62 protein-coding genes and 2 tRNA genes (2 of these 64 only partly in view) are annotated in these 55,733 nt (G+C 33.4%); 38 read left to right on the top strand and 26 right to left on the bottom strand.

Annotated features, from left to right (window positions below; all coding sequences use genetic code 11):
• From ACNRYB_RS03055 to ACNRYB_RS03045, 3 genes are all read left to right on the top strand, one after another.
• On the top strand, window positions 1-248 hold the 3' portion of the coding sequence (locus tag ACNRYB_RS03055) for a GNAT family N-acetyltransferase (RefSeq protein WP_129746624.1). Its footprint begins 190 nt before the window's first position; the window shows 248 of its 438 coding nt (coding positions 191-438); the start codon falls outside the window, past its left edge; the stop codon is at window positions 246-248.
• 168 nt (window positions 249-416) lie between these two features.
• Window positions 417-866 carry a GNAT family N-acetyltransferase gene (locus ACNRYB_RS03050; protein ID WP_473729194.1) on the top strand — a complete coding sequence of 150 codons (450 nt, stop codon included), beginning with the start codon at window positions 417-419 and terminating at the stop codon, window positions 864-866.
• 20 nt (window positions 867-886) lie between these two features.
• Window positions 887-1,444 (top strand): hypothetical protein, encoded by a 558-nt coding sequence (locus tag ACNRYB_RS03045; RefSeq protein WP_473729193.1) that lies wholly within the window; start codon window positions 887-889, stop codon window positions 1,442-1,444.
• Between the two features lie 232 nt (window positions 1,445-1,676).
• Here ACNRYB_RS03045 and ACNRYB_RS03040 read toward each other — a convergent pair whose 3' ends face one another.
• Window positions 1,677-3,038: a hydroxymethylglutaryl-CoA synthase family protein gene (locus tag ACNRYB_RS03040; RefSeq protein WP_473729192.1), complete on the bottom strand. Its 1,362-nt coding sequence runs from the start codon at window positions 3,036-3,038 to the stop codon at window positions 1,677-1,679.
• Between the two features lie 355 nt (window positions 3,039-3,393).
• Between ACNRYB_RS03040 and ACNRYB_RS03035 the strand changes: the two genes are divergently transcribed.
• From ACNRYB_RS03035 to ACNRYB_RS03015, 5 genes are all read left to right on the top strand, one after another.
• The gene (locus ACNRYB_RS03035) at window positions 3,394-4,059 is read left to right on the top strand and encodes a succinate dehydrogenase cytochrome b subunit (protein ID WP_129746620.1); all 666 of its coding nucleotides are present in this window, start codon (window positions 3,394-3,396) and stop codon (window positions 4,057-4,059) included.
• A 12-nt stretch (window positions 4,060-4,071) separates the two neighbouring features.
• Window positions 4,072-6,072 (top strand): fumarate reductase/succinate dehydrogenase flavoprotein subunit, encoded by a 2,001-nt coding sequence (locus tag ACNRYB_RS03030; RefSeq protein ID WP_473729191.1) that lies wholly within the window; start codon window positions 4,072-4,074, stop codon window positions 6,070-6,072.
• Between the two features lie 95 nt (window positions 6,073-6,167).
• Complete coding sequence (locus ACNRYB_RS03025) at window positions 6,168-6,914, top strand: succinate dehydrogenase/fumarate reductase iron-sulfur subunit (protein WP_129746618.1); 747 nt, start codon at window positions 6,168-6,170, stop codon at window positions 6,912-6,914.
• Window positions 6,915-7,112: 198 nt separating this feature from the next.
• Window positions 7,113-7,889, top strand: a complete 777-nt coding sequence (locus ACNRYB_RS03020; RefSeq protein ID WP_343704868.1) for a DeoR/GlpR family DNA-binding transcription regulator — start codon at window positions 7,113-7,115, stop codon at window positions 7,887-7,889.
• A 36-nt stretch (window positions 7,890-7,925) separates the two neighbouring features.
• Window positions 7,926-8,693, top strand: a complete 768-nt coding sequence (locus tag ACNRYB_RS03015) for a nitrilase family protein (protein WP_473729190.1) — start codon at window positions 7,926-7,928, stop codon at window positions 8,691-8,693.
• Here ACNRYB_RS03015 and ACNRYB_RS03010 read toward each other — a convergent pair.
• On the bottom strand, window positions 8,690-10,378 hold the full coding sequence (locus ACNRYB_RS03010) for an Ig-like domain-containing domain (protein WP_473729189.1): 1,689 nt from the start codon (window positions 10,376-10,378) through the stop codon (window positions 8,690-8,692). The genes ACNRYB_RS03015 and ACNRYB_RS03010 overlap by 4 nt on opposite strands.
• 268 nt (window positions 10,379-10,646) lie before the next feature.
• On the opposite strand from ACNRYB_RS03010, the gene ACNRYB_RS03005 reads away from it, so the two are divergent.
• The 5 genes from ACNRYB_RS03005 (at window position 10,647) to ACNRYB_RS02985 (ending at window position 15,088) form a co-directional block, all read left to right on the top strand.
• Window positions 10,647-11,555, top strand: coding sequence for a hypothetical protein (locus tag ACNRYB_RS03005; RefSeq protein WP_473729188.1), 909 nt, complete (start codon window positions 10,647-10,649; stop codon window positions 11,553-11,555).
• Window positions 11,515-13,881, top strand: coding sequence for a hypothetical protein (locus tag ACNRYB_RS03000; protein WP_473729187.1), 2,367 nt, complete (start codon window positions 11,515-11,517; stop codon window positions 13,879-13,881). The genes ACNRYB_RS03005 and ACNRYB_RS03000 overlap by 41 nt, the downstream gene beginning before the upstream one ends.
• A 4-nt stretch (window positions 13,882-13,885) precedes the next feature.
• The gene (gene mce / locus ACNRYB_RS02995; protein WP_473729186.1) at window positions 13,886-14,290 is read left to right on the top strand and encodes a methylmalonyl-CoA epimerase; all 405 of its coding nucleotides are present in this window, start codon (window positions 13,886-13,888) and stop codon (window positions 14,288-14,290) included.
• Window positions 14,291-14,436: 146 nt separating this feature from the next.
• Window positions 14,437-14,510, top strand: a tRNA-Ile gene (locus ACNRYB_RS02990).
• Between the two features lie 158 nt (window positions 14,511-14,668).
• Window positions 14,669-15,088 (top strand): very short patch repair endonuclease, encoded by a 420-nt coding sequence (locus ACNRYB_RS02985; RefSeq protein WP_129746611.1) that lies wholly within the window; start codon window positions 14,669-14,671, stop codon window positions 15,086-15,088.
• Here ACNRYB_RS02985 and dcm read toward each other — a convergent pair.
• Complete coding sequence (gene dcm, locus ACNRYB_RS02980) at window positions 15,085-16,071, bottom strand: DNA (cytosine-5-)-methyltransferase (protein ID WP_129746610.1); 987 nt, start codon at window positions 16,069-16,071, stop codon at window positions 15,085-15,087. The two genes, ACNRYB_RS02985 and dcm, sit on opposite strands and share 4 nt — an antisense overlap.
• A gap of 409 nt (window positions 16,072-16,480) precedes the next feature.
• Between dcm and ACNRYB_RS02975 the strand changes: the two genes are divergently transcribed.
• On the top strand, window positions 16,481-16,747 hold the full coding sequence (locus ACNRYB_RS02975; RefSeq protein ID WP_473729185.1) for a hypothetical protein: 267 nt from the start codon (window positions 16,481-16,483) through the stop codon (window positions 16,745-16,747).
• A 32-nt stretch (window positions 16,748-16,779) separates the two neighbouring features.
• On the opposite strand, the gene ACNRYB_RS02970 is transcribed toward ACNRYB_RS02975, so the two are convergent.
• A complete protein-coding gene (locus ACNRYB_RS02970) occupies window positions 16,780-17,370 on the bottom strand; it encodes a riboflavin synthase (protein WP_473729184.1) in 591 nt (196 codons plus the stop codon).
• A gap of 57 nt (window positions 17,371-17,427) precedes the next feature.
• Here ACNRYB_RS02970 and pdxA point away from each other — a divergent pair, with 57 nt between their 5' ends.
• The 12 genes from pdxA (at window position 17,428) to ACNRYB_RS02910 (ending at window position 25,887) form a co-directional block, all read left to right on the top strand.
• Window positions 17,428-18,477: a 4-hydroxythreonine-4-phosphate dehydrogenase PdxA gene (pdxA, locus tag ACNRYB_RS02965; RefSeq protein ID WP_473729183.1), complete on the top strand. Its 1,050-nt coding sequence runs from the start codon at window positions 17,428-17,430 to the stop codon at window positions 18,475-18,477.
• Between the two features lie 105 nt (window positions 18,478-18,582).
• A complete protein-coding gene (locus tag ACNRYB_RS02960) occupies window positions 18,583-19,125 on the top strand; it encodes a YceD family protein (protein ID WP_473729182.1) in 543 nt (180 codons plus the stop codon).
• A gap of 9 nt (window positions 19,126-19,134) precedes the next feature.
• Window positions 19,135-19,329, top strand: coding sequence for a 50S ribosomal protein L32 (rpmF, locus tag ACNRYB_RS02955; protein WP_008465217.1), 195 nt, complete (start codon window positions 19,135-19,137; stop codon window positions 19,327-19,329).
• Window positions 19,330-19,504: 175 nt separating this feature from the next.
• Window positions 19,505-20,503 carry a beta-ketoacyl-ACP synthase III gene (locus ACNRYB_RS02950; RefSeq protein WP_008465216.1) on the top strand — a complete coding sequence of 333 codons (999 nt, stop codon included), beginning with the start codon at window positions 19,505-19,507 and terminating at the stop codon, window positions 20,501-20,503.
• A 23-nt stretch (window positions 20,504-20,526) separates the two neighbouring features.
• A complete protein-coding gene (accB, locus tag ACNRYB_RS02945; RefSeq protein ID WP_129746605.1) occupies window positions 20,527-21,012 on the top strand; it encodes an acetyl-CoA carboxylase biotin carboxyl carrier protein in 486 nt (161 codons plus the stop codon).
• Between the two features lie 108 nt (window positions 21,013-21,120).
• Window positions 21,121-22,467: an acetyl-CoA carboxylase biotin carboxylase subunit gene (accC, locus tag ACNRYB_RS02940; protein ID WP_129746604.1), complete on the top strand. Its 1,347-nt coding sequence runs from the start codon at window positions 21,121-21,123 to the stop codon at window positions 22,465-22,467.
• 324 nt (window positions 22,468-22,791) lie between these two features.
• The gene (locus tag ACNRYB_RS02935; protein WP_129746603.1) at window positions 22,792-23,088 is read left to right on the top strand and encodes a hypothetical protein; all 297 of its coding nucleotides are present in this window, start codon (window positions 22,792-22,794) and stop codon (window positions 23,086-23,088) included.
• A 76-nt stretch (window positions 23,089-23,164) separates the two neighbouring features.
• Window positions 23,165-23,461 carry a hypothetical protein gene (locus tag ACNRYB_RS02930; protein ID WP_129746602.1) on the top strand — a complete coding sequence of 99 codons (297 nt, stop codon included), beginning with the start codon at window positions 23,165-23,167 and terminating at the stop codon, window positions 23,459-23,461.
• Window positions 23,462-23,487: 26 nt separating this feature from the next.
• Window positions 23,488-23,778, top strand: a complete 291-nt coding sequence (locus ACNRYB_RS02925) for a hypothetical protein (protein WP_129746601.1) — start codon at window positions 23,488-23,490, stop codon at window positions 23,776-23,778.
• Window positions 23,779-23,795: 17 nt separating this feature from the next.
• Entirely contained in the window at window positions 23,796-24,089 is a 294-nt protein-coding gene (locus ACNRYB_RS02920) for a PepSY-like domain-containing protein (RefSeq protein WP_129746600.1), read from the top strand.
• 15 nt (window positions 24,090-24,104) lie between these two features.
• Entirely contained in the window at window positions 24,105-24,401 is a 297-nt protein-coding gene (locus tag ACNRYB_RS02915) for a PepSY-like domain-containing protein (protein ID WP_473729181.1), read from the top strand.
• Window positions 24,402-24,528: 127 nt separating this feature from the next.
• On the top strand, window positions 24,529-25,887 hold the full coding sequence (locus tag ACNRYB_RS02910) for a sigma-54-dependent transcriptional regulator (protein ID WP_473729180.1): 1,359 nt from the start codon (window positions 24,529-24,531) through the stop codon (window positions 25,885-25,887).
• Window positions 25,888-25,911: 24 nt separating this feature from the next.
• Here ACNRYB_RS02910 and ACNRYB_RS02905 read toward each other — a convergent pair whose 3' ends face one another.
• Window positions 25,912-28,353, bottom strand: a complete 2,442-nt coding sequence (locus tag ACNRYB_RS02905; protein WP_473729179.1) for a hybrid sensor histidine kinase/response regulator — start codon at window positions 28,351-28,353, stop codon at window positions 25,912-25,914.
• Between the two features lie 172 nt (window positions 28,354-28,525).
• The gene (locus ACNRYB_RS02900) at window positions 28,526-30,427 is read right to left on the bottom strand and encodes a S9 family peptidase (protein WP_473729178.1); all 1,902 of its coding nucleotides are present in this window, start codon (window positions 30,425-30,427) and stop codon (window positions 28,526-28,528) included.
• A 203-nt stretch (window positions 30,428-30,630) separates the two neighbouring features.
• Between ACNRYB_RS02900 and ACNRYB_RS02895 the strand changes: the two genes are divergently transcribed.
• From ACNRYB_RS02895 to ACNRYB_RS02885, 3 genes are read left to right on the top strand one after another with little or no spacing between them, the layout of a single operon-like run.
• Complete coding sequence (locus ACNRYB_RS02895) at window positions 30,631-31,743, top strand: NAD(P)/FAD-dependent oxidoreductase (protein ID WP_473729177.1); 1,113 nt, start codon at window positions 30,631-30,633, stop codon at window positions 31,741-31,743.
• Window positions 31,743-32,534 carry a monofunctional biosynthetic peptidoglycan transglycosylase gene (mtgA, locus tag ACNRYB_RS02890; protein ID WP_473729176.1) on the top strand — a complete coding sequence of 264 codons (792 nt, stop codon included), beginning with the start codon at window positions 31,743-31,745 and terminating at the stop codon, window positions 32,532-32,534. Before ACNRYB_RS02895 ends, mtgA begins: the two co-directional genes overlap by 1 nt.
• A complete protein-coding gene (locus ACNRYB_RS02885; RefSeq protein WP_473729175.1) occupies window positions 32,509-33,480 on the top strand; it encodes a lipid A deacylase LpxR family protein in 972 nt (323 codons plus the stop codon). The genes mtgA and ACNRYB_RS02885 overlap by 26 nt, the downstream gene beginning before the upstream one ends.
• Before the next feature lie 144 nt (window positions 33,481-33,624).
• On the opposite strand, the gene tnpA is transcribed toward ACNRYB_RS02885, so the two are convergent.
• From tnpA to ACNRYB_RS02860, 5 genes are all read right to left on the bottom strand, one after another.
• Window positions 33,625-34,077 carry an IS200/IS605 family transposase gene (gene tnpA, locus ACNRYB_RS02880; RefSeq protein WP_473729174.1) on the bottom strand — a complete coding sequence of 151 codons (453 nt, stop codon included), beginning with the start codon at window positions 34,075-34,077 and terminating at the stop codon, window positions 33,625-33,627.
• Window positions 34,078-34,323: 246 nt separating this feature from the next.
• Entirely contained in the window at window positions 34,324-34,908 is a 585-nt protein-coding gene (locus tag ACNRYB_RS02875; RefSeq protein WP_473729173.1) for an SMI1/KNR4 family protein, read from the bottom strand.
• Window positions 34,909-34,947: 39 nt separating this feature from the next.
• On the bottom strand, window positions 34,948-35,979 hold the full coding sequence (locus ACNRYB_RS02870) for an oxidoreductase (RefSeq protein WP_473729172.1): 1,032 nt from the start codon (window positions 35,977-35,979) through the stop codon (window positions 34,948-34,950).
• A 122-nt stretch (window positions 35,980-36,101) separates the two neighbouring features.
• A complete protein-coding gene (locus ACNRYB_RS02865; protein WP_473729171.1) occupies window positions 36,102-36,533 on the bottom strand; it encodes a YybH family protein in 432 nt (143 codons plus the stop codon).
• Window positions 36,534-36,558: 25 nt separating this feature from the next.
• Complete coding sequence (locus ACNRYB_RS02860) at window positions 36,559-37,149, bottom strand: hypothetical protein (RefSeq protein ID WP_473729170.1); 591 nt, start codon at window positions 37,147-37,149, stop codon at window positions 36,559-36,561.
• A gap of 639 nt (window positions 37,150-37,788) precedes the next feature.
• Here ACNRYB_RS02860 and ACNRYB_RS02855 point away from each other — a divergent pair.
• Window positions 37,789-37,965: a hypothetical protein gene (locus tag ACNRYB_RS02855; RefSeq protein WP_165352432.1), complete on the top strand. Its 177-nt coding sequence runs from the start codon at window positions 37,789-37,791 to the stop codon at window positions 37,963-37,965.
• Window positions 37,966-38,074: 109 nt separating this feature from the next.
• On the opposite strand, the gene ACNRYB_RS02850 is transcribed toward ACNRYB_RS02855, so the two are convergent.
• Window positions 38,075-38,148: transfer RNA gene (locus tag ACNRYB_RS02850), tRNA-Ala, on the bottom strand.
• Window positions 38,149-38,252: 104 nt separating this feature from the next.
• Here ACNRYB_RS02850 and ACNRYB_RS02845 point away from each other — a divergent pair.
• From ACNRYB_RS02845 to ACNRYB_RS02830, 4 genes are all read left to right on the top strand, one after another.
• The gene (locus ACNRYB_RS02845; protein ID WP_473729169.1) at window positions 38,253-39,017 is read left to right on the top strand and encodes an enoyl-CoA hydratase/isomerase family protein; all 765 of its coding nucleotides are present in this window, start codon (window positions 38,253-38,255) and stop codon (window positions 39,015-39,017) included.
• A gap of 90 nt (window positions 39,018-39,107) precedes the next feature.
• Window positions 39,108-39,284 carry a hypothetical protein gene (locus tag ACNRYB_RS02840; protein ID WP_204251683.1) on the top strand — a complete coding sequence of 59 codons (177 nt, stop codon included), beginning with the start codon at window positions 39,108-39,110 and terminating at the stop codon, window positions 39,282-39,284.
• A 33-nt stretch (window positions 39,285-39,317) separates the two neighbouring features.
• Window positions 39,318-39,770: a 6-pyruvoyl trahydropterin synthase family protein gene (locus ACNRYB_RS02835; RefSeq protein ID WP_129746573.1), complete on the top strand. Its 453-nt coding sequence runs from the start codon at window positions 39,318-39,320 to the stop codon at window positions 39,768-39,770.
• Between the two features lie 86 nt (window positions 39,771-39,856).
• A complete protein-coding gene (locus ACNRYB_RS02830) occupies window positions 39,857-40,600 on the top strand; it encodes a UDP-2,3-diacylglucosamine diphosphatase (RefSeq protein ID WP_129746572.1) in 744 nt (247 codons plus the stop codon).
• 55 nt (window positions 40,601-40,655) lie between these two features.
• Here the strand turns inward: ACNRYB_RS02830 and ACNRYB_RS02825 are convergent, their stop codons facing one another.
• The 11 genes from ACNRYB_RS02825 to ACNRYB_RS02775 all read right to left on the bottom strand — a co-directional run bounded on the left by ACNRYB_RS02825 (window position 40,656) and on the right by ACNRYB_RS02775 (window position 51,036).
• Complete coding sequence (locus ACNRYB_RS02825) at window positions 40,656-41,867, bottom strand: cytochrome c3 family protein (RefSeq protein ID WP_473729168.1); 1,212 nt, start codon at window positions 41,865-41,867, stop codon at window positions 40,656-40,658.
• Between the two features lie 83 nt (window positions 41,868-41,950).
• Entirely contained in the window at window positions 41,951-42,307 is a 357-nt protein-coding gene (locus ACNRYB_RS02820) for a hypothetical protein (RefSeq protein ID WP_129746570.1), read from the bottom strand.
• A gap of 87 nt (window positions 42,308-42,394) precedes the next feature.
• Window positions 42,395-43,258 carry a carboxypeptidase-like regulatory domain-containing protein gene (locus ACNRYB_RS02815; RefSeq protein ID WP_473729167.1) on the bottom strand — a complete coding sequence of 288 codons (864 nt, stop codon included), beginning with the start codon at window positions 43,256-43,258 and terminating at the stop codon, window positions 42,395-42,397.
• Between the two features lie 123 nt (window positions 43,259-43,381).
• On the bottom strand, window positions 43,382-43,738 hold the full coding sequence (locus ACNRYB_RS02810) for a hypothetical protein (RefSeq protein ID WP_473729166.1): 357 nt from the start codon (window positions 43,736-43,738) through the stop codon (window positions 43,382-43,384).
• Window positions 43,739-43,891: 153 nt separating this feature from the next.
• Window positions 43,892-44,806 (bottom strand): alpha/beta fold hydrolase, encoded by a 915-nt coding sequence (locus tag ACNRYB_RS02805; RefSeq protein ID WP_473729165.1) that lies wholly within the window; start codon window positions 44,804-44,806, stop codon window positions 43,892-43,894.
• A 25-nt stretch (window positions 44,807-44,831) separates the two neighbouring features.
• A complete protein-coding gene (locus tag ACNRYB_RS02800) occupies window positions 44,832-45,410 on the bottom strand; it encodes a hypothetical protein (RefSeq protein ID WP_473729164.1) in 579 nt (192 codons plus the stop codon).
• Entirely contained in the window at window positions 45,411-46,694 is a 1,284-nt protein-coding gene (locus ACNRYB_RS02795) for an MFS transporter (protein WP_473729163.1), read from the bottom strand.
• Window positions 46,681-48,384 carry a single-stranded-DNA-specific exonuclease RecJ gene (gene recJ / locus ACNRYB_RS02790; protein ID WP_473729162.1) on the bottom strand — a complete coding sequence of 568 codons (1,704 nt, stop codon included), beginning with the start codon at window positions 48,382-48,384 and terminating at the stop codon, window positions 46,681-46,683. Before recJ ends, ACNRYB_RS02795 begins: the two co-directional genes overlap by 14 nt.
• 303 nt (window positions 48,385-48,687) lie before the next feature.
• Window positions 48,688-49,032 (bottom strand): HopJ type III effector protein, encoded by a 345-nt coding sequence (locus tag ACNRYB_RS02785; protein ID WP_473729161.1) that lies wholly within the window; start codon window positions 49,030-49,032, stop codon window positions 48,688-48,690.
• A 171-nt stretch (window positions 49,033-49,203) separates the two neighbouring features.
• Window positions 49,204-49,923 (bottom strand): 16S rRNA (cytidine(1402)-2'-O)-methyltransferase, encoded by a 720-nt coding sequence (gene rsmI, locus ACNRYB_RS02780; protein WP_111287100.1) that lies wholly within the window; start codon window positions 49,921-49,923, stop codon window positions 49,204-49,206.
• Between the two features lie 42 nt (window positions 49,924-49,965).
• Entirely contained in the window at window positions 49,966-51,036 is a 1,071-nt protein-coding gene (locus ACNRYB_RS02775) for a hypothetical protein (protein WP_473729160.1), read from the bottom strand.
• Window positions 51,037-51,272: 236 nt separating this feature from the next.
• Between ACNRYB_RS02775 and ACNRYB_RS02770 the strand changes: the two genes are divergently transcribed.
• The 4 genes from ACNRYB_RS02770 (at window position 51,273) to ACNRYB_RS02755 (ending at window position 53,117) form a co-directional block, all read left to right on the top strand.
• Entirely contained in the window at window positions 51,273-51,863 is a 591-nt protein-coding gene (locus ACNRYB_RS02770; protein WP_129746738.1) for a thymidine kinase, read from the top strand.
• A 43-nt stretch (window positions 51,864-51,906) separates the two neighbouring features.
• Window positions 51,907-52,326: a hypothetical protein gene (locus ACNRYB_RS02765; protein WP_129746563.1), complete on the top strand. Its 420-nt coding sequence runs from the start codon at window positions 51,907-51,909 to the stop codon at window positions 52,324-52,326.
• 114 nt (window positions 52,327-52,440) lie between these two features.
• Window positions 52,441-52,695 carry a DUF6364 family protein gene (locus tag ACNRYB_RS02760; RefSeq protein ID WP_473729159.1) on the top strand — a complete coding sequence of 85 codons (255 nt, stop codon included), beginning with the start codon at window positions 52,441-52,443 and terminating at the stop codon, window positions 52,693-52,695.
• Window positions 52,695-53,117, top strand: coding sequence for a type II toxin-antitoxin system VapC family toxin (locus tag ACNRYB_RS02755; RefSeq protein ID WP_473729158.1), 423 nt, complete (start codon window positions 52,695-52,697; stop codon window positions 53,115-53,117). The genes ACNRYB_RS02760 and ACNRYB_RS02755 overlap by 1 nt, the downstream gene beginning before the upstream one ends.
• A 63-nt stretch (window positions 53,118-53,180) precedes the next feature.
• On the opposite strand, the gene rpoN is transcribed toward ACNRYB_RS02755, so the two are convergent.
• The 3 genes from rpoN to asnS all read right to left on the bottom strand — a co-directional run.
• Complete coding sequence (gene rpoN, locus ACNRYB_RS02750; RefSeq protein WP_274251581.1) at window positions 53,181-54,641, bottom strand: RNA polymerase factor sigma-54; 1,461 nt, start codon at window positions 54,639-54,641, stop codon at window positions 53,181-53,183.
• A gap of 176 nt (window positions 54,642-54,817) precedes the next feature.
• A complete protein-coding gene (locus tag ACNRYB_RS02745; protein ID WP_473729157.1) occupies window positions 54,818-55,213 on the bottom strand; it encodes a GxxExxY protein in 396 nt (131 codons plus the stop codon).
• 189 nt (window positions 55,214-55,402) lie between these two features.
• Window positions 55,403-55,733: the 3' portion of an asparagine--tRNA ligase gene (gene asnS / locus ACNRYB_RS02740; protein ID WP_473729156.1), read on the bottom strand. 1,115 nt of this gene lie beyond the right edge of the window; only the last 331 of its 1,446 coding nucleotides appear in the window; the start codon falls outside the window, past its right edge; the stop codon is at window positions 55,403-55,405.

Genomic DNA, 55,733 nt, shown 5'->3' with positions numbered 1-55,733 from the left:
GTTTTCATACTCAAAATCTCCTACATCATTGCGGATTGGTTGGCGAAATTCAGGAGTTTTTTATTCATCAAAAATATCGAGGTCAAGGCGTTGGAAGATTATTGATAAATGAAATTTTAGATTTTGCTGAGAAAAATGCTCTGAAAAGTATCGAAGTAACCACAAATAAAAAGCGAATAGAAAACGTGGCGATTTATGAAAATCTTGGTTTTACTTTGAGTCATAATAAGTTTACGATTTATAAATAGAGATGTTTTTTAACCGCAAAGCTCGCCAAGGTTTACGCAAAGTTCGCAAAGTTTTGTGTTCAAAGCTTTGCGAACTTTGCGATTATTCAATGAAACTTAAGATTGAAAATTCTTTGCGGACTTTGCGGTTAAATTTTAAAGATGCTTAAAAACTTGTTTTTCAAACTAATGATAATTCAAAAAGCCAACATAATCGACAACGAAATTCTAACTTCAATAACCAAAAAGTCAAAAACTTATTGGGGATATTCTGATGAGCAAATTCAGATATGGGATAAAAATCTAACTATTTCTAAGGATTATATAAGAGACCATAACGTTTTTAAATTGGTTGATAATGATTTAATTATGGGATATTATTCTTTTATTTTTGAAAATGACAAGACTGTAGAACTTGATAATTTATTTGTCCTACCTGAATATATCGGAAAAGGATTTGGGAAATATTTGCTTCTAGATTTCTTAAACCGAATGAAAGAAATTGGAATCGAAAAAATAACGCTAGATTCAGAACCCAATGCTGAAGAATTTTATTTAAAAATGGGATTTGTAAAAGTTGGAGAATTCGAATCGTCAATAAAAAACCGTTTTATGCCTATTATGGAAATGAAACTTTAAATTTTAACTGAATTAAAACTATGAATGCAAAACAACGTTGCCTTATCGGATTAGTATTTTTTCTAATTAGTTATTTATTCTTTTCTAAGCTTTTGCCAAGTTTAAGCGAATCTGTAGATTTTGCCCATTGGTTTAATTTAATCGGCGCATGCTTTTTATTGTCTTTTAATGATGCATTTCCTAAAACAAGAATTAATAAAGTGGGTTCTGTTTTGACAACTTTAGGCGTCGTTGCGCATATCGGACTTTGTACAATCGATTTTATAATGTCAAGTTATGGAAATAACGAAATCGAAAAAGCTGAATTAAGTCAGCATATCAGCAATTCGCCATTACTTTTTTATCCGTTTGTGGCTGTTGGTCCGTCTTTGCTTTTTCTGGGTTTAGCAGTTCATGCATTCACTTTTATAAAAACGGAAACTCTAAAATCTTTAATGGTAATAATTGGTGCGGTTACTGTTGGAGTTTCCTTTTTTGCTTTGAAAAATGGAATTTTGATGGTTTTGATCTGTTTGATTTTTGTTTTAGGATTGGGTTTTTTGCTTTGTAAAAAGGAAGAAGAAGGACTATTGAGTTAGTAAAGCGAATTTTTTAAAAATTATAGTTTTTTCCTCAATCTTGTCATTTCGACGAAGGAGAAATCTTCGTAAGTAATTCTATAAAGATTGACGACATACTGTACGGAGCTTCTCGTGAAGATTTCTCCTTCGTCGAAATGACAAACTATGTGTAAATAAAACAAAAAAACCGAAGCATAAGCTTCGGTTTTTTTGTTTGGAATTTGGAATTTGGAATTTGGAATTTAAAAATTTAATCCACCCATTTATAATAGCGCGCTCCAATTAAAACTGGAATCTCTTTTTCAATTCTGTCTAAAACCCATTCGTTTTTTGGAGTTCTAACGCTTTGTTTTTGTTCTTTTTTATGAAGACTTTCGTAAGTGCTGAAATCAATTTCTAAGCTTTCGGCTAAGTTTTCGAAAAGTTTTACGTTTTCTAAAGCCGATTTCCATTCTGGCTGAATTGTTCCTTCAAAAACTTTCGATTTCGATCCGCTTCCGTAAGCTAGGAAACCGAATTTAGTTCCTGCAACTTCTTTATTTGTATCATAAAAATGAGCCAAAGTCGATAACAATCCCATGAAAATAGAACCTGTATATAGATTTCCAATTAATGAAGAAGCCAATTCTGCAGGTTGTAATTTTTCAGTTACAAAACTTCTGTAATCCTCCGATTTTGCCACTTCTTTAATTTTTGTCTGATAATCAGCAGGTGCAATATCATCGGCAATAATTTTTTCGGCACTGTCTAAAGCGTAAATTTCAGAAAGCATTCGTCGCCCTTGGAAAGAATACGGCAAGTGCATCACGATACTATGCCAAGTGTTGTATAAAGTTTCGGTTGCGTTTTTCAATTTTTTGAATGAAAAGTAAGCATTTCGCGTACGATCCATATAACATTGGTTTGAATATTGTCCGTCAAAAACCGGCTGATCTTTATGGATTTCAATTTCAGCTTCTAAATTGTCAAACCAAGAATCGTTGTTTGTGTTTTTAGTAATTTCTTCTTTAGAAATGGTTCTGTATGGTTTAAAGAAATCGAAAACACCTTTTGTGCTGGTTGCCCAATTATCATCAAAAGCAATAATTTTTGGGTCAGCAGAAATAAGCATCGCAACAGCTCCGGCGCCTTGAGTGTATTCTCCGCCAGAATTTAAATCGTATTTTGCGAAATCTGAAGTAACTACGATCGCTTTTTTCGTTGGATTTAATTTTACGAAATCCAAACAGTTTTGCATAGCGTCAACTCCGCCAATACAAGCGAAAGTAAAGTCAACTACGTCACATTCTGCTAAAGAATCTCCGCCAAATTTTTGCTCCATTAAACTAATTAAATAAGAAGCAATTGGTTTAGAACTGTCAATGCCGCTTTCGGTACCAATATAGATTCGGCTGATTTCTTTTAAGTCAATTTTATTGTCAATGATAAGCTTGGTTAAAGCATTTGCGCCAAAAACAACCGCGTCCTGATGAACGTCTGGGAAAGTCATTTTTAGTAATCCAAGTCCTTTTTCTAATTTTTCGGGTTCAATATTTCTGGCAACAGCCAAAGTTTTTATGGGTAGATGTATGTTTGCTACATCAAACGAAATAGCATCAATTCCTGTTTTCATTATTATTTTTTTGAGGCGCTAAAGGTAAAACTATGTTGTGGAATGGCAATTTTTTACTTAGACAAAATTTCTGCCGATTGGCACTTTTGAAGAAAATAAATTAAAACTTTAAATAAAATAACAATATGATAAATTTTTGGTAACCTGCTTAGTGTGCAATTTTCTTTCAAGACTTAAAAAACAGTGTTTTGAAGTTTTCTATAGTAAATTATTTTTTATCAGCTTCGTTTCTGTACGTAAAAGTACTTAGAAAATAGCTATTTTAAAATCATTATAAATAACAGCGAAATGGTTGTAGTTCTTTTGTAATTGAATTATTTTTGTCTAATTTTTTAAAACAAACTACTTAACACTTATGGCACAATCTGCACTATTGAATGCTTCCATTTTAAAGAAAGTAGCTATGGCTCTTTCGGGAATATTCTTAATCACGTTTTTAGCGCTGCATGTTTCCTTAAATTTTATCTCTATTATTAGTGAAGACGTTTTCAACGAAGCTTCTCACTTTATGGGATACAATCCGCTGATTCAGTATGTAATGCAGCCAATTTTGGCATTCGGGGTAATTTTCCACTTCGTAATGGGATTTATTCTTACGGCTCAAAACAGCGCAGCACGACCAATTGCATACGCAAAATACAACGGAGCAGCAAATGCTTCTTGGAGTTCTAGAAATATGATTATTTCTGGATTGGTTATTTTGGCTTTCTTAGGATTGCACTTTTATGATTTCTGGTTTCCTGAAGTTACCTACAAATATATTGCAGGTACAGCTCCAGATGCTACAAGGTATTATGGTGAGTTAGTTCACAAATTTCACGACCCAATCCGTACGGCATTGTACTGTGTGTCATTTATCCTTTTAGGATTCCACTTATGGCACGGATTTGCATCTTCTCTTCAATCTGTAGGGATGCACAACAAATACTCTAGATTTTTAGCGAAAGTAGGTTACTGGTTTGCGGTTGTAGTTCCAGCTCTTTTCGTGATTATCGCTTTATTTCATCATTTCAATAATTAATATAAAATTATAATGGCATTAGATTCAAAAATTCCAAATGGTCCTATTGCGGACAAATGGACAAATTATAAAGATCATATTAATTTAGTAAACCCTGCCAACAAACGTAATCTTGATATTATCGTTGTGGGTACAGGTTTGGCTGGAGGTTCGGCTGCGGCTACTTTGGCTGAGTTAGGATATAACGTAAAAGCATTCTGCTTCCAAGATTCTCCACGTCGTGCGCACTCTATTGCTGCACAAGGAGGTATCAACGCAGCAAAAAACTATAAAGGTGACGGTGACTCAGTTTACAGATTGTTTTACGATACCGTAAAAGGAGGTGACTACCGTGCACGTGAGGCAAACGTTTATCGTTTGGCTGAAGTTTCTGCTAACATTATTGACCAATGTGTGGCTCAAGGGGTGCCATTGGCTCGTGAATATGGCGGACTTTTAGATAACCGTTCTTTTGGAGGAACTTTGGTTTCTCGTACATTTTATGCGCAAGGGCAAACTGGACAACAATTATTGTTAGGAGCTTATTCTGCAATGAACCGTCAGATTGGTCGTGGAAAAATTAAAATGTACAACCGTCACGAAATGCTTGACATTGTAATCGTGAACGGAAAAGCGAGAGGTATTATCGCTCGTGACTTAATCACAGGAAAAATAGAAAGACATTCTGCTCACGCGGTAGTAATTGGTTCTGGAGGATACGGAAACGTATTTTTCCTTTCAACAAATGCTATGGGAAGTAACGCAACAGCAGCTTGGAAAATTCATAAAAAAGGAGCGTTTTTCGCAAATCCTTGTTATACACAAATTCACCCAACATGTATTCCGGTTTCTGGAGATCACCAGTCTAAATTGACTTTGATGTCTGAATCTTTACGTAATGACGGTCGTATTTGGGTGCCTAAAAAATTAGAAGATGCTCAGGCTATCCGTGAAGGAAAGAAAAAAGCAATTGATTTATCTGAAGACGAAAGAGATTATTTCTTGGAAAGAAGATATCCTGCTTTTGGTAACTTAGTTCCTCGTGACGTTGCATCTCGTGCGGCTAAAGAAAGATGTGATGCTGGTTTTGGAGTTAACAAAACTGGAGAAGCAGTTTATTTAGATTTCGCGGCTGCTATCGAGCGTTACGGAAAAGAAGCTGCTCACGTAAAAGGATTGAATGAAAATGATAAAGCTTTAGTTACTAAATTAGGAACTGATATCGTGAAAAGTAAATACGGAAACTTATTCCAAATGTACTTGAAGATTGTTGACGAAGATCCTTATGTAACGCCAATGATGATTTACCCAGCGGTTCACTACACAATGGGTGGAACTTGGGTTGATTATAACTTAATGACTACTATTCCTGGATGTTTCTCAATTGGAGAATCTAACTTCTCTGATCACGGTGCAAACAGACTTGGAGCTTCTGCTTTAATGCAAGGTTTAGCTGATGGATATTTCGTATTGCCATACACTATCGGAGATTACTTAGCTCCAGATATTAAAATGGGACCAATTTCTACAGACTTGCCAGAATTCGTTGAAGCTGAAAAAGCAGTTGTAGATCAAATCAACAAATTTATCAATAACAACGGTAAACATTCTGTAGATTATTTCCACAAAAAACTTGGAAAAATCATGTGGAACAAAGTGGGTATGGCTCGTAATGCTAAAGGTTTAACTGAGGCTATCGAAGAAATTGCTGCTTTGCGTGAAGAGTTTTATAGAGATGTAAAAGTTCCTGGAAGCGCTTACGAATTTAATCAGGAATTGGAAAAAGCGACTCGTGTTGCCGATTTCTTAGAATTAGGAGAATTGTTCGCAAAAGATGCTTTACACCGTAACGAATCTTGTGGAGGCCACTTCCGTGAGGAATACCAGACAGAAGAAGGAGAAGCACTTCGTGACGACGAAAACTTTGCATACGTTGCAGCTTGGGAATACAAAGGAAAACCAAGTGATGCAGTGTTACACAAAGAACCTCTTAATTACGAAAACATTAAATTAGTTCAAAGAAGTTATAAATAAGAATTTGGTCGAAAGCCCAAAGTCTTAAAGTCAAAAGGCAAAATGTGCCAAGCGACTTTCGACTTTCGACTTTATGACTTTCAAACGAAAAAGGTATGAAACTTACATTAAAAATATGGCGTCAAAAAAACGCTCAAGATAAAGGAGGGATTGTAGAATATCCTATCGATGGAATCGAACCAGACATGTCTTTCCTTGAAATGTTAGACGTTCTTAACGAAGGTTTAATCAACAAAGGAGAAGAGCCTGTAGCATTTGACCACGATTGTCGTGAAGGAATCTGCGGAATGTGTTCTTTGTTCATCAACGGAGAAGCACACGGACCAGACAGAGGTGTTACAACTTGTCAATTGCACATGCGTATGTTTAAAGATGGCGATACGATTTTTATCGAGCCATTTAGAGCAAAAGCTTTCCCTGTAATTAAAGACTTAGTGGTTGACAGAAGTTCTTTTGATAGAATTCAGCACGCTGGAGGATTTATTTCTGTAAATACTTCAGGAAACACAATCGATGCGAATACTATTCCAATTCCAAAAGCAGATGCAGATAAGTCATTCGACGCGGCAGCTTGTATTGGTTGTGGAGCTTGTGTTGCAACATGTAAAAACTCTTCAGCAATGTTATTCGTTTCTGCAAAAGTTTCTCAATATGCATTATTGCCACAAGGTAAAGTTGAAGCTACTGACCGTGTATTAAACATGGTTCACCAAATGGATTTAGAAGGTTTCGGTAACTGTACAAATACAGGAGCTTGTGAAATCGAATGTCCAAAAGGAATTTCACTTGAAAATATCGCGCGTATGAACCGTGAGTATTTAGCAGCAAGCTTGAAAGGATAATACACAATTTAGTATATTTGAAAAAACGCATTCATTAATTTGGATGCGTTTTTTTATTTTAATAAGCTTAGTTGCTATTTTTTCTTTAATTCTTTCTCTTAACAAGCATAATAAGCCTAGAAAATCTTTTTTCAGGTTTAACCACTTCTTAGGCTACATTTAAATTCTTATTTTTGTAAGTAGAAAAAAATAATTGGCATGAGCACTGAAAATGAAGTTTTAAATTACAGCAAAGAAGAACGTAAAAATCATATCCTAAAAGAGATTAACCTGCACACACGTGTTAGTTTTGAAACTCTTTCGGCTAAACTTGGTGTTTCCGAGGATACTGTTCGCCGTGATATTAATGAACTTGACGCCGAAGCACTTATAATTAAAGTAAAAGGCGGTGCGATGACAAAAGGATATCACTATTCTTCGTTGAATCAGACTTATGCTGTAGAAGCAAAACAAGTTATCGCTCAAAAAGCTGTTGATCTTCTTCATGACGGAATGGTTTTAATTGTTGACGGAGGAACAACTATTCGTGAATTCATCCGATTAATTCCGAACGATCTTAATCTGACTGTTTTTACTATTACTGCTTTGACGGCTGTTCAGCTTTTGGATAAACCCAATATCAAAACCATCATGATTGGCGGAAGCATTTCTTCTTACAGCCAGATGTGTATAAGCGGAGAAGCTTTTCAGCAATTAGCAAGTATAAAAGCAGATCTTTTGGTTTTAGGTACAAATGCTCTTGATGTAGATGGCGGTTATTCTGATTCTGATTGGGAAACGGTTCAGGTGAAAAAAGCCATGATCAATGCTTCTAGAAAAACAGCGGTTTTAACCATTACTGAAAAGCTGAATACGGTTCTTAAAATGAAAATTGCCAATTTATCTGAGGTGAATTATGTAATTACAGAAGTAGAACCAACTCACGAAAAACTGCAGCCATACAAAAGCGCTGTTCCGAGTCTTATTGTGGTCTAATTTCAAAACGCTTTTGACTTTTATACAATTATAAAAATGAAAATAGCTTTAATCCAAACCGATCTTTTTTGGCAGAATGCCAGTAAAAACAGAGAAAACTTTGATTCAAAAATCAATGAAATTGATTCGGAAGTAAATTTGATTGTGCTTCCTGAAATGTTTTCTACAGGATTTACAATGAATGCTTCTGAAGTTGCTGAAACTATGCAAGGCGAAACAATTGGATGGATGAAGTTTAAAGCAAAGCAAAAAAATACCGCAATTACGGGAAGTGTAGTTATTGCCGAAAATGGAAAGTATTACAATCGTATGATTTTTGTTTTTCCGTCAGGCGAAATTCAATATTACGATAAAAGACATTCTTTTTCTCTGGCGGGCGAAGACAAGGTGTATACTCGCGGAAACCAAAAGGTAATTGTAGATTATCTGGATTGGAAAATATGCCTTCAGGTTTGTTACGATTTGAGATTTCCGGTTTTTGTTCGAAATGTAGAAAATTACGACCTGATTTTGTATGTGGCTAATTGGCCAAAAGTGCGTACCAGTGCTTGGGATGCTTTGCTAAAAGCTCGAGCAATAGAAAATCTTTCGTATGTAATTGGAGTAAATAGAATAGGGAGGGATGCTCACAATTATGAACATATAGGCCATTCGCAAGCAATAGATTTCTTAGGCAATTATATTTTAGAACCACAAGAAAAAAATGGTGTCTTTGTCGTAGAATTGGACAAAAACACCATGTATGAGACGCGTAAAAAATTAGACTTTTTAAGCGATAGAGATCAGTTCGAAATCAAGTTTTAGAAAGCTTTTCGTTTTTTTTCTGCGTCTTTTCTCTTTTTATCGTCCTGTTTTTTCTCAACTTCTGGATTAAAAGGGATACTCAGGTCAATAGTTTCGTTCCGATCCCAATTGGCGCGGACATCAAATTCTTCCTGGTTGTAAAAAACCTCTTCGGCGTATTTTTTTTCTAAGAAACTACCAGTGTCGTATTGTTTATTTTTGTTATCATCATAAATAACACGAACCGTGAAAACATCTGGTTGAAGTAAATTGAATTCTAATGTAGTTTCGCCTTCAGAATATCCTTCTGCCAAAACAACATCTCCTTTTTTGTTAGTCAGTTCAACAATGATAGGAAAACGTTTTACATTTTTAAGATTCAAAATAATGTTTCCGTAATCGGCATATTCTTTAGTGGCGAGTTTATATGATAAAGTATCGTTTGTTTTTTCGTAGAAATCGGTCAAAGCACCTGGAAAGAAAGTGAAATTATACTTGTCCAAAGGTTCTTTCTTAAAATCTATATAGAGTTTCTGGTCAAATTCGTCGTATTCTGTGGTGTAAGGAACAGCAACAGAATCTTTGTTTACCAATCTGATTTTAGATTTATCAAATTTTACCAATGGAGTTTCGCTTTCCAATGTAAATCGTTCTCTAAAATTAAGTTGTCCATTTTGTAACGCTTTGATATTTAAAGTGTCTTTTTTCAAAGCTTTAATTTTAAAAGAAAATCTTTTCTTGTAATTTCCTTTTTCAACTTCCATTGATAGCGAATCGGCTTTAACAGGTTTGTACCAAACTTGAAGTGAATCTTTTTTAGGAAATTGTGTGACAATAGTTTCCAGAACTTCATTGCCATTTTTTAGCGTAATTTTTGGTTTTGAATTCTTGAAATTCTGTTTTCCTTCATATGGAAGATATAGGCGGTTTCCAGATGCTTGGATAGGTTTGAAAGCTTTTAGCGGAAGCGTTTCTTTAAATAATTCTAATTCGTAAACAGTATCTGACGGAACTGTGATATAGTTCTTCAAGAAACCGATTTTGTCATCTTTCGGATTAAATTTATTGTTTGATCCTTTGTCTTTTAAAGCGACCAAAAGATATTTTCCTTCTTTTAAATTTTCAAACTGAAAAGTTCGCATACTGTCCAAAGTGTTGGTAATATAGCGTGGAAATTCTTTGTAAATGGTAGAATCTTTAAATTTATCATTTACTTCGTATAGCATTACCGAAACAAAATTGTCAACATATTTTCCGTAAGCATCTTTAATTCTTCCGTTCAATTTAAGTGAATCAATATGCGATCCTGTTGAGAAAATGTATTTGAACTGATTTAAAGCATTTCCTTCATTATTGTCTTGAATTGCTTGCCCGAAATTTAAACTGTAAGTAGTGTTTGGTTGCAAAGTGTCTCGAATTTCTATCTTTATAAATTTACTAACACTCTGGGGCGTGATTAATGGCTCATTTTTAAACGGAGGAGAAATGATTAATTGTTTATTGGTGTTTTTCAGTTTGATATATTCGTCAAAATTCAGAGTAATAGTGTTTCCTTTGAAATTTGTACTGTAGTTTTCGGGATAACTCGAAACCAAAACAGGAGCAAGTGTATCTTTTAAACCGCCGGTAATGCTGCCTCTTTTGGCGCAGCTTATCATTGATATTAAAATTATAAATGCAATGTATTTAAGTGTGTTTTTCAACATAACGGTTTTTCAATTTGATTGCACAAAATAACGATTATATTTGCTTTAATTGAAATTTTTTAGCCATTTATTAGGATTTAGGATTTTTGCGAATCTTCTAAAAAAATAGTGATTTAAATATTTTAAAATGATATAATTTCTTACTTTTGAACTAAAATGTAATTTCTAAGTTTTGTTCAAGCGATTTTTTCCAGTTTTGTTTCTTTTTTTAATGTTGTCATGCACTAAAAATGAAAAACCTGTAATCTCCTTTTATTACTGGAAAACGATGTTCAAATTTTCAAATACAGAAAAAAAAGTTTTGGATGAGAATAATGTTCAAAAACTGTATGTGAGGTATTTTGACATCAGACTCCATCCAGAAACAAATTTTCCAATTCCCATTAGCCCAATCCGATTTGAAGAAAATCCAAAAGAATATACAATTGTTCCAGTAGTTTTTATTCAAAACAAGGTCATGTTGCAACCCAATCTCGATGTAGAAAATCTGGCTCAAAAAACTTTTGATTTTATAGAACAAATCAATTTTAAAAACAAAATTTCTTGTCAAGAAATTCAAATTGACTGCGATTGGACACTGAATAGCAAAGAGAATTATTTGAAGTTTATAGAGACTTTTAAAAAGCTTTCGAAAAAGAAACTTTCAGCGACCATTCGACTGCATCAGGTGAAATACTTCAAAAAGACAAAAATCCCAAATGTAGATTCTGGAGTTCTGATGTATTATAATATGGGTTCGATTGCGCCAGATTCGTTAAATTCTATTTACGATCAGAAAGTGGCAGAGCGATATCTTAAGAGTTTAAAGAAATATCCGTTGCATCTCGATTTTGCATTTCCAATTTATTCTTGGGGAGTTCATATTAGAGACAATAAAGTGATCGGACTTCGTTCTAAAATGAGCGTTTCAACATTAGAGAAAGATTCTGATTTTGAAAAAACAAGCCCAATTTTTTTCAAGGCAAAACATTCCAATTATAAAAATGGTGTTTTTTATGAAGAAAATGATCTCTTGAAAATAGAGGAAATTAAAACAGGAGATTTAAAAGAAATGGCAGAAGATTTGCAAGACAATCTTGTCGAAAAGCCAAACGAAATTATATTTTACGATTTAGACGAATTCAATTTAAATAATTATGAAAAGAATATTTTTAAGCAAGTTGTTTCTTGGTTTTAGTGCCGCATTCCTTTTTGCCTGCGGAATAATTTATGCCTGCGCAGATGGAGATTGGGATTATTTTGGTGCTTATAATTCAAACTTTACTCCAGAAACTTTTGCCGACAAATCATACTCGCCTTTGTTTTTATCGGGTGGGATTTTCTACGGAATCGGTTTTGATACCCAGCATAATTCTCGTTTTAACAAAAACATAAAATCAGATTGGGCAGATTATCTTAAAGGAAAAGTAGATACAACGACAGTGAATTATTTTTTAATTGGAGATGAAAAGCCAAGATATTACTCTGATGAAAAAAATGCCATCAAAAACAAAGAAGAAATAGAAGACTTGCATGTTTTTTATAAAACAAAAAAAGAAAACAAAAGCTCTCAGAAATGGGGTAAAAAGCTGAATTTGAAAGATGATAAAGTGAAAAACTTTGTCGAATTTTTGTATTTGGCTCAGAAAATTGAAACGGTTTCAATTGGCGAAGATTATTGGAGTTATGATCCTGTTGTGGCAAAAACTTTCAATGATGCCAAGATGATTCAGTCTATAGAAAATGTGTACAATACTTTGTCAGACCCGTTTTTGAAAAACAGATATTGGTTTCTGACTATGAAAGCGCGTTTTTATAGTAATGACAAACAAAAAGCAATTGACTTTTTTAATAAAACCGAAAGTTCTGTTGCAAAAAACACTTTGTACTATCGTGCTTTGGCGTATGTTGCCGGAATCAATTATAAGCAAAAAAAATATGCAACTTCTAATTATTTATATGCTCAGGTTTTTGATAAATGTCCAGAATTAAGAGTGGTTACGGCTTATAGTTTTAAACCAAAAAACGAATCAGATTGGACTAAAGCTTTAGCCATGGCAAAAAGCAATAAAGAAAAAGCTGCACTTTGGGCAATTCACGGATATTACAAAGATGAAAAGCAAGCGATTGAAAAAATCTACGAGTTAGATCCAAAAAGTGAACATTTAAATTATCTTGGAACGAGATTGGTGAATTCGCTAGAACAAAAAATAAACAATTCATTTCAGGTGAGTAGTGCAGATTATAGCAAACCGCCAACACCACAGACTGTTGCAGAGAATAAAAATGAAAATAAAGCAAAAGTTGACAATAGTGCAGTTGATTTAATTGCAAAAATTTCCGCTGCCGGAAATACCGAAAAACCATATTTATGGGATCTTTCAATTGGGTATCTTCAAACGCTAAAAGGCGATTATACCAATGCTGATAAGAACTATGATAAGGCAGAGAAAACGCTTCCAAAAACGGAATTGGCTAAATATCAAATTCGATTATTGCGTTTTGTAAACAATTTGAGCAAGATAGATAAACTGACAGGTAAAAATGAAAAAACAATTCTAGCCGATTTGAATTGGCTGTATTATGAACTTCCTAAAAATTATAAAGGACAAGAATTTCGTTATCAGAATGCTTCATCATGGAGCAGAAGTTATCTGTCAAATCTTTATAAAGAAAGTGGCAATTTGGTTATGGCTGAAATTTTTGGTGAATCTCGTTATAGTTATTGGAATGATGGAAATTCGTTTTATGATGATGAGAAGAAACTATTAGGAATTAAAACATTTTTGGCTAAACCAAATAAAACTGAAATAGAAAATATTGGAGCAGGAATTTATAGTTTGAAACTGAAAGATATTAATAATTTTCAAGCAGTTCAGTCAACATTCAAAAACAAAATTCCGGAAGCAATCGAGTTCATGAAACAAACCGATTCGGTTCAATATTATAAATTCTTAGGAAATCCGTTTAACGGAAGTATAAAAGACTGTCATGATTGTGATCACGCGGCGTATCAGAAAAGAAAATATACTTTCATGGATTTCTTGACTACAATAAAAGAAATGCAAGATAAATTGGCTCAGAAAGAAGATGTTTATACGAATAGTCTTTTGTTAGGAAATGCGTTTTATAATATTTCTCATTTTGGAAACGGAAGAACTTTCTATGAAAATAATATTGTTGGTTATGGTTCTAGTCCATATTCATTTAGAAATACAATGAAAGAAATGATTACGAATAATTCGGTTTCGAAAATGTATTATCAAAAAGCTTTTGAAGCAGCATCAAACAAAGAACAAAAAGCAAAATGTTTGTATCTGATTTCGAAATGTGAAAGAAATGATTATTACAATAAAAAATATAATGCATTAAAGAGCTATTGGGAAATTCAAGATGATAAAGTTAATTTTATTGCCTGGAACTCATTTAAAGCGTTGAGAAAAGACTATTCTGATACGAAATATTATCAGGATGTAATTGCAGAATGTGGTTATTTTAATACTTATATAAATCAATCAAGATAGAGAAATGGTAAATAAAATAGAGCATATCGGGATTGCAGTAAAAAACATGAATGATGCCAATATTTTGTTTGAAAAAATGCTTGGCGTACCGTCTTATAAAATGGAAGCTGTAGAAAGCGAAGGCGTTTTAACCTCTTTTTTTCAAACGGGAAATAATAAAATCGAACTTTTGGTTGCGACAAATCCTGAAAGTCCAATTGCTAAGTTTTTGGAGAAAAAAGGTGAAGGCATTCATCACATTGCTTTTGATGTTGATGATATCGAAGCTGAAATTGCTCGTCTAAAAAACGAAGGTTTTGTCTTGATTAACGAAGTTCCAAAGAAAGGAGCCGACAATAAATTGGTTGTTTTTCTGCATCCGAAGAATACAAATGGTGTTTTGGTGGAACTTTGTCAAGAAATTAAATAAAAAAATGGCATTTTAATTTTTGAATAAGATGTTGAAAATCAATTTCGTTTTTGAGATTCAAAAAAAGATTTAAAATAAAATTCAAATGATGTCTTAAAATATTTGGAGTGAATGAAAAATAGTAGTAATATTGCATCCTCTAAACCGGTCCTATAGCTCAGCTGGTTAGAGCACCTGACTCATAATCAGGTGGTCCCTGGTTCGAGCCCAGGTGGGACCACTCTTTTAGAAGTACAAAGCCTTTACAGAAATGTAGAGGCTTTTTTGTTTTTTGGCACTTTTAAAATGTGAAAATTGAAATTTTGACGCTCCATAATTGAATATTTATTCCTTTAAAATGTTTTAACTTTATCCATCCGAAACAAATTTAATCTTCAGATGGATAGATTGACTCCCGAACAGAGGAGAAAAACTATGCAGGCGATAAAAAGTACTGCTACAAAAGGCGAAGTAAGGCTTGCAAAAGCATTATGGAAATTAGGCTACAGATATCGAAAAAATAATAAAAAGATATTTGGAAGACCTGATCTTACTTTTGCCAAATATAAAATTGCCATTTTTGTTGATAGCGAATTCTTTCATGGAAAAGATTGGGAAACGGAACAATTAAGAATTAAAACGAATCGAGAATATTGGATTCCGAAAATTGAAAGGAATATACAGCGAGATGAAGAAGTCAATTCTTTTCTAATTAATAAAAATTGGACTGTTCTTAGATTTTGGAGTAAAGATATTGAGAGAAACCTTGAAGTCTGTCTGGCAAAAATCGAAGGAACGATTATGCTTTTGAGTATTTAAACCTTTTCTGCTTTTAATTGTTTGGCTTCGATCTTTTCAATGCATTTGAATATTTCTGAAGCAAGTCTCTCAATAACTGGCATGCTTACCGAATTACCCGCTTGCTTGTAAAGACTAGAATTAGAAATCTTAGGCAATTTATAACTGTCAGGAAAGCCTTGAAAGCGAAAACACTCTCTTGGAGTTAATTTTCTAAAACCGAATTCTGTTGTGATAATTGGAACGTTGTGTCCGCCAGTTCCCATATTTGCAGTTAGAGTAGGGCACACTTCTTTTTTGTTTTCTCGTACGTAATGTCTTCTGAACTGATAAATTCTATCTTCTCTCACAACCGATTCTTTCAGTGTGTTATACATGTATTTGTCTTCTGTGTAATAGAATTTTTTATCGACTTTTTCTTTTATGATTAAATCGGTAACTTTTTGGGTTAATTCTTCTTTTTTAGGAAAATTAAATTTAAAACCTTTTTTGACGAAATCCTTATCAAACGCAATCATGAAAATTCGTTCGCGGTTGTGTGGAATGTTTCCAAAATCTTTAGTATTTAAGATGGCGCTGTCAAAAGTGTAATTGCGTTTTTTGATTTCACGCTGAATTACTTTCATGGTATTTCCTTTGTCATGGCCTTTCAAATTTTTGACATTTTCGAGAAATACCACTTTAGGTCTCATTTCATCAATAAAATCTAATATTTTGAAAAAATGATTCCCTCTGCTGTCTTTAAAGCCTTTTCTGTGGCCCGCAAGAGAAAAAGGCTGGCAAGGAAAACCAGCGGTAAGAATGTCTATTTTGTTGAGTTTCTTTACATCGAGCTGCATTACATCGCCTTCAATAAGTTTGTGCTCAAAATTGTTTCGGTAAGTTACACAGGCTTTTTTGTCAAATTCATTTGCCCATTCCAATTTGAAACCTGCATTTTCGAAACCTAAACAAATACCGCCCACGCCTGCATATAAACTTCCGACTGTATATTTGTTTTTCATTTTGATTATGATTGAGATGCGTCTGAATTGGATTGTACAAATATATTAATTTGATAATATTCTCTCGTGTGCTTAGAAATTAATCCAATTACTTTTTTATATATGAATTTATTCGAATGCAACAGTTTTGCTTAGAATAAGTAAATTCTTATAAGCTCGTGATTGTATTGGATAGCGTTGAAAAAAAAGAGATTGTCGTCTAGAACGTTTTCAGAAAAGGATTAGTGTAATCTGAAAAATAAAATGTTAAAATTTGTTTCGGCTTTTTTAAATTAAAAGTTGCTTTTCTGTAAAAAACTTATACTTTTGTTCCAAGATTTTGGAAGTAGGAATGCATTTGTGCGAAATTTCTATTAAAGAATATTTATCGATAATTATCTAGACTTGCATTTTGCAATAGCTTGAATTTATGAAAAATCTAAAAGCCCCATTTTTAGTAATCGCCTTATTTTTAAATGTTTTATTAGTTACAGCTGAAACTGAGAGCGGCCCTCCAGCGCCGAACTTAAGTTCCAAAACTATGACTGCAGGTGACTGCGATGATTCAGACGGTATTCCTTGTAATGAACAAGGAAATATACCAATAGATCAAAATATTATAATTTTAGTAATTGGAGGTCTAGCTTTAGGGTTAACTGCGATATATAGAAATCAAATAAAAAAGGCTTCAATTTAAATTGAAGCCTTTTTTATGGATAAACGACAGGGCTATTTATTGATCGAATAAAGCCTGGAAATATATTTTCCGACTACATCAAATTCAAGGTTGATTTTTGTTCCAACTTTGAAATCTTTAAAATTAGTGTGTTCATAAGTGTACGGAATAATTGAGACGCTAAATTCATTCGTTTTAGAATTTACAACGGTAAGACTTACTCCATTTATTGTAATCGAACCTTTTTCGATCGTGATGTTGTTTTGGGTTTTGTCGTACTCAAAAGTATAATTCCAGCTTCCGTTTGCTTCTTCAATTTTGATGCAAGTTCCTGTTTGGTCTACGTGTCCTTGTACAATATGCCCGTCAAGACGATCTCCGAGTTTCATTCCTCTTTCTAAATTAACGATATCGCCGACCTGCCAATCGCCGATATTGGTTTTTAAAATAGTTTCGTCAATTGCAGTTACTGTATATAGAGAATCTTTAATGGCTACAACTGTGAGGCATATTCCGTTGTGCGAGACGCTCTGATCTATTTTTAATTCGTGAGTTATTGATGAGTCAACTGTTATGTGAAGATTGTTTTGATCTTTTTGAATTTCGTGAATCCTCCCGAGTGTTTCTATAATTCCTGTAAACATTGTGGTTTTATTTTACTAAATTTGCACATCAAAATTAGTAATAAATAAACTGAGCTCATGAATAAAAAAGCAGAAAATATAATTGTTGGAATTTCAGTTGGAGATTTAAACGGTATTGGAAGCGAAGTTATACTGAAAACATTCGAAGATTCTCGTATGTTGGAATTGTGTACGCCGGTTATTTTTGCAAATGCTAAAATTCTTTCATTCGTTAGAAAAAGCTTTACATCAACAGTTCAATTTCACGGAGTTGATAAATTAGATCAAGTTATACCAGGGAAAGTAAATGTTTTGAATCTTTGGAGAGAAGGAGTTGATATAAATTTTGGAGTAAATGATCCTAAAATAGGTGAGTATGCTATAAAATCTTTTACGGCAGCAACAAAAGCTTTGAAAGATAGCGAAATTGATGTTCTGGTGACAGCTCCTATTAATAAATATAATATACAGTCTGAAGATTTTAAATTTCCAGGCCACACCGATTATTTAAATCAGGAATTAGAGGGCGATGCTTTGATGATGATGGTGCAGGATAATTTAAGGGTAGGTTTGATTACAGATCATGTGCCTTTAAATGAAGTGGCTTCTCATTTGACTGAGGAATTAATTACTAAAAAAATAGAAACTATTAGAAAATCTCTAGTTCAGGATTTTAGTATTGTGAAACCAAAAATTGCAGTTTTAGGATTAAATCCGCATGCTGGTGATGGGGGAGTGATTGGGAAAGAAGATGATTTGATTTTAAAGCCAACTTTAAAGAAAATCTTTGATTCAGGAACAATGGTTTTTGGTCCATTTCCTGCGGATGGTTTTTTTGGAAGCAGTCAGTATGAAAAATATGATGCTATTGTAGCAATGTATCACGATCAGGGATTAATTCCGTTTAAAACATTGTCTTTTGGAAAAGGAGTTAATTATACGGCAGGTCTAAATAGAGTTAGAACCTCTCCAGATCACGGTACGGCTTATGATATTGCTGGAAAAGACATGGCAGATTACAATTCGTTTAAAGAGGCAGTCTATCTTGCAATCGATATTTTTCGCTCGCGTAATCAGTATGAGGAGATTAGCCAAAAACCTCTTAAAATAAAAGAAAAACAGTTATAAACAAAAAAAGGTGAATAAGATTATTAGATTTGTAATAATTTTATATCTTTGCACCCCAATTCAGATATCTAGTTTTAGATTTGAATTGTTCAAATTGATGTTGAAATGAGCAAAACAAAAGAATTTTTAATTCCTTTCGTAGGATTAAAACTAGGAAAACACCATTTTGAGTATCAGATAAATAACGAGTTCTTTAAGAATTTTGAGTACGATGAGTTTCAAAGTTCGGATATTAAAGTCAATTTGCTTTTCGAAAAGAAAAGTACTATGTTAGAATTAGAATTCAAACACAAAGGAACAGTAAATGTGCCTTGTGATCTAACAGGCGAAGATTTTGATTTACCTATAAAAGGGAAAATGAAGTTAATAGTTCGCTTTGGAGAGGAATTTAATAATGATAATGAAGAGTTGTTGATTTTGCCACATGGTGAACATGAGATAGATGTTGCGCAGTATATTTATGAAATGATCGCGCTTTCAGTACCTCAAAAAAGAATTCATCCAGGTGTTAAAGATGGAAGTCTGCAAACAGAAGCTTTAACAAAATTGAATGAGTTAAGTGTGAAAGAACAAAAGGAAGAGAGTAACAAAGAAGAAGATATTGACCCGCGTTGGGAAAAATTAAAGAAACTATTAACGGATAAATAATATAGTAAAATGGCACATCCTAAGAGAAAAACCTCGAAAACAAGAAGAGATAAGAGAAGAACACATTACAAAGCTACTGTAGCTCAAATCGCTACATGTCCTATTACAGGTGAGGCACATTTATACCACAGAGCTTACTGGCATGAAGGTAAAATGTACTACAGAGGGCAAGTTGTTATCGATAAATCTGAAGCGGTTGCTTAATACGTTTTTGTAAATTATACTAGAACTCTCACATAGTGAGAGTTTTTTTTGTTGGTTATAATTTTCGTTTTTTAGGAAAATATAGACAAATTCGTTACGTTTTTTTTTGTAATTTTCAAGCCTTTTAAAAATTTTTCAAATTAATGATAATTTGAAAGGAAAATAATAGAATATAATGAATACAATCACAGCCGCAATTACCGCTGTTGGAGCTTATGTTCCTGACTTCGTTCTTTCGAACCAAGTACTAGAAACAATGGTTGATACCAATGATGAGTGGATTACCGCTCGAACAGGAATTAAAGAAAGAAGAATTCTTAAAGATGCTGATAAAGGTACTTCGTACCTTGCGATACAAGCAGCAAAGGATTTAATTGCAAAAGCAAATATTGATCCGCTTGAGATTGATATGATTATAATGGCAACTGCAACACCAGATATGATGGTCGCTTCTACAGGAGTCTATGTTGCTACAGAAATTGGGGCAACAAATGCATTCTCATACGATTTGCAGGCTGCATGTTCAAGTTTCTTATACGGAATGTCGACAGCTGCAGCATATGTTCAGTCAGGACGTTACAAAAAAGTGCTTTTAATTGGTGCTGATAAAATGTCATCAATTGTAGACTATACAGACAGAGCAACTTGTATTATTTTTGGAGATGGAGCTGGTGCAGTTCTTTTCGAACCAAATTATGAAGGTTTAGGATTGCAGGATGAGTATTTAAGAAGTGATGGTGTTGGACGAGATTTTCTTAAAATTCCCGCAGGAGGTTCTTTGATTCCGCCTTCAGAAGAAACTATAAAAAACAGACAGCACAATATTATGCAAGACGGTAAAACTGTTTTCAAATATGCTGTAACTAATATGGCTGATGCCAGCGAATTGATTTTACAAAGAAATAATTTGACAAATCAAGATGTGGACTGGTTAGTACCGCATCAAGCTAACAAACGTATTATCGATGCTACTGCAGGAAGGTTAGAATTAGATGAGTCTAAAGTGCTGGTAAACATTGAGAGATACGGTAATACTACTTCTGGAACTTTACCATTAGTATTGGCTGACTTTGAAGATAAGCTTAAAAAAGGAGATAATGTTATCTTTGCCGCTTTTGGTGGTGGATTCACTTGGGGATCTATCTATTTAAAATGGGCTTACGATAAGAAATAAATTAAAACTAAACACGAATCATTATGGATTTAAAAGAAATTCAAAACCTAATCAAATTTGTTGCAAATTCGGGCGTTGCAGAAGTGAAGTTAGAAATGGATGATGTAAAAATCACGATCAGAACAACTTTAGAAACAAATGTAACTGAGGCAACTTATGTACAGCAATTACCAACTCAAGCAGCTTTACCTCAAGCGGCAGTTCCACAAGTTACAGCTCCAACAGTTGTAAGTGTAACTCCGGAGAAACCTGCTTCTGACGATTCTAAATATGTTACTATAAAATCTCCAATCATTGGAACATTCTATAGAAAACCATCTCCAGATAAACCAGTTTTCACAGAAGTTGGAAGCACTGTATCTAAAGGTGATGTTCTTTGCGTAATTGAAGCAATGAAATTATTCAACGAAATCGAATCTGAAGTTTCTGGTAAAATTGTAAAAATTCTTGTTGACGATATGTCTCCAGTTGAATTTGACCAACCTTTATTCTTAGTAGATCCATCATAAATAAATTTAGATTTTAGATTTTAGATTTTAGAATGGTTCGAAAAAAGTTTTGTTAATCATCTAAAATTATCTAATTATCAAATTGTCTAATTATCTAATTAAAATAAGATGTTTAAAAAAATATTAATTGCGAATAGAGGAGAAATTGCACTACGTGTAATTCGTACATGTAAGGAAATGGGAATTAAAACTGTTGCAGTTTACTCTACAGCCGACGCAGAAAGTTTACATGTTAAATTTGCTGACGAAGCGGTTTGTATTGGTCCTCCTCCGAGTAACTTATCGTATTTGAAAATGTCAAATATTATTGCAGCTGCAGAAATTACAAACGCAGATGCAATTCATCCAGGTTATGGATTTCTTTCTGAGAATGCTAAATTCTCTAAAATCTGTCAAGAGCACGGAATTAAATTTATCGGTGCAGCTCCAGAAATGATCGACCGAATGGGAGATAAAGCTACTGCAAAAGAAACAATGAAAGCTGCAGGAGTTCCTTGTGTACCAGGTTCAGACGGTTTATTAGAATCATACGAACATGCAAAAGAAGTAGCTAAAGAAATTGGCTATCCAGTAATGATGAAAGCTACTGCTGGTGGTGGTGGAAAAGGTATGCGTGCCATCTGGAAAGAGGAAGATCTTTTAAAAGCTTGGGAAAGCGCGCGTCAAGAAGCTGCTGCAGCTTTTGGTAATGATGGAATGTACATGGAAAAACTTATTGAAGAGCCACGTCATATCGAAATTCAAGTTGTTGGAGATTCTTATGGTAAAGCATGTCACCTTTCTGAAAGAGATTGTTCTGTTCAAAGACGTCACCAAAAACTTACTGAAGAAACACCTTCACCTTTCATGACAGACGAACTTCGTACAAGAATGGGGGAAGCTGCTGTAAAAGCTGCTGAGTTTATTAAATATGAAGGAGCTGGAACTGTAGAGTTTTTGGTTGATAAACACAGAAACTTCTACTTCATGGAAATGAATACTCGTATTCAAGTTGAGCACCCAATCACAGAACAAGTTATCGATTATGATTTGATTCGTGAGCAAATTATGGTTGCTGCTGGAATTCCAATTTCAGGAAAAAACTACCTTCCACAATTACATGCTATCGAAGTTCGTATTAATGCTGAAGATCCTTATAACGATTTTCGTCCTTCACCAGGAAAAATTACTACGCTTCATATGCCAGGAGGACACGGAGTACGTTTAGATACTCACGTATACTCAGGATATAGCATTCCGCCAAACTACGATTCAATGATTGCTAAGTTAATTACAACTGCACAATCTCGTGAAGAAGCTATCAGCAAAATGCGAAGAGCTTTGGATGAGTTCGTAATTGAAGGTGTGAAAACTACAATCCCTTTCCACAGACAATTAATGGATGATCCAAAATATATTGCAGGAGATTATACAACTGCATTTATGGATACATTTAAAATGAATAGTCCAGAATAATTTAAAGGCCGTCAATATTGACGGCCTTTTTTTATAAAGCTTCAAATCTCAAATTCCAAATTCCAAACTTGGAACATAAAACTTTAAACTTGGAATTTGGAATTTAAAATTTGGAATTCCCCTTCAAGGTTACACTATAAGTGTTTACTTATTACACACATTTTTCTCTTTTACACACCTTTTCAATTTTCTCTTTTTTTGCTATATTTGATGTAAAGTGTTTAAATATAGTGTTTTACGATCTTTGGCATGGCTCTTTTCTTTTACGGCATAATAATTTCATTACTTAAAGCGTAAACAACTATTAATTTAAATATATACGTTATGAAAAAATTATTTTTATCAGCCGCAATTGTTTTAGGAAGTTTAACTTCATTCGCTTCAACTATACAAACATCAAACACAATCGTAAAAACGATTTCTATTGAAGACGAATACACAGAAATCAAATTAGAAGAATTACCAGCTGCTATTACAGAAGCTTTGAAAAAAGCATATCCAGAAGCAGTAATTACTAAAGCATATAAAAACGAAAAAGCACAGTATAAACTAGACGTTACTGTTGGCGACAAAGTTGGAAATCTTTTCGCAAATGCAGACGGAACTTGGATTAAACAATAATCTTAAACTTAAGGTCTTGTGAAAATCCGTATCAAGAATACTAAGATCAAATTAACTATATTAAAAAACAACTATCATGAAAAATTTATTTTTATCAGCCGCAATCGTTTTGGGAGGTTTAACATCATTTGCTTCAACTTCTCCAGTTTCAAATACAATCGTAAAAACAATCTCTATCCAAGATGATTATACAGAAATCAAATTGGAAGAAGTTCCGACAGCTGTAACAGATGCTCTTAAAAAAGCATATCCAGATGCTGTGCTTTCTAAAGCATTTAAAAACACAAAATCTGAGTACAAACTTGAAGTAACTGTTGGCGATAAAACAGGAAATCTTTTTGCTAACGCAGACGGAACTTGGATTAAAAAATAATTAAGTCTAACCCTTAAACTATAACTATGAAAAAGTTAATCTTATCGGCAGCAATTGTCTTAGGCAGTTTGTCGATGCATGCAGAAACCACTGCTGTAACCAATCCAATGGTGCAGACAGTTAATGATCAGGATGGATATAAAGAAGTAGACGGAGTTCCGGCAGCTGTGAAGAAAGGCTTAGATGAAGCTTATCCTGGTGTAGTGCTTGAAAAAGCATGGGTAAATGATAAAAAGGAGTACAAAATTGAAATAACCGTTCGAGGTGAAAAATCGATCGTTTATACAGATGCTTCTGGTAACATTCTTAAAAAATAATTTAAACCACAAATATTATGAAAAAGTTAGTTTTATCAGCAGCGATTGTTTTAGGAAGTCTTTCAGTAAATGCTGCAGTTCTTCCAGCAATCTCAATTACTCAATCAGTAATTTTTCAAGATGCATTTACAGAAGTAGCTGCAGACCAAGTGCCAGCAGCAGTGAAATCTACAGTTGAAAAATCGTTTCCAAACACTAAGCTGGAAAAAGCTTATAAAAACGATAAAAACGAGTATAAACTTGAAATTTCAAGTGGAGAAAAGAAGTATACCATTTTTACAGATGCTTCTGGTAATATTATCAAGAAATAATTAAAAATCAGCATCATGAAAAAAATAATCTTATCAGCAATAGTTGTTCTAGGAACAATGTCAATTCATGCAAATGTGTTGCCAGTTTCTAAAAACGCTAAAGCAACTGTAACCATTCAGTCAGAATATACAGAAGTTACAGTAGATGCTGTGCCTGCAGCTGTAAAAACAGCCTTGCAGACCGCTTATCCAGGCGCAAAACTGGAAAAAGCATTTGTAAACGAAAAAAAAGAGTACAAGCTCGAAATATCAGTTGGAGACCAGAAGGCTACTGTTTACTCAGATGTCAATGGTAACTGGTTGAAAATATAATTAGGTGAATTTAGATTTATGTTTTTGGTGAAAAAGAGATTGCGTCGTGCAATCTCTTTTTTTTTACATAATTTTATGAAATAACAAGTTTAATAATATTATTTTAGCAAAAAGACCCTAAAAGCAGATGCCGAAGATATTAGTAATAGAAGATGATATTGCGTTTTGTAAATTATTAGAAAAATTTCTAATCAAAAAAGCGTACGATGTAACGATAGCGTTCTCTGCCTCAGAAGCACGTGAAGCAGTTAAAAATGAATCATTTGATTTGATTTTGACAGACCTTCGTTTGCCTGATTCTGATGGTATTGGATTGATGTCTGAATTTAAAAATTCACATCCTCATATTCCTGTTATTTTAATGACAGGCTATTCTGATGTAAATACTGCAGTAAAAGCCATCAAAAACGGAGCTGCAGATTATATTTCTAAACCCTTTAATCCAGATGAAGTTCTTTTGGTTATTACCAATGCATTGCAGGCTCCAAAAGCGGAGGAAGAACAATCTGAGATTCCAGAAAAGAAGAAGAAAGCATCTAAAAAGCCAGTTTCAACAGAAAATGAATTTGTTAGAGGAATTTCTGTTGCTTCAAAAAAACTGCTAGATCATATTCAATTGGTTAGTCCAACCGATATGTCTGTTTTGATTATTGGCGAAAGCGGAACAGGAAAAGAAATCATTGCTAAAAGCATTCACCAGCAGAGCAGACGAAAAGACAATAATTTTATTGCAGTAGATTGCGGAGCGATTCCGAAAGAATTGGCGGCGAGCGAATTTTTCGGGCACTTAAAAGGTTCTTTTACGGGAGCGATAAACGACAAAAAAGGATATTTTGAAGCAGCTAATGGCGGAACTTTATTTTTAGATGAAATCGGAAATCTTTCGTACGAAAACCAAATTCAATTATTAAGAGCACTTCAGGAAAGAAAAATTAAGCCTGTGGGGAGCAATAAAGAAATAAACGTCGATATACGTATTATTACAGCTACTAATGAAGATTTGCGCGAGGCAGTAAAAAACGGCGATTTTAGAGAAGATTTATACCATAGAATCAATGAGTTTTCTATTCAGTCGCCATCTTTAAAAGATCGTGGAGAAGATTTAATGGTTTTTGCCGATTATTTCCTAGAAAAAGCCAATCAACAGTTAGATAAAGACGTGATCGGATTTTCTCCAGAAGTAGTTTCGATTTTTCAGAATTACAACTGGCCAGGAAATTTACGAGAATTGCAAAATTGCGTAAAACGTGCTACTCTTTTGACTCGAGGAGATTTTATAGAAAGCGATGTCCTTCCGGCAGAATTTTTTCAGATTCAAAAACAGCAGCCTAGCGCAAATGAAGTTTTCTCATTGTCTGAAAACGAAAAAGAGACTATTATTCATGCCTTGTCAAAAGCGCAAAATAATAAATCTGAAGCGGCAAAATTGCTGAAAATTACCAGAAAAACACTTTATAATAAATTGAAGCAATATAATATTGAGTAAAAATTACTTTTGAAAGAGTTGGTTTTAAATCTCGTGTTTTAATTCTTCAAACAGAGCTCTTATTTTTTCATTTAAATCTGTATAAGTAGCATTCACATCAATTGTGTTTAAATCTTCTTTTTCAAGATCTTTTAAGAGATCACCAATTTTATTGGCTTGAATTTGTTTAAACATTGGTGCAATACGATGCGCAATAGATTTTATTTCTTCGTGATTTTTCTCTTCAACAGCAGTTTTTAAAAGTTCAGTATTTTCAACAGTAGTTTCTATAAAAGATTTTAAAACCTCTTTTAAAGCCGATTCGTCTTGACCTAGAAAATCTTTCAACGTTTCTAGAGAATACATTTGAGAAGCATTTTGATTTTCATTTTCTGTCGATTCAACTAGCGGCACTTCTTCATGATCTAAAATATGCTGAATAGTTTCCAGTAAAATTTTTGGCGAATACGGTTTTTTTACGACTGTTGTGAAGCCGACTTTTTTGTATACAGAAAGGTCAAGATCTGTGCGTCCAGTAAGTGCAATTACTGGCTGGTTTTTAAAAATGGTTTCAGGAAGTTCACGAAGTTTTTCTAAGAACATAAAACCATCAATTTCTGGCATTTGAATATCGGTAATGACAAAATCGAAACGCGTGTTTTGAATGGTTTCTAAAGCTTTGGCCGGATTTGTAAACGCAAACACTTGATGTTGTTCTTGCTTTAAAACACCGCTCGTTAGATTTAAAAGATTAATATCGTCGTCTACAACTATAAAAGTCTGTTTTTTAGTGTTTTTTGATGGCTTGCTTTTGATTTCATTTAAAGGGATATTTCCTTGACTGCTATCAAATATTAAAGGCAAGTGAATAGTAAATGTGCTTCCTTTTCCAAAAATACTGTCTAGACTTAAACTTCCGCCCAAAATAGAAATGATCTTCTGGCATATTGATAATCCCAAACCGGTTCCGCCATATTTCTTTTCAATGCCTTCATTGGCTTGTGCAAATTCTTCAAAAACCAACTTCTGATTGGCTTTTTCAATTCCAATTCCGGTATCTTGAATCGAAATCGTAAAGAACTGATCGTCATTCGCGTAAGCGGCAATTCGAATATGGCCTTGTTCGGTAAATTTATAAGCATTTCCAATAATGTTGGTCAAAATTTGCTTTAAGCGAAATGGATCGCCAACTATTCGTTTCTGAAATTGGTCATCTACATTTATAATAAGATCAATATCTTTTTGTTTATAAACGGTTTGAATGTTTCTGGCGACATCTTCAATAATTTCTGGTAACGAAAACGGAACTTTTTCTATCGAAATTTTCCCTGCTTCAATCTGAGAAAAATCTAATAAATCCTGAACAAGCTGTGTAATATATTCAGACGAGTTTTTAATGTTTTTAATGAAATAGGACTGTTTGGTATTAACGTCTGAATTGCCCAAAAGTTCGGAGTAGCCAACAATGGTGCTCAAAGGCGTTTTTAAATCATGACTTACGGTAGAAATTAATTGCTCGCGGCTTTTAAGCAGATTTTTAGTTTTAAAATTCGCAATTTCGAGCTGTTTCTTGTACAATTGAGATTTCGAATAGTCGCTGACAATTAGAATCGAAAAGAAAACAGTCAGCAATAGACCGATAACAGCAGAAGCCGTTACAATTTCGTTGACTCTTTTTAATGATTTTTCCTTTAATGAATTGTTTTTTATCGAATTGATGATAATTTCTCTTTCAATAATTCGAAGTATTTTTCTAAGCTGATCGGAAATGGCGATTTCATTTTGAAGCAATTTATTTTCTTCAAAATTTAAAGATTCTTTCTTCTTTTCGGCTTTTATTTTTACAGAACTCAAGAGCTTTTTAGAATTGGCCAAAATAGAATCTGAAGCCTTTTTGCTCAGCGTATTAGTGCTGTCATCAGGAATGTTAGAATTTAAATAATCGACATAACGCTGCAGAACACTTCGCTGGTAACTTCCTAATTGATTCGGGTTTTTAGTAAAATCCTGAAGTTCCAATTTTCTAAGATTAAACTCCATTTTAGTGATTTCGTCAATCGCATTATTTACAGAAGTTTCATCATCAGCTTTATTTTTGATTTCTCTTAACTGTTTGATGTTTTCTGTCTTTTCGGCCAAGAAATACGTGACACTATCCAAAAGTGTTTTTTGGTATTCTGTAGTAACAATCTGTTTTAAAGTGTCGATACGCTTGCGAAGCGAATCGGTTTCGATTAAATAACTTTTAAAATCTTTTTCAGAATTATTCTGAATCGTTTGTCTGGCTAAACTCTCAGTTTTATAAACATTAGAATACAATTTGCTGACTCTAAGAATTTTGGTTTTTTCTAAAGCAATCTTATCTTCAAGTTTATTATAAACAACATTTTCAGAATATAGAAACCATCCAACTGTAACGACCAAAGCCAATAATGCAACATAGCTGAATAAAACTTTGATTGCGGTGTAACTTCTTTTGGTCTCCATATTTTGCTGAAAGATTTGGGAATTAGGCATTATTAAAACATTGCAATTTATCTAAAAAAATCTGTTTTATGAAGAGTAATTCTACCGAATATGTTATATAATTGTAAGGTCTCAAAATAAAAACAGCCGTAGATTATGTAAATCTACGGCTGTAAAATATAGTATTTAGGTGTTATAAAGTTTCGTCTAACCATTTAAAGAATTCACCTTGCCAAACCTGAGCATTTTGTGGTTTTAAAACCCAGTGATTTTCGTCTGGGAAATACACAAATCTACTTTTGATTCCTCTTAATTGAGCAGCTTGAAAAGCTTCTTGTCCTTGTCCGATTGGCACACGGTAATCTTTTCCTCCTTGGAAAATCAAAATTGGCTTATTCCAATTCTGAACCAAAGTTGCAGGGTTGAAAGTAGTATATGCTTTTTGCGCTACAGCATTATCTTTTTCCCAATATGGTCCGCCAAAATCCCAGTTGTTAAAGAAAACTTCTTCAGTAGTTCCTAACATCGAAACGGTATTGAAAACTCCATCGTGAGCGATAAAAGTCTTGAAACGGTTTTTATGAATTCCAGCTAAATAAAATACAGAATATCCACCGTAACTAGCACCAACGCAACCTAAACGGCTTTTGTCAACATAGCTTTCTTTTGCCACATCATCAATCGCAGAAAGGTAATCGTCCATAACTTGTCCGCCCCAATCTTTACTGATTTGCTCATTCCACTCAACTCCGTGTCCAGGCATTCCGCGGCGGTTTGGGGCTACAACCACATAACCTTTTGCAGCCATTAAAGAGAAATTCCAACGGAAAGAATACGATTGTGTCAATGCACTTTGTGGTCCTCCTTGGCAGAATAATAAAGTTGGATACTTTTTAGAAGCATCAAAGTTTGGAGGTAAGATTACCCAAACCAGCATTTTTTTACCGTCAGTTGTAGTAACATAACGTCTTTCGGTTTTGCTTAAAGCTAAAGTTTTATATGTTTCAGTATTGATGTTTGATAATTGTTTCCAAGTATTTTTTTTCAAATTGAAAGAAAAAATTTCACCAGCATGATTCATATCTGTTCTTGTAACGATAATGTCCTCTCCAGAGAAACCAATTAAATCATTCACATCAAAATCTCCGTTTGTCAATTGACGAACGTTGATTGCAATTTTAGTTAAACCTGGAAAATTAACTGAGAAAAGTTGTTTTGTTCCGTCAATTGGCGCAACAAAAAATACTGTTTTACCGTCTTTGCTCCAAATGAAATTATCTACAGTTCCGTCCCAGTTTGCTGTTAAGTTAGTTTTGATTCCTTTAAACTCAACAATAATATCGTTTTTATCAGACTCGTAACCGTCGCGTTTCATTTGCAACCAAGATAAATTTCCAGTTGGAGAAAATTGTGGTGCAGTATCATAACCTAAATTGCCTTCGGTTTTATTTGTTGTTTTTTGGGTTTCTAAATTGTACTCATAAATATCTGTGTTTGTAGAAATTGCATAAGCAGTTCCTGCTTTTTTCTTGCAAACGTACAAAATGCTTTTGCTGTCTGGCGACCAGATATAATCTTCGTCACCGCCAAAAGGTTTTTGCGGAGAATCGAAAGTTTCACCTTTCATGATGTCTGTTCCTTTTGCGCCATCTTTGTTTTCTTTATAAAAAACGTGATTAAATTTTCCTTCGTTCCAAGTATCCCAGTGACGGTAATCTAAACCATCATAAATTTGAGCATCAGATTTTGTTAGACTTGGATAAAAATCTTTGCCTAAAACACTTTCGAGTTTTACTTCTTCATTGTAAACCACAAATTTTCCGTCAGGCGAAATGTTTTTATCAGCCAAAATTTCTTTTGTGTCTTTAATTTCAGTTGCAGTTCCTCCATTTACAGGAATTGTGTAGATTTTAGAAGTCGATTTGTTATCGGCCACAGAAGGCGTCGAAACTTTAAAAACTACACTTTTTGCATCTTTAGAAATGCCAAGAGGCGTTACTCTTCCTAATTTCCATAACAATTCTGGTGACATTACATTCTGTCCGATAGCATTTAAAGTCATCATTATTAAGGTTGTTAATACTACTTTTTTCATAATTAATTATTCTATTTTTTGTGCGCTAAAAATACAACATTTAAATTCCAAGTTGTTAAATTCCAAATCCCAATTATTGTTAAAATTCTGAGATAAATTTTTTCGCCACGAATTCACGAATTTTTATTCTCAAAGATTATCAAAAAATAATTCGTGAATTTGTGGCTATCAAAAAATCAGTATTTTTATAAAAAACTCTGAAAATGGAACTAAGCTATTGGGAACTTAAAAATTGGTTTACGAATGTCGATTACACAATTGTGGGCAGCGGAATTGTAGGTCTTCATACTGCATTACGCTTACGCGAAAGATTTCCCGCGGCTAAAATTCTGGTTCTAGAACGCGGAATGCTGCCACAAGGCGCCAGTACAAAAAATGCAGGTTTTGCTTGTTTCGGAAGTCTTTCTGAAATTATGGATGATTTAAAAACGCATTCTGAAGATGATGTTGTAGCGCTTATCGAAAAACGCTGGAAAGGTTTGCAATTGCTTCGAAAAAGATTGGGAGATCAAGCAATTGATTTTAAACCTCACGGCGGATATGAATTGTTTTTAAAAGAAGATGAATTTGGGTTTAATGAATGTGTTTCTAAAATTCCGTTTATCAATGAAGTTTTAAAACCGCTTTTTAAAGCCGATGTTTTTTCTAAAGAAGTAGACCGATTTGGATTTCAGAATATTCAGGATTATTTAATTTTTAATCCGTTTGAAGCGCAGATTGATACTGGAAATATGATGCAGGAGTTGCTAAGGCAAGCTGTTTCAGAAAATATTTTAATTCTAAATCAACAAACTGTAATTTCTTATGCAGAAGCAGGAAATCATGTCGAAGTTGCAGTAAATGATTTCAGTTTTAAAACTAAAAAATTGCTTTTTGCAACCAACGGTTTTTCGAGCGAATTAACAAAAGGGGCTGTAAAACCAGCAAGAGCTCAAGTGCTTATTACAGAGCCGATTTATAATTTAGATATTAAAGGAACGTTTCATTTAGACAGAGGTTATTATTATTTCAGAAATATTAATGACCGAATTTTATTAGGCGGCGGACGAAATCTTGATTTTGAAGGGGAAACAACTACCGAATTTGGACAGACGAAAATTATTCAAAATAAATTGGAAGATTTGCTGAAAAATGTAATTTTACCAAATCAGGATTTTCAGATTTCGCATCGTTGGAGCGGTATTATGGGAGTCGGAAATAGTAAGAATCCTGTCGTGACCCAGCTTTCTGAAAATGTGTTCTGCGGAGTGCGTCTAGGCGGAATGGGAGTGGCAATAGGAAGTTTAATAGGAACAGAATTAGCAGATTTAATATAATGGCAGCAACCAAAAAACCAGTACCAAAAAAAACAACAGCAAGCAAACCAAAACCTAAAACGTCTTCCAAAAAATCGAATCGTTCTTTTGGCGAAAAAGTAAAATGGTTTTTTATTAAAGCGGCTTTATGGTTTTTTGGATTATCAATTGGGTCGGTTATATTTTTTAAATACGTTCCAGTGCCATTTACGCCATTAATGCTCATTCGTGCCATCGAAAATAAAATGGCTGGTAAAGAAGTTTATTTTGACCACGATTGGGAACCGATTGATAAAATCTCAATGAATTTGCAAAAAGCTGTAATTGCAAGTGAAGACGGAACTTTTTTAACTCACAACGGTTTCGATTTTAAAGCACTTCAAAAAGCATATAAAAGTAACGAACGCGGGCGCCGAATTCGTGGTGGAAGCACCATTTCGCAGCAGACTGCCAAAAATGTTTTCTTATGGCAGGGAAAAAGTTATTTCCGTAAAGGTCTAGAGGCTTATTTTACTATTTTAATAGAATTGATTTGGGGCAAAGAACGAATCATGGAAGTATATTTGAACAGTATTGAAATGGGCGACGGAGTTTACGGTGCTTATGCAGCAACAGAACATTGGTATCGTAGAGATGCTTCGAGTTTAACGCCGATGCAAGCTGCAGGAATTGCGGCGATATTGCCAAATCCTAGAAAATTTAAAGCTACAGGCTCATCAAGTTATATTAACAGAAGAAAAGAACGAATTGTACGCGAGATGCGTTACGTTGGAAAAATCAACTATAATGGAAAAGAAGAAAAGAAAAAGTAAAAAACTCCTTTTTGCTTTTCTGATTTTGACTGTAACGTTAACTTTTGGGCAAGGAAAAACAACAGAAATTGGTTTTATATCAGATAATGATTTATATACCTCGTCTAAATACGATATGTACTACACCAATGGTCTGGAATTTTTTTATAGATTTTTATCCAAAAGCAACAACGAGAAAATTAATAAACAAATTACCGAATTTAGAATTGGGCAATATCTGTATAATCCTAGGTTTTTAAATAAAGAAGCGGTTACGATAAATGATCGGCCTTTTGCGGGTTATCTTTTTGCAGAAGCAGGAAAAAGCTTTTTTTATCAGAGCGAATCGGTTTTAAAGACTGATTTTCAAATTGGCTTTCTTGGGCCAAATGCATTTGGAGAGGAATTGCAAGAGGGTTTTCATAAATTGATCGGCTACAAAAAAGTATATGGTTGGGAAAATCAGATTCATAATGCTTTAGGATTGCAGGCGCATGTTATTTATTCAAAAAAAATGTTTCCATCAAAACACAATGATTTTGTAGATTTTCATTGGCAGTCAGAAGGAAATCTGGGAACTATTTTTTCTGGAGTTTCTACAGGATTTATGGCGAGATTTGGATTTAAAAAACTGCTTCCAATTTACGATTCTAACATGTATAATGCTTCTGTAAGTGCAAATGAACAGCTAAATGTTAGAGAGTTTTATTTCTACGCGGCGCCAAGTGTCAATTACCAGTTTTACGATGCTACAATTGAGGGAAGCATGTTTAACGATACAAGCCCAGTAACTTTCGATTTGGAACCTCTTCGCTTCAACGCCGAAGCAGGTTTAAAATACCGACACAACAATTTCAATATGTCTTATTCTTTCCTATACCGAGGAAGAGAATTGAACGATCCTGGAATTGATACTAATTCGGGATATTTTTATGGGTCGATAAGGATGGGTTTTTTGCTTAACTAGTGCGTTGCACTATCTTGATGCTTTTAGGCTTTCAGCCTAGAGCTAAAGATAGCTCTGAAAGAGCGCAACCACTAGCATAACGCAACGCGTTATGAATATGAATATTAATGAATTCAGTTAATCCAGCCCTGAAAGGGCGAAAGCCTAATCCCAAAGATAGCGTTCGTCATATTCAACATTATATTTGTTTAGAAAGGCTAGAAGTTCTTTTTTGAATGTCTTTTTTCTATGATGTTCTTCTTGGTTTTTAATATACTTTATAACGATATCTAATTGTGAAGGATTAACAGAAAAAATGCCATAACCATCCTGCCAATAAAAGTTAGAGTAACGCGGATCTACCGTTTTTACCCATTTTGATGATCGTTTTTTTACTTCTTCAACCAGCTTCATTTGCGTAATCTTTTTAGATAAGAGACATAGAATATGAACATGGTCATTATATCCTCCTACTTGAATGGGATTGCATTCTAAACCTTTGCAAATTCCTCCAAGATAAGCCCATAATTTCTCTTTTAAATTGTCGTCAATAAACGGATAACGCTTTTTTGTGCTAAACACTAGATGCACATATACTTTGTATAACGATTGTGGCATATTTTTCTCTTTTATAATTGCATTGATGAATTTTAAGCAGAAAGATTTGTGTCAAATGCTGATGATTTGAAATGCAAATATTGTATACGCAAATACAGAATTTGGACTCCAAAAGTTTTATTTATGACATAATAAGTCACAATATAATTCAGAAAAAAAGCCACTTCTGTTTTTTTCAGAAATGGCTTTTCGTTATAAAGAATTGAAAGTTTTTTCTTCGAAAATTTAAGATTTAGAAGATTGATCTTAATCCCAACGGCTTAAATTTCCTTCAGCGCGTTCAAACAACTCTTCCAGAACATTTTCAAGAGATCTTTCTGGGAGACCAGATTCTAAAAGTTCTAGTAATTGATTTACCGTAGATTTAATTTTGTCCTGATGGCAGTAAATGTTTGCGAAGCTTCCGTTTTTATCGAAAATAACATATTCGCCACTTTCGTTAATATCTTCCTCAGACATCATCCAACCAATACACGAAAAAGCTTCGTTTATTTTTTGAGTCTGCTCTTCGGTAAGAAATTTATATTCTTGGAATTCTGGTCTGTCATTAGCCCAAAAAGCAATAATCATATCGATAATTCCAGTGGAATTATGTTTTAGGTTTGTTCTTTCCTGAATTTGATTAAGCAGATTTTCTAGAGAAAAAATGCTGAAGGTTTCGTCAGATTCAATTCCTCCAATAGTTTTATAGAAAGTGATTAATTCTTTTGGCAAAGGTTGCCTGAAATAAGAAGCCAGTTCTTGTATTTCTTCATCTGAAGCCAATGACGATTCTTGAATTTCATCGTATTCAAGTTCGCATATGGCAATACGGTTTTTAATTTCTTCCATTTTATGTATTAGGTTTTTTGTAGTTAGAATTTGGAACTCTTAATGACGATTGTCGCACTGAATACTAATTTCTTCATTTGATTTATCAATTACCGAAATACTAGGACAGCCAAAAGAAACATATTCAAAACCAAAGACAACTTCGGGTTTATTTTTAAAAAGTTTTCCCGTCCATTGATCAATAGATTCTTCTCCATTTTCATAATTTAGTGGAGAAGGAGATGTGCCTTCGCTTTGGCTGAAAAGTTTTTCGATTATAACATTTTTGGTTTTAGAATCGACAACCAAAAGGCGTCTGCCATAAATTATTTTATTGCTGTCTAGGTAGTCTTGTAAAAAATACTCGTAGTTATCTGTTTTGTAAAAATACGTATTGCCTGTTACAGTGTTCTTTAATAAAGCGCGATCATCATTTTTCAATGCTTTTGACGGATAATCTTTTTTTGCAATTTTTTTCCACGAAATGGGTTTCAAACGCTCTTTAGAAAACGGATTTTCTTTACCAACATATACCAAAGCATCTCTGTAATATTCGCTGAAACCGTTTAAATGTTTTTTGCTGATTTCAAAACCAATCATAAAATCATAATTATGATACGGCCAATCTTCTTCTGAAGAATATCCATTTAACATTGCGGCCGTTTTCAGGTTTTTTACGGCAAAAGAAACCAGTTTGTTTTTGGCATAATCATAAATAAAGAGTGAATCAGTTTCAGAAATATTGGTTTTAGACAAAAATCTTTTTCTGTAGTTTTTGTCAAATGTAAAATATTGCGCATCGTATTTTCCTATTTTTTCTATGTTGGGCAAAACGAGCGTATCTTTTTCGTCGCCGACAGGATAAATATCAGAAAGCGAAACAAAAGCAACATCACTGCTATCTTTTGGTATAACGTTAAATAGATAAATGCTTTCTTTTTTTGAAGTTTCGTCGGTTTGAAGAGTATCAGTTTTAGTTTCTGCGTGTTCTGCTACTTCTGGAAGTGTAGCTGCTGAGGTGTTTTCTTTTTTGTTGCAGGCAGATAATAGAATTAAAAAAGAGGTTGATATAAGTAATGATTTTGTTGCCATTTTATATTTGTAGATCTATTTGATTTTTATCGTATACGAAAATACTTTGTTTGTTTTTAAATTGAAACTCAGACAAATTCAAATTTTTAAAAATAAGCTGTATTCCCTTATGTTCATTTATTTTATCCCGAATGGTCAACATACAAATACCAAACGCCATTTATCTTTCGCATAATTCCCGAAAAGTTACCAGAACTATTTTTGCCATTTGGAGCTTCGACGCTAAATTTTGCGCTTACAAAAGCATCTTTTTTCGAAAGTGGTTCCACAACAAAATCGGTCATAGTCAATTTTCCCATTCTTTCTTTTGGCCAATATTTTTTGAAGAAATCGGCAATATTGCTTTTTCCATAAACCACACCAGCACTGTAAATCATTCGAACCGAATCTACGGGAGCATAAAAATCAAGGTAACCTTCGAGATCACCATTATTCCAACAAGCTTGCTGTGCTTTCAGACGGTCAAGTACTTGTTGTGAAATTTTATCTTGACAAATGCCTTTAAAAGAAAGCATTAGTAAAGAGGCAAGAAATAGTAGTTTTAAGTGATGCATATAGATAATTTTAGTAATTATAAAATTAATTGTTTTTTATCGCTGTAATATTTCCTGTCTTTTTATCGAAAATAATGGTTTTGTTTGGTCCACCATAAAAGAGAGTCAAAGTCAGCGTGCTATCGGTTTCATTTTTAAAAAGAATATCTTTTGCGGTTCTGATTTTGACATCCAAATTATCATTCATAAGTTCAGAATCGGTACATTTGATGATTCTTTTTTCAAACAAACCTTTTTTCTCAATTACTTCCAACCACGGTTGAATCATTACGTCGTAGCCCACAATTTGTGCTCTGTAATTTTCGTTGAGATCTTTATTTTGGTACAAACCTAAAGATGTGCTCGAAAGTAATAAAGTATAAAAAGGAAGCATCATGGCTATAATGCTCAATGCAAATGTTACTAGTATTGCTGCCAAAAAAAGTTTTGCCAAGAGTTTTTTCCAAAAAACAATAATAATTACAAAACTGCTAAGTAGCCAAAGCCATGATAAAACAACGTCGCTGTAATAACCACGAAGACTGATTTCTTGAAAATAATATAAAACACAGTCCAGCACAAAAAGTGCACATATACTGAAATAGACTCGTAATATTATTTTTTTACTTTGGCTCATAATTTTTTTAAGATGTAATTTAAAGTAAATATTGTAAGAATAGATAAAGTTAAAATAGGGAGGAAAGAAAATTTAAGAGTATACATTATTTCTTCCTTAAAAAGATAAGTACTCCAAGAAGATTCTCGATCTACAAAAATGGTATAATTCCAGAAAAACCATATTAAGATTAACAATAGTAATTGAAGTGTAACTTTTATATTGCTGTTTTTAATTAAAGAAAAAGGTAGAAAAACTATGGATAAGAAAACAGTAGAAAACAAAGTCATCAAGTAAGCATCGTCAAAAAATGAACAATCTAAACAGCCACTTGATGGTTTGTTAGAAAAACTACCCATTGCCCAATAGATCTCTATTAAAGTAAAGACAAAAAGTGCAACTGCAATTATAAGAGGTTTTTTTATGAATGAGAATATTTTGTTTTTTAAGTTTTGATTCATTTTGAAACGTTTGATGAGCTATTAAAAATAACCTGTTCGGAATTTTGTTTCACACAAAAATAGAAAACAGTTTATGAAGAAATGTCTTTCAAAAAATATAATTGAATCAAAATAAGTTTTATTAAAAAATAAAATGCTTAACTGTTTGATAACATGAAAGATAATTTAGATTGTTTACCTTTAATTAAAATTTCAAATTATGGATGTCAATTGGAATATAATAGCGATTGTAGCAATCTTGGTAATTATTCTTGTTGTGCTAACAATCAGAAAAAATCAGCGAGAGAAAAAGAAATTGGAAAAATTGCTAAACAACGATTTTAAAAAAGCTGAGAAAAAGAGAGTTGATGCAGATGATGCTGCAAATGAGAAATAGATAGAAATTTAAAAAATCTAAATAAAACTTTGTCATTTCGAGCCTTCTTCGGAATAAATATTTATACTAAACCCGACAGGTTTTAAAAACCTGTCGGGTTTAAATTTTGTGGAGAATACCGGATTCGAACCGGTCACCCCTTGCCTGCCAGGCAAGTACTCTAGCCAAATGAGCTAATCCCCCAAAGTCTTAACAAATAAAGTCAATTAATTCTCAAAAAACAAATTTTCAGAAGTTTCGGATGAATTATTTTCAAAAGCGTAACTTTACCTTTAAATGTAATTTTTATGAGCCTAGAAAATACAAACGGAAGTTTAGAAACTTCTTTTCAAAATACGATTGCAACAGTTCAATTTGGTCATCCAGCCAGTAATTCTTTTCCGCGAACTTTATTAGATGCTTTGACTGCCGAGATAAATAGTTTGAGTCGAAACGAAGATGTTTCGGTTATTATTTTAAAAAGTGAAGGAAACAAAGCTTTTTGTTCTGGCGCTTCTTTTGATGAACTTTTGAAAGTCGAAAATGAAGAACAAGGTGTAGAATTCTTTTCGGGTTTTGCACATTTGCTGAATGCCATGCGAAATTGCAATAAAATTATAATCGGACGTGTACAAGGAAAAGCTGTTGGCGGCGGTGTCGGAATTATTTCGGCTTGCGATTATGTTTTCGGAACTCCGCAAAGCGAAATTAAATTATCTGAATTAGCAATCGGAATTGGACCGTTTGTGATAGAACCAGCAGTTTCTCGTAAAATTGGTAAAGCGGCAATGACCGAAATGACTTTGTCGGGACACGAATGGAAATCGGCAGAATGGGCGCTTCAAAAAGGACTTTTTTCTGTTGTGTGCGAATATCGAAATTTGGATGCTGAGGTTGAAAGTTTTGCTCAAAAATTAAGTTCGTACAATCCTGAAGCTTTGTTCGAAATGAAAAAGATTATCTGGGAAGGAACAGAAACTTGGGAATCGCTTCTTTTTGAACGCGCAGCAATTACAGGAAGATTGGTTTTATCCGATTTTACAAGAAATGCATTGCTTCAGTTTAAAAAATAGATATGATATAAGTCATTAATTTTAAATAAACAGAAACATAGTTTTGGAAATATTTTAAAAACATTTTTTTCACTATCTAAATTATTGAATATGACTATCATTTCGTTGCTACAAAAAGTTGACATTGCAGAGAAAATAAAAGACGCTCCAGACAGCGGTTATCAAATTGGTGTAGTTATCGGATCTTTTATTCCGTTTTTGATTTTAGGCGGAATTGCTTTGTGGATGTATAACCGTGCTAAAAAAAGAGACAAAAACGGTTATTAATTTGTAAATTTGCAAGCTTAAAATTAAAGATCGATGAGTAATATCAGAATTACAAAACAATTTAGCTTCGAAACCGGTCACGCTTTGTACGGTTACGACGGAAAATGCAAGAACGTTCACGGACACAGTTATAAATTATCGGTAACGGTTATTGGCTCGCCAATTACAGACCGATCGAATGTAAAGTTCGGAATGGTGATTGACTTTTCTGACCTAAAGAAAATTGTAAAAGAAGAAATCGTCGATCAATTTGATCATGCAACTGTTTTTAATCAGACAACTCCACATGTTGAATTGGCTGCTGAATTAAAAAATCGCGGACATCACGTTATTTTAGTAGATTATCAGCCAACTAGTGAAAATATGGTGGTTGATTTTGCTGAAAGAATCGTTGCGAGACTTCCAGAAGGAATTTCTCTTTTCTCACTAAAACTTCAGGAAACTGAATCGTCTTTTGCAGAATGGTACGCATCAGATAATTTGTAAAAAAGTTAAAAGTGAAATGTGAAAAGTAAATTGTAAAATGCTTTTCATTTCACGTCTTACATCTCACAATTCACATCTTACATTAAATGAAAAAAATATATTTTGCTTCAGATCAGCATTTTGGTGCGCCAACTCCAGAATTAAGTCTTCCGCGTGAGAAAAAATTTGTGGCTTGGTTAGATGAGGTAAAAGAAGATGCAGAAGCGATTTTTTTATTGGGAGATTTATTTGATTTTTGGTTCGAATATAAAACGGTTGTGCCAAAAGGTTTTGTTCGAATTTTAGGTAAGTTGGCAGAAATTCGCGACAGCGGAATTCCTATTTATTTTTTTGTTGGAAATCATGATCTCTGGATGAATGATTATTTTGAAACCGAATTGAATATTCCGGTTTATCACGATAATAAAGAATTTACTTTTAGCGGAAAAACTTTTTTAATTGGTCACGGCGACGGAAAAGGTCCTGGAGATAAAGGTTATAAAAGAATGAAAAAGGTATTTACAAATCCGTTTTCAAAATGGCTTTTCCGTTGGCTTCATCCAGATGTTGGCGTAAGTTTAGCACAATATTTATCAGTCAAAAATAAATTGATTTCTGGTGCCGAAGATGTAAAATTTTTAGGTGAAGAAAATGAGTGGTTGGTTTTGTACGCTAAACGAAAACTAGAGACCAAACATTATGATTATTTCATTTTCGGACACCGTCATTTACCAATGATAATTCCTGTTGGAGAAGATTCTAATTATGTTAATCTAGGCGACTGGATTGGTTACTTTACATATGGAGTTTTTGATGGAGAAAATTTTGAACTTAAAAAATTCGAAAAATAGTTAAGTCAAAAGTCAAAGTTTAGCTTAATAGCTTAAAAAAAGGCTAAAAAATGACTTATTTTGAACTCATTGGATAAATACCAATTTTATGCGTTCTCAAAATATAATTTGATAATTGTTTGCTGTTTGAAAGCTGAAATTTAATTGCTCCAGATGCTTTTTTCGGCATATGGCATTCTACACAATTATCGTCTAATAATTTTTCAGGCATTGTTTTTAGGGTCGTTTGATTGTGTTTTAAGCCCTGATGACAGCTCATACAAATTTTAGAATAAGAAGCCATGTTCTTAGAAGCATTTTCATGCGGATTATGACAAGTGATACAATCCATTTTTTCGCTGTTCATAAAACATTTGCTTTGCGCCATTAAACGAAATTGATTTCCGTGAACATCAAATTTTGCGGTATCTGTAATACTTCTCGTTTCACGAAAGAATTCCGATAAATTATCTCCAGGTTTAAACTCAAAACGAGATTTTAGTTTCATTCCGTCATTTCCTGCATGGCACAACGCACAGGCGTCTAATTTTTGCTGTCTTGTAAGGGTTTTGAAACTTGTAATGCTATTGGCAACTTTTACATTCGGATTTTTCAAATGAAATTCTGCATGTTTTTTTGCAGGTCCGTGACAGCGTTCGCAGTCAATTCCGTAAACAATAGTTTTTTTATTGATTACGTCTTCGATATCCATTGACATGAAGTTTTTTTCCGCCGAACTCTGATCAACAGTTCGCGAACTGATATTTGAACTGTGACAAGCGTAGCAATCTTTAACGACCATTCTGTCAAAATAAGGCTTATCAGCTGGAAACCCTGGACTTGTTGCCCAATTGTTTATCGAATGATAAAAAGAAAGCGGTAATTCGTAAGTATTATTATTTTTCCAATAAACAGATGTCTGTGCATGTTTTGTTCCAAATACAATTTCGAATTTATATCTTTCAGTTTCTTTTCCATTTTTATACAAAACCTGATACAAACTGTCGCCATGTTTTTCCATCACCAGTTTGGTGTCTTTATCATAAATGAAAGTATGGTTTTTAGAATCAAAATCTCCAGAAACATTTCCTAAAATAGCTGGAGCTGTAGCTTTAAAATGCGAACTATGAAAAACCATTTCCGATTGTACTTTATGGCATTGTACGCAACTTTCAGAACCTGCATAGTCAGTTCCGCGCGGATCAATATATTCTTCAGATTTATTGTTGCAGCTGACAATGAAAATTGTCGTAAGAATAGTGGTGATTAGAAATACAGCTTTTTTCATTGCTGTAAATATACTTTTTTTTGAATGGAATCAAAATATATTTCAATAATGAAAAAATGTTGTTAAAATATTTAGAATGCTCCTTAATTCATACCGACTCCATAAACATATTCATCCAGTTCAATTTTGAATAAAGAGCCTTCGACCAAATCTTTAATCGATTTTAATTCGGTCATATTTACGGCTAAATCTATCGAATTGCATGGTGTTTTCAATAAAAACTTATGGCAAGAATATTTCATTTCGCAAGCTTCACAACAAGAGTTTTCAATCATACTATCTTCAATCAAATCGCAAAAATGATTCAATTCCTGAACTGTAAAATAAAAGCCAGTTTCTTTAAAAACTAATTGCACTTTGTCTGAAATTGTAGTGTTATGATCTTTCCAGTAAAAAGCTATTCCAAAGTTATTATGATATATTTGTTCAATTTCTCTCATCGTAAATCCTTTAATTTCAACAAATATAAATATTATTTAAATTAATTCTAAATAAAAAAATCATAAAAAAGAATAAAATTTTTCATTTTACTGGCACATCGTGTTGAGGTAAAAAGTCAAGCTTTGTCCGCTTCTAAACCAATTGGCCATATTTTTTTCTCTGTAAAAACTATTTTCGGTTGCAGATACGGCTGTAGAAATAGAGAAGAATTTGCTTTTTTCATTGTTTTTTATGCTTTCAATCCATTGAATTGTCACAGCAATATTCCCCATTTCTTTATCGAGATAAATATCGTAAGGTTTTAAATCGACTGTAAACAATCCAAGTTTGTTGTCTTTTACTTCAAAAATTATGTCTTTTTCAATTAAGATTTTGGAAGGAAAGCCGTTTTCAACTTTATAAAAGTTCAATCTGAATTTAACCAATTTAAACTCGTTTGAAGTAATGTTGAAATTAAAATTCTCTGCTTTACAGTCTTTTTTGATATGAAATTCCATTCCTCTTTCGCGACTTAAATAGTCATCAACCGTTTTGTCTAGAGCAGTAAAAAAATTAAAATGCATAAGACCAAGTCCTTTTGAACTTCTGCCGAATTGTTTTGGTTTAGGTTTTTTGAAAGAGACCACAACTTCCTTCAAAGAATTTTCAGAAGGAATCATTTCAATAACATTATGGTCAGATTTCAGTTGATTGACTAATATTTTTTTGGTTTCAAAACCAATATGAGAAAAGACAATTGTATCGTTAGGATTTACTTTTTCATTTAAATTTAATTTGAAAATCCCTTTCGAATTTGAAACAGTTCCGACATTTTTATTCGCGATTCCGATATTTACATAATCGAGCTCTTCGTTGTTTTGCGTATTCTTGAGTTTACCCGAAATAGCAGATTCTTGAGCGAAAATAGTAGATGTAAAAATAACAGAAAATAAAAATGTGGGATATTTCATTTGCTTGATTTTTAGAATAAAGAAATGAAATAAGATTAAGATTGAATATTCTTTTATTCAATTTTTAACATTTGAAAGGAACTCTATTACAACTATTTATGAAGAGTTGCAATGGAAGAAAGTTTAATTCATGCCTGCACCATGAATATATTCATTGAGATGAAGTCGAAATAAAGAACCATCAACCAAGTCTTTTATAGAATCTAATTCCTTCGGTGATATTTCTAAATCTATAGCAACATAGGGAGTTTTTAATAAAAATTTATCGAAAGCACGTTTTACGCCACTTGTATCATAATCATTGTGGTCTGTTACGCAATCTTCAATCAAATCGTGAAATTCATTTAATTCTTGAACTGAAAAATAAAATCCCATTTGTTTAAAAAGCAACTGAATTTTATCTGATATAACTTCATTGCCTTCTTTCCAATAAAATGAAATTCCAAAATCGTTTCGGTATATCTGCTCGATGTCTTTCATGACAAAATTTTTTAGGCCACAAAGATACGAACTCTTTGTACTAATACTTGATTAAGAAAAGCATAAAAAAAAGCTAAAAATAAGGATTAGTGTTTTGATTTTTAGTTATTTATGTTAGATTTTGCAGTTCGCTTTTTTTATGAAACTCAATTGTTATTTCAACCAATATTTTAACTTGGAAAGAAAAGCAGCCTGTTGGTCAACAAATAAATAATGCGAGCAATTGTCTAGAAAAGCAAAATGTTTTTCGCCAGTTATTGCCTTAAGAGAATTAATTTGTGCCGATGAAAAAATACCATCTTGTTTTCCGTAAATTCCATAGATAGGAACGTCAGCGGTTTTGATTTTCTTTAAAAAAGGTCTGCTGTCAATATTGTTTAGTTTTTCATTTTGATAAAAAACTAAAGGCGCGTTTTTATTTCGAATATTGGTTTTATAAAATTCTCCAGCTTCGTAATCGGCATATAATTTTTTAGACTCCGCAGTTGGATTTGGCATCTTGAAGAAATTGTTTTCTCCTGCCAATTCAAAGCATTTTTTTCTATAATCAGCTGAATTTTTATCCAGATTTTCTACAATAGTGATTCTTTTTAATTGTTCAGAATCGTTGCTGTATTTCTTTTTTAAAGTATCTAAAATATGATCGTAAGTTTCCTGTTGCGAAAATAAAGCTCCAGCCAAAACCAAAGCGCTCACATTCTTCGGATATTTAGTAGTATAAAGTGTCGCAACCAAACCGCCAAAGCTATGCCCCAATATAATTGCTTTCTTTAAATGATATGTTGCATAAATCGAATTTAAATCCTGAAAAGCTTCTTCGTAAGTAAAAGTTGCATTAGGATCTGCAGATCTTCCTTCGCCACGACGATCATAAGCAATAACATAAAAACCTAAATCAGCTAGATTTTGAGCTGTTGTTCCTTCAAATAAAGTTGCGTTGCCGCTTGGTCCGCCATGAATAAAAATTATAGGTTTGCTCTTTTCATTTCCGTAAGTTTTGATATAGAGATTTTGCCCTTTTGCGAAAAAGGACAATGCGAAAAAGAAAATAAATAAAGCCTCTTTCATTTTTGAGTATTCAATTAATTCGAATTTATTTCAGTAAGGTATAAATAGTCGTGTCTTTTGCAAAATAGTAATGATCCTTTTCATTATAATACTTTAATATGAGACGCATTTTTAAAGTGTCTTTTTGTATTTTAATATCATCCTTTTCAAAATATAGATTTCTTTCAAATTGAAATTCTGATAGTTTCTTTTCAAACAAAAAGTATTTCTTTTCAGTTACTTTGTAGCTACAACAACTGCCTAAAAAACCAGTAAAATTAGTTTGTATTTGAATTTGATCATTTTCAAATCTTACATCATTTGGAGGTTGGAAGAAAAAAAAGAAAATTGAGGATAGAAGCGCTCCGAGAATACCATCTGCTAGCCAACTGAAAAAAATGAATATTGGTGAGAAAAATATAAACCCAAAATATAATGCTTTCTTTTTAAATGGTTTTATATAATAAAAGAAGAGAATACAGGCTGATGCATAAAATAGAATTTTTAGGATAAAACGTAAATCTGATATTAATGTAACATCAAAAATTAGATTGAAAATAAAATTTGTAAGTAATATAACCAATGTTCCTAAATGAACCCTTGTAAGTATTTTCTTGAGATGCATCTATTCCAATTTATGATGTTCATCCATATCTCTTTTCAAATCTAAATTTCTAAAGGTTGGAGATTTCAATGCAGTGAAAATTACGGTTAACAGCGTAACACTTCCTCCAAAAACAACCGATGTTACAGCGCCCATCATCTTGGCAGTTGCGCCGCTTTCAAAAGCTCCTAATTCATTAGAAGAACCAACAAAAATTGAGTTTACAGCACCAACGCGTCCACGCATATGATCTGGAGTTTTAAGCTGTAAGATTGTCTGACGTATTACTACAGAAATTCCGTCGGCCAATCCGCTTAGGAATAAAGCGAAAACAGAAAGCCAGAAATAAGTAGAAAGCCCAAATAAAATGATTGATAATCCGAAGACAAAAATGGCAATTAAAAGTTTCTTTCCAGCATTTTCATACAAAGGCACATAAGCAGAAACTAGCATTGTGATAAAAGCTCCAACCGCAGGAGCGGCTCTTAAAATTCCGAAACCTTCAGAACCAACTTTCAAGATGTCTTGGGCAAAAACAGGTAATAATGCTACGGCTCCTCCAAAAAGTACTGCGATCATATCGAGTGATAAGGCTCCTAAAACTATTTTGTTTTTAAATACAAATGTCAAACCTTCCATAAGACTATCTTTTATAGATTCTCCCATTTTCGGATTGATAATTGGTTTCTGGCTGATTTGTGATAAGGCAATTAACGAAAGAATCGAGAATCCGAAAACCAAACACATTGACCAGTGAACGCCAATCCAATTAATTGAAAATCCCGCCAGCGCAGGTCCCATAACAGCTCCAATCTGCCAAACCGAACTGCTCCAAGTTGCAGCATTTGGGTATACTTTTTTTGGAATAATTAAAGACAAAAGCGAGAAAATAGTTGGTCCCATAAAAGAACGGACAATTCCGCCAAAAAATACAAGTGCATAAATCGAGTATAAAATGTAATCTTTAGATAGACCGCCAACTACTTTTGGCCAAGTCAATAAGAAAAGTCCAAAACTAATTACTGAAAAACCTAGAATACATTTCACCAATAAACCTTTCTTTTCTCTCTGATCTACAATATGTCCCGCAAACAAAGACATTGAAACGGCAGGGATAATTTCCATTAAACCAATAATTCCTAACGAAAGTGGGTTTTTAGTTAAACTGTAAACTTCCCATTCGATTACAATAAACTGCATTGACCAGGCAAAAACCATCGCAAAACGCAATAATAAAAACACGTTGAATTCTCTGTAACGAAGTGCCTGATACGGATCAGGTTTATTGGATTTAATCTCTTCCATCTGTTCTAATGTCTTTCAGCATAAGCTGAGTTGAAATGTTACCGTTCCATTCATTTTCGGCAATTGTATACGCCAGCTGAAACGGATTTTGATTTTTTGCTATGTCTAATTTTTTTCCGAGTCCAAAGCCAATTGCGGCGATTCCATCAGAATTATTTTGTTTGACGAAAAGTCTTAAATGTTCTTCTTCAGCTCCAAGAGTTTTGGCGTAACCTGTATCTATAAGATTTCGGGTCATAAAAACTGGCGTCATATTCTGGGGACCAAAAGGTTCAAATTGTTTTAAAATGCGGATTAGTTTTGGAGTGATATCTGAAAAGTCAATTTCAGCATCGATTTCGATTTCTGGAGTTCGCATTTCAGGCTGAATGGTTTCTTGGACGCATTTCTCAAAAGCTTCTTTAAAAAGCTGATAATTCTCGGCTTTCAAAGTCATTCCTGCCGCGTACATGTGTCCTCCAAATTGCTCCAAATGTTCTGAACACGCATCAAGCGCATTATAAACATCAAAACCTTTTACAGATCGGGCAGAAGCGGCATATTTATCTCCACTTTTGGTGAAAACCAAAGTCGGCCGATAATAAGTTTCAATCAATCTTGAAGCTACAATTCCGATTACGCCTTTGTGCCAATCTTCCTGAAAAACAACCGTAGAAAAGCGTTCTTCTTCCTTGTTTTCTATAATCTGCTGAAATGCCTCTTTGGTAATTTTTTTATCTAAATCTTTTCGGTCTGCGTTGTATTGTTCAATTTCTGAAGCAAATTGTTGTGCTTGTTCAAAATTGAATTCAGTCAACAATTCAACCGCATGATTTCCATGTTTGATTCTTCCTGCCGCATTAATTCTCGGTGAAATTATAAAAACAACATCGGTAATATCTAAAACTTTCTTTTTTACCTGATGGGTTAAAGCTTTAATTCCAGGTCTCGGCTCGCTATTAATGACTTTCAAACCAAAGTAAGCCAATACACGATTTTCTCCAGTTATCGGAACAATATCGGCTGCAATAGCTGTAGCAACTAAATCTAAATACGGAACTAAGTCTTCAATTGTTTCATTTCGATTCTGACCTAAAGCCTGAATCAATTTAAAACCAACTCCGCAACCACACAATTCATCGTAAGGGTAGGAGCAATCTTCTCTTTTTGGATCTAAAACTGCAACAGCATCAGGAAGAAATTCTCCAGGTCTGTGGTGATCACAGACAATAAAATCGATGTTTTTGGCTTTCGCGTAAGCGATATGATCAATCGATTTGATGCCGCAGTCGAGAGCAATAATTAAGGAAATTCCGTTATCGTCTGCATAATCAATTCCTTTATATGAAATTCCGTAACCTTCATCGTAACGATCTGGAATGTAAGTGGCAATATTTGGATAATGTGATTTTAAATAAGAAGAAACCAAAGAAACAGCTGTTGTTCCGTCAACGTCATAATCGCCAAAAACTAGAATGTTTTCTTCGTTTTGAATGGCTTGTTCGATTCGTGCAACGGCTTTGTCCATATCTTTCATCAAATACGGATCGTGAAGATGTTCTAATGACGGACGAAAGAAGTTTTTCGCATCTTCAAAAGTCTCAATTCCACGCTGAATTAACAGTGATGCTACAAAATCTTCTACATTTAAGGCTTGCGCTAAATGTTTAATTTTTTCTTCAGAAGGTTTTGGTTTTAATGTCCAACGCATGGGTTGATTTTGGATTTTAGATTATTGATTTTAGATTGAAGAAATCAGAAATTGTTTAATCTTGATTGGTAATTTTTTTAAACACATAGAATCATAGTTTATTGGAAACTTAAAAAAGGCGTTTCACTTGCATAAAATCACATAGCTCTATGTGTTAGAAACTAGTTTCTTTCTAATTTCTTTTATTCACAAACAAAAAAAAACTATGTTTCTATGTGTTTATTTTTCTCACCCAGATTTTATAGAGATAGTAGATTTTTTAATCCTTTTAATCTGTGAAATCTGTGGCAGAAATATTTAGTTTTATTTCGCTTCTAAAGCATTTCCTTCAAACTGAACTCCGTCCCAGCCCAAGTTGATGAAATTTCTAATGTTCTGGTGGTTCGTTCCGTTTGGATCTCCTAAAACTTCTTCGAAATAAAAAGCTCCGAAGCAAGTTAAAGTTTCTTCTTTGCTTAAGTTTTGCAGTTTTGCGAAAGAAAACAATTTGCAAGAACCTGAATTTTCGCCCGCTGCATTATGTTGTGTTCCATTTTGAAAAGCTGTTGGAGTAAAGTTGTAATTTTCTTCGATTACTGCAATAGTTTCAGGAAATGTGATTTGTGTTGGAGTTTGTTTTACTTTTTCTAAAAAGGCTTGAATGCTCATGATTTGTTTTTTGTCTGTTTGATTTTTTTGCCACAGATTATATTGATTAAAATGATTTTTTTCGAAGCACTTTTTTAACCACACATTACACAAATTTCCGCTAATTAAATTTGTGCTAATTTGTGTAATTTGTGGTTACTATAATACTAAATCTGTGGCTGAAATAATTATTTATTCTTCATCATCCTTAGAAAACTTACTTTTCTTTGGTTCTTTTGTTATAGTTTTTCCGGCAACCACAACTACGATTTCTCCTCGTGGTGCTGTTTTTTCGAAATGTGCTAGAACTTCTTTTGCCGTTCCGCGTACATTTTCTTCATGTAATTTTGATAATTCTCTTGAAACGCAAACTTGTCTGTCTTCTCCAAAATATTGTACAAATTCAGCTAAAGTCTTAACGAGTTTATGCGGAGAAACGTATAAAATCATCGTTCTGGTTTCTTCGGCTAAAGCCAAAAAACGGGTCTGACGTCCTTTTTTATCAGGCAGAAAACCTTCAAAAACAAATTTGTCATTTGGCAGTCCGCTGTTTACCAATGCAGGAACAAAAGCCGTTGCTCCCGGAAGACATTCGACTTCAATTTTATTTTCGACACAAGCACGAGTTAATAGAAATCCTGGATCTGAAATGGCCGGAGTTCCTGCGTCTGAAATTAAAGCGATAGTTTCGCCAGCTTTTAAACGTGCAATTAAATTTTCGGTCGTTTTATGTTCATTGTGCATATGATGGCTGTGCATGTGCGTGCCAATTTCAAAATGCTTTAACAGTTTTCCGCTTGTGCGGGTGTCTTCCGCCAAAATCAAATCGACTTCTTTCAAAACCCGAATGGCTCTAAAAGTCATGTCTTCAAGATTGCCAATTGGCGTTGGAACGATATATAATTTGGACATAGTTGTTTATTCGTAAAATTTAGGATGTGAAATATGAAACCGTTAAGCGAATTTTTTCTCAATAATTCCCATAAAACGCTCGGTATAATCTTCTTTTCCATCCCAGTTATTATAATCTGGTTTCACCATGTTTTCGATAAAATCTTTAGCTTCGCTATAAGAATCAAAAGTCATTAATTGGTTTAAAACACGGCTGTAATCTTCTGTGCTGTTTCCGAAAAGGTTTTTGGTAAAAGCAATTCTGTCATTCAAATCAATATGAAAACCTCTTGCCAATTTCTCATTCAAACTTACTGATTTTGGCTGTGCAGGAGTTTCAAGAATTGCAGTTTCAACTTTTTTCCCTTCTTTGAAATCATTAATAGAAGGAGTTTTTACAGGAGGAACAGCTTCAAAACTATCTACTTTTACAAATTGTGCGTCTGCATAATTAATTCCGAAATCTTCAAACTGAATCGTTGGTTGTGATGGAACTTCCTTTTTCGATTCTTCCTTAACTTCTTCAATAAATGGTTCCGTTTCCAATTCAAAAGCTGGTTTGAAATCTGGAATTGGTTTCAATTCATTTATCGTTGTGAAGGAAAGATCTTCAATAGCTTTTTCTGTTTCTTCTATCTTTTCAGCAATTGGCTCAATAATTTCTTCAATCATTGGTTCATCAATTTCTGCAGCGATTGGTTCAACAGTTTGTTCAATAACTGACTCTTCAATTTCCGCAGCGATTGGTTCAACAGTTTCTTCGATTGTTGGTTCTTCAATTTCGACGATTGGTTCAGCAGCTTCAACAATTTCTACTGGTTTTTCTTCTGAAATTTCAGGTTCATAAGATTCTTCAAGCGCAATAACTTTTTCTTCGGCTGGCGCTTCAAGTTCAATTATAGCAGGAGTTGCCTCTTCTTCTTTTTCAAAAATGGTTTCCAATTCGTCTACAATATTGTTTTGCCCGATTGTTGGTTTTGCAGCGTCGAAATTCTCTTCTACAAATTTTAATACCGCTAATTTCTCGTATAATTTCTGAGTTTCAAGGTACAATTGATTGATATCGGATTTATTTTTAAGTTTTAAAATTCGATGTGCAATGCTAATTAAATCAGCTTCCAATTTTTTTTTCATAACTGTTGAAAATTATAGTGAATAAGGTATTTTAGTGTATTTAATGTCTGAATGTCTCTATTCTCAAGGAAATTCAAAAGATAATTTTTTATTTCTGTTAATACGCTTTCGCGAATCTAAGGTTTGGTAAAAATTTTCTACTTTTGAAAAAATGTAAAACAGTACATTTTTACATCAATTTATTGCCAGTACAAAGTAATAAAAACTATTCATTTTTAAAGGTAGAAAAATACAAAATGTTTCTCGAAAATACAGTAAATCACAAAGAACAATTTGGTTGGATTGAAGTTATTTGTGGATCAATGTTTTCGGGTAAAACCGAAGAGCTGATCCGAAGATTAAAACGCGCCCAATTTGCCAAACAAAGAGTCGAAATCTTTAAACCTGCTATTGATACCCGTTATCATGACGAAATGGTGGTGTCTCATGATGCCAACGAAATTCGTTCAACTCCCGTTCCTGCCGCTGCCAATATTATGATTTTAGCTCAAGGTTGCGATGTAATCGGTATTGATGAAGCGCAGTTTTTTGATGACGAAATTATTACGGTTTGCAACGATCTGGCAAATCAGGGAATTCGCGTAATTGTTGCAGGATTGGATATGGATTTTAAAGGAAATCCATTTGGGCCAATGCCAGGACTTATGGCAACTGCCGAATATGTTACAAAGGTTCATGCCGTTTGTACCAGAACAGGAAATTTAGCCAATTATAGTTTTAGAAAAACAGATAATGATAAATTGGTTATGCTTGGAGAAACAGAAGAGTACGAACCACTTAGCCGTGCAGCGTATTTTAAAGCTATGAAAAAGAATCAAGAAAAATAGATTGTTTTACTTATTATAAGCCATGAAAAAAACATTTCAAAATATGAGAAAGTCTACTATTTTATTATTGCTATTAATGGGAATTGCAGTTGCCTTTGTGGTTTACTTTCAATTCTATCTCGCCAAAAATGAAAATGAGGTTAACACTGAAGTAGTAGAATTAATTGCAAAATATAATAAAAGCTGTCCGTTAAATATTCAGGAAGGTATTCGTTTAGACAGCGTAAGTCTTCATGAAGAAAAAACAGTTCAATACAATTTAACATTGCTGAACGTAAGTAAAGAAACTGCTGAGGCAGATGTTATTCAAGAAGAAATTAGAAAAAGTCTTTTAAGTACTGCAAAAGCAAATACGGGACTTCAGGTTTTCAGAGAAAATGATTATACTTTGAATTATAGTTACAGTGATAAAAAGAAAGATTTTTTATTTGATGTGAAAATATTACCTGATCAGTATAAATAAAAGTTTATAGATGGTTTAAATAATTAAACCCGACAGGTTTCTGAAACCTATCGGGTTTATTTTTGTACGGATATTTTTTATATATTTGTACGTACAGAATAAAATGTGGAAATTATGGACGCGAAATTAACATTGAAACTAGATAAAAACGTTATTGATAGAGCCAAAATATATGCTGCAGAACATAAGCACAGCTTGTCACTTTTGGTCGAAAATTATTTAAAAACAATAATTGAAAAAGATAGTAATTCAGAGAATTGTGAAATAAGCGCTTTTGTGAAAAGTCTTGCAGTTGGGAAAGGCAAAATTGATAATGATTTTGACTATAAAAAAGATAGACAAGACTACTTGTCTGAAAAATATAAGTAATGAAGCTGTTTTTAGATACAAATGTCTTAATTGATTTAATAGGGGAAAGAGAACCCTTTTTTAACGATATTGCAATGATAGCTTCACTTGCAGAAAATAAAAATTTTAGGTTAGCAAGCTCATCTTTGTCTTTTGTAAATACGGTTTATGTAATTTCAAAAGTTGTCGAAAAGAAAGTTGTTTTGGAAGCTTTGAGAAAATTTCGTTTTATATGTGAAGTTTCTGATATTGATGAAATTGTAATTGATAAAAGTCTCATTTCAAACTTTAATGATTTCGAAGATGCTGTTCAGTATTTTAGTGCATTACATCATAAATGTAGTGTGTTGCTAACCAGAAATAAAAAAGATTTTAAAAATTCCGAAATTCCAGTCATGACTCCTTTGGAATTTCTTACTTCAATAAATAATAAAACCCGATAGCTTTTAACACTATCGGGTTTATTATTTTAAATGAACTTATATCTCTTATATGGTTTAAAAATCTTAGATTTTCTTTCTCATTCTTGCTACCGGAATATCAAGTTGCTCACGGTATTTTGCAATAGTTCTTCTCGCAATCGGATATCCTTTTTCTTTTAAGATTTCTGCCAGTTGATCGTCTGGAAGCGGTTTTCTCTTATCTTCTTCCTCAATTGTATTCTGAAGAATTTTTTTGATTTCTAAAGTCGAAACGTCTTCTCCTTGATCATTTTTCATGGCTTCAGAGAAAAACTCTTTAATCAGTTTGGTTCCGTATGGTGTTTCTACATATTTGCTATTTGCAACACGCGAAATTGTCGAAATATCCAAACCAACCATATCTGCAATGTCTTTTAAGATCATTGGTTTTAGTTTAGTTTCGTCGCCGTCTAAGAAATATTCTTCCTGATAATGCATAATCGCATTCATAGTCACAAAAAGCGTTTCTTGACGCTGTCTAATAGCATCTATAAACCATTTGGCAGAATCCAATTTTTGTTTGATAAACTGAACGGCATCTTTCTGTGCTGTCGATTTATCTTTAGACTCCTTATACGTTTGCATCATTTCCTGATAATCTTTAGAAACGTGCAGAGAAGGAGCATTTCTTCCGTTTAAAGTCAATTCCAATTCGCCGTCTACAATTCTGATGGCAAAATCTGGAACTATATTTTCTGTTACTTTATTGTTGCCAGCAAAAGAACCACCCGGTTTTGGGTTTAATCTTTCAATTTCGTGAATTGCTTTTTTAAGCTGTTCGTTTGAAACGCTGTATTTCTGTAACAATTTATCGTAATGTTTCTTTGTAAAAGCATCAAACTGATTTTCGATAATGTCAATCGCTAAATCAACATATTCAGTTGGAGTTTTATGTTTTAACTGAAGCAATAAACATTCCTGTAAATCACGCGCGCCAACTCCCGAAGGTTCAAGTTCATGAATTACCGTCAACATTTTTTCGACCATTGCTTCATCAGTGTAAATTCCCTGAGTAAAAGCCATGTCGTCTACAATATCTGGAATGCTTCTGCGGATGTACCCCATATCATCAATACTTCCAACAAGGAATTCAGCGATTTCACGCTCTTCATCGTTCAAAATAAAAGTATTCAGCTGATTGATTAAATCCTGATGAAAACTTATCGGAGCCGCAAAAGGCGTTTCGCGCTCTTCGTCGTCACTGTAATTGTTTACCTGAGTTTTGTAATCAGGCGTATCGTCGTCGCTTAAGTATTCGTCAATGTTAATATCGTCTGCTTCGATTCTGTCTGATTCTGCATCATCATAATCGTCGTAGTCTTCATTAGCGTATTCATCAGCTTCGTAATCGTCTTCTTTTCCAGCTTCCAAAGCCGGATTTTCGTTCATTTCTTCTAATAAACGCTGTTCAAAAGCTTGCGTAGGCAATTGAATTAACTTCATCAGCTGAATTTGCTGTGGAGATAATTTTTGGGATAATTTTAAATTTAAAAATTGCTTTAGCATAGTTAAGGCGCTATTTTTTGCCACTAAGGCGCTTTTCTGCCACTAAGGCGCAAAGGCGCAAAGTTTTTATTTGTTTTTTTGTTTCTTGCCACAAAGGTGCTAAGACACAAATTTTTTGTTTAAATATCTGAAATTAAGGCGCAAATTTTTTGTTTGCCTATATTTTATGGAAAATTTTAAAATACTCTTTTTGTATTTATAAATCTTCTGATGCCACTCTTTATTAACGGAACATTGAAATTGATTAAAAAGCCTAAATCTTTATCCAGTAATTTTAACTGACTAATAATTTGTGCTTCCCAAACTGGATTTATTTGTTCAACTGCTTTTATTTCTATAATTATAGAATTTTCAACTAGTAGATCTAATCTTAATCCTTCACTAAATTCGATTCCGTCATAAACAATCGGGATATCAACTTGACGTTTTACATCTAGACCAGCTTTAGTGATTTCATGCGCTAAACAAACTTCATAAACTCTTTCTAATAATCCTGGGCCAAGTTGCTTATGAACTTTAAAAGCAGAATTTACAATTATTTTTCCAATTTCTTCCGTTCTTTCAGAGAGCATATTTTTTTATGATTTTGCCACGAAGACGCTAAGGCACAAAGTTTTTTTAAGTTTTTAAATCTAAAAAATTAAAATAATACTTGTGAATTTGTGTCTTCGTGGTATTATTTTAGTTTTTTTGAGCCTTAACTCAGTTAGTTTAAAAATAAACTTAGCGTCTTTGTGTCTTCGTGGCAAAAACTTTATTTCTTAGAACTCAGCACTTCCAGGAGTTCTTGGGAAAGGAATAACGTCTCTAATGTTTGTCATTCCTGTTACAAACAATACCAAACGCTCAAATCCTAAACCGAAACCTGCGTGAGTTGCTGATCCAAATCTTCTAGTGTCTAAATACCAGTATAATTCTTCTTTATCAATTCCAAGTTTTTCCATTTTCTCAACTAGAACATCGTAACGCTCTTCTCTTTCAGAACCACCAACGATTTCTCCAATTCCAGGGAAAAGGATATCCATTGCGCGAACTGTTTCTCTTCCTGGTTCTGTGTTGTCGTTCAAACGCATGTAAAACGCTTTAATGTTT

It is taken from the genome of Flavobacterium sp. CR10 (assembly GCF_055814415.1).
Note: the sequence above shows the minus strand (reverse complement) of the source record. Positions and strands in the feature narration are given on the sequence as shown.

Excerpts from the sequence above, each read along its gene's own strand:
- ACNRYB_RS02910 (WP_473729180.1), top strand. The coding sequence starts at position 24,529 with ATGCCGAAGATATTAGTAATAGAAGATGATATTGCGTTTTGTAAATTA.
- mce (WP_473729186.1), top strand. The coding sequence starts at position 13,886 with ATGGTAAATAAAATAGAGCATATCGGGATTGCAGTAAAAAACATGAAT.
- ACNRYB_RS02805 (WP_473729165.1), bottom strand. The coding sequence starts at position 44,806 with ATGAAAGAGGCTTTATTTATTTTCTTTTTCGCATTGTCCTTTTTCGCA.
- ACNRYB_RS02820 (WP_129746570.1), bottom strand. The coding sequence starts at position 42,307 with ATGAGAGAAATTGAACAAATATATCATAATAACTTTGGAATAGCTTTT.
- ACNRYB_RS02870 (WP_473729172.1), bottom strand. The coding sequence starts at position 35,979 with ATGGCAACAAAATCATTACTTATATCAACCTCTTTTTTAATTCTATTA.
- accC (WP_129746604.1), top strand. The coding sequence starts at position 21,121 with ATGTTTAAAAAAATATTAATTGCGAATAGAGGAGAAATTGCACTACGT.
- ACNRYB_RS02885 (WP_473729175.1), top strand. The coding sequence starts at position 32,509 with ATGGAAAAGAAGAAAAGAAAAAGTAAAAAACTCCTTTTTGCTTTTCTG.
- ACNRYB_RS02795 (WP_473729163.1), bottom strand. The coding sequence starts at position 46,694 with ATGGAAGAGATTAAATCCAATAAACCTGATCCGTATCAGGCACTTCGT.
- accB (WP_129746605.1), top strand. The coding sequence starts at position 20,527 with ATGGATTTAAAAGAAATTCAAAACCTAATCAAATTTGTTGCAAATTCG.
- ACNRYB_RS02975 (WP_473729185.1), top strand. The coding sequence starts at position 16,481 with ATGAAAAATCTAAAAGCCCCATTTTTAGTAATCGCCTTATTTTTAAAT.
- ACNRYB_RS02760 (WP_473729159.1), top strand. The coding sequence starts at position 52,441 with ATGGACGCGAAATTAACATTGAAACTAGATAAAAACGTTATTGATAGA.
- ACNRYB_RS02825 (WP_473729168.1), bottom strand. The coding sequence starts at position 41,867 with ATGAAAAAAGCTGTATTTCTAATCACCACTATTCTTACGACAATTTTC.
- ACNRYB_RS02815 (WP_473729167.1), bottom strand. The coding sequence starts at position 43,258 with ATGAAATATCCCACATTTTTATTTTCTGTTATTTTTACATCTACTATT.
- ACNRYB_RS03045 (WP_473729193.1), top strand. The coding sequence starts at position 887 with ATGAATGCAAAACAACGTTGCCTTATCGGATTAGTATTTTTTCTAATT.
- mtgA (WP_473729176.1), top strand. The coding sequence starts at position 31,743 with ATGGCAGCAACCAAAAAACCAGTACCAAAAAAAACAACAGCAAGCAAA.
- ACNRYB_RS02960 (WP_473729182.1), top strand. The coding sequence starts at position 18,583 with ATGAGCAAAACAAAAGAATTTTTAATTCCTTTCGTAGGATTAAAACTA.
- rpoN (WP_274251581.1), bottom strand. The coding sequence starts at position 54,641 with ATGCTAAAGCAATTTTTAAATTTAAAATTATCCCAAAAATTATCTCCA.
- ACNRYB_RS03000 (WP_473729187.1), top strand. The coding sequence starts at position 11,515 with ATGAAAAGAATATTTTTAAGCAAGTTGTTTCTTGGTTTTAGTGCCGCA.
- dcm (WP_129746610.1), bottom strand. The coding sequence starts at position 16,071 with ATGAAAAACAAATATACAGTCGGAAGTTTATATGCAGGCGTGGGCGGT.
- ACNRYB_RS02770 (WP_129746738.1), top strand. The coding sequence starts at position 51,273 with ATGTTTCTCGAAAATACAGTAAATCACAAAGAACAATTTGGTTGGATT.
- ACNRYB_RS03040 (WP_473729192.1), bottom strand. The coding sequence starts at position 3,038 with ATGAAAACAGGAATTGATGCTATTTCGTTTGATGTAGCAAACATACAT.
- ACNRYB_RS02865 (WP_473729171.1), bottom strand. The coding sequence starts at position 36,533 with ATGCATCACTTAAAACTACTATTTCTTGCCTCTTTACTAATGCTTTCT.
- ACNRYB_RS03005 (WP_473729188.1), top strand. The coding sequence starts at position 10,647 with ATGTTCAAATTTTCAAATACAGAAAAAAAAGTTTTGGATGAGAATAAT.
- ACNRYB_RS02800 (WP_473729164.1), bottom strand. The coding sequence starts at position 45,410 with ATGCATCTCAAGAAAATACTTACAAGGGTTCATTTAGGAACATTGGTT.
- rsmI (WP_111287100.1), bottom strand. The coding sequence starts at position 49,923 with ATGTCCAAATTATATATCGTTCCAACGCCAATTGGCAATCTTGAAGAC.
- recJ (WP_473729162.1), bottom strand. The coding sequence starts at position 48,384 with ATGCGTTGGACATTAAAACCAAAACCTTCTGAAGAAAAAATTAAACAT.
- rpmF (WP_008465217.1), top strand. The coding sequence starts at position 19,135 with ATGGCACATCCTAAGAGAAAAACCTCGAAAACAAGAAGAGATAAGAGA.
- ACNRYB_RS02875 (WP_473729173.1), bottom strand. The coding sequence starts at position 34,908 with ATGGAAGAAATTAAAAACCGTATTGCCATATGCGAACTTGAATACGAT.
- ACNRYB_RS02915 (WP_473729181.1), top strand. The coding sequence starts at position 24,105 with ATGAAAAAAATAATCTTATCAGCAATAGTTGTTCTAGGAACAATGTCA.
- ACNRYB_RS02920 (WP_129746600.1), top strand. The coding sequence starts at position 23,796 with ATGAAAAAGTTAGTTTTATCAGCAGCGATTGTTTTAGGAAGTCTTTCA.
- ACNRYB_RS02835 (WP_129746573.1), top strand. The coding sequence starts at position 39,318 with ATGAGTAATATCAGAATTACAAAACAATTTAGCTTCGAAACCGGTCAC.
- ACNRYB_RS02950 (WP_008465216.1), top strand. The coding sequence starts at position 19,505 with ATGAATACAATCACAGCCGCAATTACCGCTGTTGGAGCTTATGTTCCT.
- ACNRYB_RS02930 (WP_129746602.1), top strand. The coding sequence starts at position 23,165 with ATGAAAAATTTATTTTTATCAGCCGCAATCGTTTTGGGAGGTTTAACA.
- ACNRYB_RS02855 (WP_165352432.1), top strand. The coding sequence starts at position 37,789 with ATGGATGTCAATTGGAATATAATAGCGATTGTAGCAATCTTGGTAATT.
- ACNRYB_RS03030 (WP_473729191.1), top strand. The coding sequence starts at position 4,072 with ATGGCATTAGATTCAAAAATTCCAAATGGTCCTATTGCGGACAAATGG.
- ACNRYB_RS02845 (WP_473729169.1), top strand. The coding sequence starts at position 38,253 with ATGAGCCTAGAAAATACAAACGGAAGTTTAGAAACTTCTTTTCAAAAT.
- pdxA (WP_473729183.1), top strand. The coding sequence starts at position 17,428 with ATGAATAAAAAAGCAGAAAATATAATTGTTGGAATTTCAGTTGGAGAT.
- ACNRYB_RS02985 (WP_129746611.1), top strand. The coding sequence starts at position 14,669 with ATGGATAGATTGACTCCCGAACAGAGGAGAAAAACTATGCAGGCGATA.
- ACNRYB_RS03010 (WP_473729189.1), bottom strand. The coding sequence starts at position 10,378 with ATGTTGAAAAACACACTTAAATACATTGCATTTATAATTTTAATATCA.
- ACNRYB_RS02970 (WP_473729184.1), bottom strand. The coding sequence starts at position 17,370 with ATGTTTACAGGAATTATAGAAACACTCGGGAGGATTCACGAAATTCAA.
- ACNRYB_RS02830 (WP_129746572.1), top strand. The coding sequence starts at position 39,857 with ATGAAAAAAATATATTTTGCTTCAGATCAGCATTTTGGTGCGCCAACT.
- tnpA (WP_473729174.1), bottom strand. The coding sequence starts at position 34,077 with ATGCCACAATCGTTATACAAAGTATATGTGCATCTAGTGTTTAGCACA.
- ACNRYB_RS02755 (WP_473729158.1), top strand. The coding sequence starts at position 52,695 with ATGAAGCTGTTTTTAGATACAAATGTCTTAATTGATTTAATAGGGGAA.
- ACNRYB_RS03050 (WP_473729194.1), top strand. The coding sequence starts at position 417 with ATGATAATTCAAAAAGCCAACATAATCGACAACGAAATTCTAACTTCA.
- ACNRYB_RS03015 (WP_473729190.1), top strand. The coding sequence starts at position 7,926 with ATGAAAATAGCTTTAATCCAAACCGATCTTTTTTGGCAGAATGCCAGT.
- ACNRYB_RS03020 (WP_343704868.1), top strand. The coding sequence starts at position 7,113 with ATGAGCACTGAAAATGAAGTTTTAAATTACAGCAAAGAAGAACGTAAA.
- ACNRYB_RS02765 (WP_129746563.1), top strand. The coding sequence starts at position 51,907 with ATGAGAAAGTCTACTATTTTATTATTGCTATTAATGGGAATTGCAGTT.
- ACNRYB_RS03025 (WP_129746618.1), top strand. The coding sequence starts at position 6,168 with ATGAAACTTACATTAAAAATATGGCGTCAAAAAAACGCTCAAGATAAA.
- ACNRYB_RS02745 (WP_473729157.1), bottom strand. The coding sequence starts at position 55,213 with ATGCTCTCTGAAAGAACGGAAGAAATTGGAAAAATAATTGTAAATTCT.
- ACNRYB_RS02810 (WP_473729166.1), bottom strand. The coding sequence starts at position 43,738 with ATGAAAGACATCGAGCAGATATACCGAAACGATTTTGGAATTTCATTT.
- ACNRYB_RS02900 (WP_473729178.1), bottom strand. The coding sequence starts at position 30,427 with ATGAAAAAAGTAGTATTAACAACCTTAATAATGATGACTTTAAATGCT.
- ACNRYB_RS03035 (WP_129746620.1), top strand. The coding sequence starts at position 3,394 with ATGGCACAATCTGCACTATTGAATGCTTCCATTTTAAAGAAAGTAGCT.
- ACNRYB_RS02895 (WP_473729177.1), top strand. The coding sequence starts at position 30,631 with ATGGAACTAAGCTATTGGGAACTTAAAAATTGGTTTACGAATGTCGAT.
- ACNRYB_RS02925 (WP_129746601.1), top strand. The coding sequence starts at position 23,488 with ATGAAAAAGTTAATCTTATCGGCAGCAATTGTCTTAGGCAGTTTGTCG.
- ACNRYB_RS02840 (WP_204251683.1), top strand. The coding sequence starts at position 39,108 with ATGACTATCATTTCGTTGCTACAAAAAGTTGACATTGCAGAGAAAATA.
- ACNRYB_RS02785 (WP_473729161.1), bottom strand. The coding sequence starts at position 49,032 with ATGAGCATTCAAGCCTTTTTAGAAAAAGTAAAACAAACTCCAACACAA.
- ACNRYB_RS02935 (WP_129746603.1), top strand. The coding sequence starts at position 22,792 with ATGAAAAAATTATTTTTATCAGCCGCAATTGTTTTAGGAAGTTTAACT.
- ACNRYB_RS02775 (WP_473729160.1), bottom strand. The coding sequence starts at position 51,036 with ATGAAAAAAAAATTGGAAGCTGATTTAATTAGCATTGCACATCGAATT.
- ACNRYB_RS02905 (WP_473729179.1), bottom strand. The coding sequence starts at position 28,353 with ATGGAGACCAAAAGAAGTTACACCGCAATCAAAGTTTTATTCAGCTAT.
- ACNRYB_RS02860 (WP_473729170.1), bottom strand. The coding sequence starts at position 37,149 with ATGAGCCAAAGTAAAAAAATAATATTACGAGTCTATTTCAGTATATGT.